Annotated in this window: 48 protein-coding genes and 1 pseudogene (1 of these 49 cut by a window edge); 19 read left to right on the top strand and 30 right to left on the bottom strand. The window is 68.9% G+C overall.

All coding sequences use genetic code 11. The annotated features are described in order from the left end of the window. The 3 genes and pseudogenes from ACYP33_RS33515 to ACYP33_RS33525 all read left to right on the top strand — a co-directional run. A pseudogene (locus ACYP33_RS33515) lies at nucleotides 1-454 on the top strand (hopanoid biosynthesis associated radical SAM protein HpnJ); the annotation flags it as partial. Between the two features lie 79 nt (nucleotides 455-533). Continuing rightward, the gene (gene hpnI / locus ACYP33_RS33520) at nucleotides 534-1,781 is read left to right on the top strand and encodes a bacteriohopanetetrol glucosamine biosynthesis glycosyltransferase HpnI (RefSeq protein WP_459625411.1); all 1,248 of its coding nucleotides are present in this window, start codon (nucleotides 534-536) and stop codon (nucleotides 1,779-1,781) included. Between the two features lie 37 nt (nucleotides 1,782-1,818). After that, a complete protein-coding gene (locus tag ACYP33_RS33525) occupies nucleotides 1,819-2,799 on the top strand; it encodes a lysylphosphatidylglycerol synthase domain-containing protein (protein WP_459625412.1) in 981 nt (326 codons plus the stop codon). 26 nt (nucleotides 2,800-2,825) lie between these two features. Here ACYP33_RS33525 and ACYP33_RS33530 read toward each other — a convergent pair whose 3' ends face one another. Next, a complete protein-coding gene (locus tag ACYP33_RS33530) occupies nucleotides 2,826-3,164 on the bottom strand; it encodes a hypothetical protein (RefSeq protein WP_459625413.1) in 339 nt (112 codons plus the stop codon). On the opposite strand from ACYP33_RS33530, the gene ACYP33_RS33535 reads away from it, so the two are divergent. Beyond that, entirely contained in the window at nucleotides 3,142-3,747 is a 606-nt protein-coding gene (locus ACYP33_RS33535) for an N-acetyltransferase family protein (RefSeq protein WP_459625414.1), read from the top strand. The genes ACYP33_RS33530 and ACYP33_RS33535 overlap by 23 nt on opposite strands. A gap of 206 nt (nucleotides 3,748-3,953) precedes the next feature. After that, nucleotides 3,954-5,207: a GGDEF domain-containing protein gene (locus ACYP33_RS33540; RefSeq protein ID WP_459625415.1), complete on the top strand. Its 1,254-nt coding sequence runs from the start codon at nucleotides 3,954-3,956 to the stop codon at nucleotides 5,205-5,207. Between the two features lie 93 nt (nucleotides 5,208-5,300). On the opposite strand, the gene ACYP33_RS33545 is transcribed toward ACYP33_RS33540, so the two are convergent. The 3 genes from ACYP33_RS33545 to ACYP33_RS33555 all read right to left on the bottom strand — a co-directional run bounded on the left by ACYP33_RS33545 (nucleotide 5,301) and on the right by ACYP33_RS33555 (nucleotide 10,839). Further along, on the bottom strand, nucleotides 5,301-7,730 hold the full coding sequence (locus ACYP33_RS33545; protein WP_459625416.1) for a membrane-bound PQQ-dependent dehydrogenase, glucose/quinate/shikimate family: 2,430 nt from the start codon (nucleotides 7,728-7,730) through the stop codon (nucleotides 5,301-5,303). A 385-nt stretch (nucleotides 7,731-8,115) separates the two neighbouring features. After that, nucleotides 8,116-9,303 (bottom strand): porin, encoded by a 1,188-nt coding sequence (locus tag ACYP33_RS33550; RefSeq protein WP_459625417.1) that lies wholly within the window; start codon nucleotides 9,301-9,303, stop codon nucleotides 8,116-8,118. A 213-nt stretch (nucleotides 9,304-9,516) separates the two neighbouring features. After that, nucleotides 9,517-10,839, bottom strand: coding sequence for an MFS transporter (locus tag ACYP33_RS33555; RefSeq protein WP_459625418.1), 1,323 nt, complete (start codon nucleotides 10,837-10,839; stop codon nucleotides 9,517-9,519). Between the two features lie 457 nt (nucleotides 10,840-11,296). Between ACYP33_RS33555 and ACYP33_RS33560 the strand changes: the two genes are divergently transcribed. The 6 genes from ACYP33_RS33560 (at nucleotide 11,297) to ACYP33_RS33585 (ending at nucleotide 17,051) form a co-directional block, all read left to right on the top strand. Beyond that, nucleotides 11,297-12,043 carry an SDR family NAD(P)-dependent oxidoreductase gene (locus ACYP33_RS33560; protein ID WP_459625419.1) on the top strand — a complete coding sequence of 249 codons (747 nt, stop codon included), beginning with the start codon at nucleotides 11,297-11,299 and terminating at the stop codon, nucleotides 12,041-12,043. Between the two features lie 73 nt (nucleotides 12,044-12,116). After that, nucleotides 12,117-12,890 (top strand): SDR family NAD(P)-dependent oxidoreductase, encoded by a 774-nt coding sequence (locus ACYP33_RS33565; protein WP_459625420.1) that lies wholly within the window; start codon nucleotides 12,117-12,119, stop codon nucleotides 12,888-12,890. An 11-nt stretch (nucleotides 12,891-12,901) separates the two neighbouring features. Further along, a complete protein-coding gene (locus ACYP33_RS33570) occupies nucleotides 12,902-14,689 on the top strand; it encodes an FAD-dependent oxidoreductase (RefSeq protein ID WP_459625421.1) in 1,788 nt (595 codons plus the stop codon). A gap of 5 nt (nucleotides 14,690-14,694) precedes the next feature. Next, entirely contained in the window at nucleotides 14,695-15,516 is an 822-nt protein-coding gene (locus ACYP33_RS33575; protein WP_459625422.1) for an SDR family NAD(P)-dependent oxidoreductase, read from the top strand. Between the two features lie 48 nt (nucleotides 15,517-15,564). Then, nucleotides 15,565-16,185 carry a glutathione S-transferase family protein gene (locus tag ACYP33_RS33580; protein ID WP_459625423.1) on the top strand — a complete coding sequence of 207 codons (621 nt, stop codon included), beginning with the start codon at nucleotides 15,565-15,567 and terminating at the stop codon, nucleotides 16,183-16,185. 74 nt (nucleotides 16,186-16,259) lie between these two features. Further along, the gene (locus ACYP33_RS33585) at nucleotides 16,260-17,051 is read left to right on the top strand and encodes an IclR family transcriptional regulator (RefSeq protein WP_459625424.1); all 792 of its coding nucleotides are present in this window, start codon (nucleotides 16,260-16,262) and stop codon (nucleotides 17,049-17,051) included. A 59-nt stretch (nucleotides 17,052-17,110) separates the two neighbouring features. Here ACYP33_RS33585 and ACYP33_RS33590 read toward each other — a convergent pair whose 3' ends face one another. The 9 genes from ACYP33_RS33590 to ACYP33_RS33630 all read right to left on the bottom strand — a co-directional run bounded on the left by ACYP33_RS33590 (nucleotide 17,111) and on the right by ACYP33_RS33630 (nucleotide 26,399). After that, nucleotides 17,111-18,298: a benzoate/H(+) symporter BenE family transporter gene (locus tag ACYP33_RS33590; RefSeq protein ID WP_459625425.1), complete on the bottom strand. Its 1,188-nt coding sequence runs from the start codon at nucleotides 18,296-18,298 to the stop codon at nucleotides 17,111-17,113. A gap of 91 nt (nucleotides 18,299-18,389) precedes the next feature. Further along, nucleotides 18,390-19,544 (bottom strand): branched-chain amino acid ABC transporter substrate-binding protein, encoded by a 1,155-nt coding sequence (locus ACYP33_RS33595; RefSeq protein WP_459625426.1) that lies wholly within the window; start codon nucleotides 19,542-19,544, stop codon nucleotides 18,390-18,392. Between the two features lie 186 nt (nucleotides 19,545-19,730). After that, on the bottom strand, nucleotides 19,731-20,363 hold the full coding sequence (locus ACYP33_RS33600) for an N-carbamoylsarcosine amidohydrolase (RefSeq protein ID WP_414441727.1): 633 nt from the start codon (nucleotides 20,361-20,363) through the stop codon (nucleotides 19,731-19,733). 36 nt (nucleotides 20,364-20,399) lie between these two features. Continuing rightward, nucleotides 20,400-21,434, bottom strand: coding sequence for a M29 family metallopeptidase (locus tag ACYP33_RS33605; protein WP_459625427.1), 1,035 nt, complete (start codon nucleotides 21,432-21,434; stop codon nucleotides 20,400-20,402). Between the two features lies 1 nt (nucleotide 21,435). Beyond that, the gene (locus tag ACYP33_RS33610; RefSeq protein WP_459625428.1) at nucleotides 21,436-22,302 is read right to left on the bottom strand and encodes an alpha/beta fold hydrolase; all 867 of its coding nucleotides are present in this window, start codon (nucleotides 22,300-22,302) and stop codon (nucleotides 21,436-21,438) included. 25 nt (nucleotides 22,303-22,327) lie between these two features. After that, on the bottom strand, nucleotides 22,328-23,080 hold the full coding sequence (locus ACYP33_RS33615) for a maleate cis-trans isomerase family protein (RefSeq protein ID WP_459625486.1): 753 nt from the start codon (nucleotides 23,078-23,080) through the stop codon (nucleotides 22,328-22,330). 49 nt (nucleotides 23,081-23,129) lie between these two features. After that, nucleotides 23,130-24,335, bottom strand: a complete 1,206-nt coding sequence (locus ACYP33_RS33620; protein WP_414441724.1) for an FAD-dependent monooxygenase — start codon at nucleotides 24,333-24,335, stop codon at nucleotides 23,130-23,132. Nucleotides 24,336-24,385: 50 nt separating this feature from the next. After that, a complete protein-coding gene (locus ACYP33_RS33625; RefSeq protein WP_459625429.1) occupies nucleotides 24,386-25,354 on the bottom strand; it encodes a PDR/VanB family oxidoreductase in 969 nt (322 codons plus the stop codon). Further along, entirely contained in the window at nucleotides 25,341-26,399 is a 1,059-nt protein-coding gene (locus tag ACYP33_RS33630; RefSeq protein ID WP_459625430.1) for a Rieske 2Fe-2S domain-containing protein, read from the bottom strand. The genes ACYP33_RS33625 and ACYP33_RS33630 overlap by 14 nt, the downstream gene beginning before the upstream one ends. Nucleotides 26,400-26,596: 197 nt before the next feature. Here ACYP33_RS33630 and ACYP33_RS33635 point away from each other — a divergent pair, with 197 nt between their 5' ends. Beyond that, nucleotides 26,597-27,430, top strand: a complete 834-nt coding sequence (locus ACYP33_RS33635) for an AraC family transcriptional regulator (protein ID WP_414447815.1) — start codon at nucleotides 26,597-26,599, stop codon at nucleotides 27,428-27,430. Here the strand turns inward: ACYP33_RS33635 and ACYP33_RS33640 are convergent, their stop codons facing one another. Together ACYP33_RS33640 and ACYP33_RS33645 are read right to left on the bottom strand one after the other, a co-directional pair. Continuing rightward, nucleotides 27,431-28,090: a DUF4865 family protein gene (locus ACYP33_RS33640; protein WP_414447816.1), complete on the bottom strand. Its 660-nt coding sequence runs from the start codon at nucleotides 28,088-28,090 to the stop codon at nucleotides 27,431-27,433. A 61-nt stretch (nucleotides 28,091-28,151) separates the two neighbouring features. Beyond that, complete coding sequence (locus ACYP33_RS33645; protein WP_459625431.1) at nucleotides 28,152-29,312, bottom strand: rhodanese-like domain-containing protein; 1,161 nt, start codon at nucleotides 29,310-29,312, stop codon at nucleotides 28,152-28,154. Between the two features lie 267 nt (nucleotides 29,313-29,579). Between ACYP33_RS33645 and ACYP33_RS33650 the strand changes: the two genes are divergently transcribed. The 4 genes from ACYP33_RS33650 to ACYP33_RS33665 are packed head-to-tail and all read left to right on the top strand — an operon-like array spanning nucleotide 29,580 to nucleotide 35,746. Further along, nucleotides 29,580-30,776, top strand: a complete 1,197-nt coding sequence (locus ACYP33_RS33650; protein WP_459625432.1) for an LLM class flavin-dependent oxidoreductase — start codon at nucleotides 29,580-29,582, stop codon at nucleotides 30,774-30,776. A 49-nt stretch (nucleotides 30,777-30,825) separates the two neighbouring features. After that, on the top strand, nucleotides 30,826-32,466 hold the full coding sequence (locus ACYP33_RS33655; RefSeq protein ID WP_459625433.1) for an ABC transporter substrate-binding protein: 1,641 nt from the start codon (nucleotides 30,826-30,828) through the stop codon (nucleotides 32,464-32,466). A gap of 50 nt (nucleotides 32,467-32,516) precedes the next feature. Further along, nucleotides 32,517-34,148 carry an ABC transporter substrate-binding protein gene (locus tag ACYP33_RS33660; RefSeq protein WP_459625434.1) on the top strand — a complete coding sequence of 544 codons (1,632 nt, stop codon included), beginning with the start codon at nucleotides 32,517-32,519 and terminating at the stop codon, nucleotides 34,146-34,148. Nucleotides 34,149-34,180: 32 nt separating this feature from the next. Next, a complete protein-coding gene (locus ACYP33_RS33665; RefSeq protein WP_459625435.1) occupies nucleotides 34,181-35,746 on the top strand; it encodes an amidase in 1,566 nt (521 codons plus the stop codon). 163 nt (nucleotides 35,747-35,909) lie between these two features. Here the strand turns inward: ACYP33_RS33665 and ACYP33_RS33670 are convergent, their stop codons facing one another. Then, entirely contained in the window at nucleotides 35,910-36,098 is a 189-nt protein-coding gene (locus ACYP33_RS33670; protein WP_414447823.1) for a hypothetical protein, read from the bottom strand. Between the two features lie 134 nt (nucleotides 36,099-36,232). On the opposite strand from ACYP33_RS33670, the gene ACYP33_RS33675 reads away from it, so the two are divergent. Further along, on the top strand, nucleotides 36,233-37,102 hold the full coding sequence (locus ACYP33_RS33675; protein ID WP_414447824.1) for a LysR family transcriptional regulator: 870 nt from the start codon (nucleotides 36,233-36,235) through the stop codon (nucleotides 37,100-37,102). A 135-nt stretch (nucleotides 37,103-37,237) separates the two neighbouring features. On the opposite strand, the gene ACYP33_RS33680 is transcribed toward ACYP33_RS33675, so the two are convergent. From ACYP33_RS33680 to ACYP33_RS33720, 9 genes are all read right to left on the bottom strand, one after another. Further along, a complete protein-coding gene (locus ACYP33_RS33680) occupies nucleotides 37,238-38,065 on the bottom strand; it encodes a substrate-binding domain-containing protein (protein WP_459625436.1) in 828 nt (275 codons plus the stop codon). A gap of 5 nt (nucleotides 38,066-38,070) precedes the next feature. Beyond that, nucleotides 38,071-40,209: a TonB-dependent receptor gene (locus ACYP33_RS33685; RefSeq protein WP_459625437.1), complete on the bottom strand. Its 2,139-nt coding sequence runs from the start codon at nucleotides 40,207-40,209 to the stop codon at nucleotides 38,071-38,073. 421 nt (nucleotides 40,210-40,630) lie between these two features. Further along, nucleotides 40,631-41,494, bottom strand: coding sequence for a sterol desaturase family protein (locus tag ACYP33_RS33690; RefSeq protein ID WP_459625438.1), 864 nt, complete (start codon nucleotides 41,492-41,494; stop codon nucleotides 40,631-40,633). After that, nucleotides 41,491-42,147 carry a maleylacetoacetate isomerase gene (gene maiA / locus ACYP33_RS33695; RefSeq protein ID WP_459625439.1) on the bottom strand — a complete coding sequence of 219 codons (657 nt, stop codon included), beginning with the start codon at nucleotides 42,145-42,147 and terminating at the stop codon, nucleotides 41,491-41,493. The genes ACYP33_RS33690 and maiA overlap by 4 nt, the downstream gene beginning before the upstream one ends. Then, complete coding sequence (locus ACYP33_RS33700) at nucleotides 42,144-43,661, bottom strand: MFS transporter (RefSeq protein WP_459625440.1); 1,518 nt, start codon at nucleotides 43,659-43,661, stop codon at nucleotides 42,144-42,146. The genes maiA and ACYP33_RS33700 overlap by 4 nt, the downstream gene beginning before the upstream one ends. A 17-nt stretch (nucleotides 43,662-43,678) precedes the next feature. Next, nucleotides 43,679-44,806, bottom strand: coding sequence for a cupin domain-containing protein (locus ACYP33_RS33705; RefSeq protein ID WP_459625441.1), 1,128 nt, complete (start codon nucleotides 44,804-44,806; stop codon nucleotides 43,679-43,681). Beyond that, nucleotides 44,803-46,731, bottom strand: a complete 1,929-nt coding sequence (locus tag ACYP33_RS33710; RefSeq protein WP_459625442.1) for an FAD/NAD(P)-binding protein — start codon at nucleotides 46,729-46,731, stop codon at nucleotides 44,803-44,805. Before ACYP33_RS33710 ends, ACYP33_RS33705 begins: the two co-directional genes overlap by 4 nt. 16 nt (nucleotides 46,732-46,747) lie before the next feature. After that, a complete protein-coding gene (locus ACYP33_RS33715) occupies nucleotides 46,748-47,851 on the bottom strand; it encodes an N-acyl homoserine lactonase family protein (protein WP_459625443.1) in 1,104 nt (367 codons plus the stop codon). Beyond that, nucleotides 47,848-49,242 carry a KamA family radical SAM protein gene (locus ACYP33_RS33720; RefSeq protein WP_459625444.1) on the bottom strand — a complete coding sequence of 465 codons (1,395 nt, stop codon included), beginning with the start codon at nucleotides 49,240-49,242 and terminating at the stop codon, nucleotides 47,848-47,850. The genes ACYP33_RS33715 and ACYP33_RS33720 overlap by 4 nt, the downstream gene beginning before the upstream one ends. A gap of 399 nt (nucleotides 49,243-49,641) precedes the next feature. Between ACYP33_RS33720 and ACYP33_RS33725 the strand changes: the two genes are divergently transcribed. Next, the gene (locus ACYP33_RS33725) at nucleotides 49,642-50,520 is read left to right on the top strand and encodes a MetQ/NlpA family ABC transporter substrate-binding protein (protein WP_459625445.1); all 879 of its coding nucleotides are present in this window, start codon (nucleotides 49,642-49,644) and stop codon (nucleotides 50,518-50,520) included. A 198-nt stretch (nucleotides 50,521-50,718) separates the two neighbouring features. Here the strand turns inward: ACYP33_RS33725 and ACYP33_RS33730 are convergent, their stop codons facing one another. Then, complete coding sequence (locus ACYP33_RS33730; RefSeq protein WP_459625446.1) at nucleotides 50,719-51,816, bottom strand: hypothetical protein; 1,098 nt, start codon at nucleotides 51,814-51,816, stop codon at nucleotides 50,719-50,721. 167 nt (nucleotides 51,817-51,983) lie between these two features. Continuing rightward, nucleotides 51,984-52,352 carry a hypothetical protein gene (locus ACYP33_RS33735; protein WP_459625447.1) on the bottom strand — a complete coding sequence of 123 codons (369 nt, stop codon included), beginning with the start codon at nucleotides 52,350-52,352 and terminating at the stop codon, nucleotides 51,984-51,986. 143 nt (nucleotides 52,353-52,495) lie between these two features. Here ACYP33_RS33735 and ACYP33_RS33740 point away from each other — a divergent pair, with 143 nt between their 5' ends. Continuing rightward, nucleotides 52,496-53,446, top strand: a complete 951-nt coding sequence (locus tag ACYP33_RS33740) for an ABC transporter substrate-binding protein (RefSeq protein WP_459625448.1) — start codon at nucleotides 52,496-52,498, stop codon at nucleotides 53,444-53,446. 52 nt (nucleotides 53,447-53,498) lie between these two features. Here ACYP33_RS33740 and ACYP33_RS33745 read toward each other — a convergent pair whose 3' ends face one another. The 3 genes in view from ACYP33_RS33745 to ACYP33_RS33755 are tightly spaced (at most 33 nt apart) and all read right to left on the bottom strand, a layout consistent with a single transcriptional unit that may run on beyond the window. After that, complete coding sequence (locus ACYP33_RS33745) at nucleotides 53,499-55,205, bottom strand: ABC transporter ATP-binding protein (RefSeq protein ID WP_459625449.1); 1,707 nt, start codon at nucleotides 55,203-55,205, stop codon at nucleotides 53,499-53,501. Further along, on the bottom strand, nucleotides 55,202-56,191 hold the full coding sequence (locus ACYP33_RS33750; RefSeq protein WP_459625450.1) for an ABC transporter permease: 990 nt from the start codon (nucleotides 56,189-56,191) through the stop codon (nucleotides 55,202-55,204). Before ACYP33_RS33750 ends, ACYP33_RS33745 begins: the two co-directional genes overlap by 4 nt. Before the next feature lie 33 nt (nucleotides 56,192-56,224). Beyond that, nucleotides 56,225-56,605, bottom strand: partial view of an ABC transporter permease gene (locus ACYP33_RS33755; RefSeq protein WP_414447840.1) — the final stretch only. The gene runs 600 nt beyond the window's last position; the window shows 381 of its 981 coding nt (coding positions 601-981); its start codon lies beyond the right edge, outside the window — the gene reads right to left on this strand; its stop codon occupies nucleotides 56,225-56,227.

Below are 56,605 nucleotides of genomic sequence, written 5' to 3' on the forward strand. Positions count from 1 at the left end.
CATCGCGCGCCGCTTCAACGAGGATTGCAAGAAGCTCGGCATCAAGATTCACGGCACGTTCATTCTGGGCCTGCCGGGAGAAACCAAGGACACGATCAAGAAGACGATCGAATACGCCAAGGAAATCAACCCGCACACCATTCAGGTGTCGCTGGCCGCGCCCTATCCGGGCACGAAGCTTTATGAGCAGGCCATCGAAAACGGCTGGATGGAAGAGAACAAGACCATCAACCTGGTCAGCAAGGCCGGCGTGCAGCTGGCCGCGATCGGCTATCCGCACTTGTCGAAGGACGACATCTATCACGAGCTCGAACACTTCTACCGGGCGTTTTATTTCCGGCCGTCGAAGATCTGGGAGATCGTCCTGGAAATGTCAACAAGCTGGACTATGCTGAAGCGCCGCCTGCGCGAAGGCGTCGAGTTCTTCCGGTTTTTGCGCGCGCACGAGGCTTGAGCGGGCACGCGCCGCATGCCCTGCACCGGCGCGCCGAACCCTTTACCTCTTCGTCCAACCCGCAACGTGCCTTGACGCCATGAATGTTCGTGCGATCGTGCTTCGACCGCTGTCGTTTCTCGCCGTGGGCGCGGCCATCGCGCTGGCCGCGATCCTCGCCTCGCACCGCCCCTATGCGCTGGAGGCCGGTTATCTGGTGTACGGCATCGCCGCTGTCTGCGCCATGCTCGGCATCGCTTACACGCTGATCGCCGCGCACCTGATCGGCCGCTTCTTCGCGCGCCCGCTGGCTGACGCCGACCACTATCCCCCAGTGACATTGATGAAGCCGCTGCACGGCGACGAGTGGCAACTCGCCGAGCATCTGGCCAGCTTCTTCGATCAGGACTACCCCGGCCCGATTCAATACGTGTTCGGCGTGCACGACGCCGACGACATCGCGCTGCAGGCCGTGGCCACGGTGCGCGCGCGCTATCCCGACGCCCACGTGAGCACGGTGGCCGACGCGCGGCTGCATGGACCGAACCGCAAGGTGTCCAATCTCATCAACATGCTCGAACAGGCCGAGCACGACCTGCTCTGCTTCGCCGACAGCGACGTGCGCGTCGAGCGCGACTATCTGCGCACCATCGTCGGTGCGCTACAGGCCCCCGATGTCGGCCTCGTGACAAGCGCGTATCGCGGCATGGCCGCGCCGGGCTTCTGGCCGCGCGCCTCGGCGGCGTCCACCAACTACCTGTTCTTCCCCGGCGTGGCGACAGGCCTGGCCTCGCGGCTCGCGCGGCCCTGCTTCGGCCAGACCATCGCGCTGCGGCGCGCGACGCTGTCGACGATCGGCGGCCTGCATCGCTTCGCGCATCATCTGGCCGAGGATCACGCGATCGGCGAGGCGGTGCGCGAAATCGGACTGACGGTGGCGGTGCCGCCCAGGCTGGTCGATCACGCCTGCACCGAAACCACGGCGGGCGTGTACCTCGCCCACGAATCGCGCTGGAGCCAGACGATCCGCGCGGCCGACCCGCTCGGCCATCTCGGTTCGGCGCTGATGCACCCGCTGCCGTTCGCGCTGATCGCCGTGCTCGCTTCCGGCGGTAACGGCAGCGCCTGGGCGCTGGCCGCCGCGGCCCTGCTGTCGCGTCTGCTGCTCAAGCTGCGCATGGATCGTGCACTGCGCCAATCGTTCGCCGACTGGTTCTGCCTGCCGCTGTTCGATCTGCTGCAATTCGGCGTGTTCGTGACGAGCTTCGGCCTGTCCGACGTGGTGTGGCGCGGCCGGCGCTTCCGGGTCGATCCGGGCGGCCGGCTCTCGCCGCGCCTCGACAAATGAGCGCAGCGCCGTTGCCGAACGATCGGGAGTCCGCAACATGAAGTGGCTCGGCGTGCTGACCGCCGCGCTCGGCCTCGCGCTCGCCGTCTGGCTGGTGGGCCGTGAGCATCCCGAAGCGATTCTCGCGCTGCTGCGCGACGCGGGCGCCGGGCTGCTGCTGGCCGCCGCCGTGCACATCCTGCCGATGATGGCCAACGCGGCCGACTGGCGGCTGCTGTTCCGGCGCGGCAGGCGGCCCCGCTTCGCGGCCATGCTCGAACTCGTCTGGTTGCGCGAATCGGTCAACGGCCTGTTGCCGGTGGCGCGGATCGGCGGCGAAATCGTCTCGTTCCGGTTCCTGCGGCGAATCGGCGTGCAGCCGTCGGCCGCCATCGCCAGCCTCGTGGCCGACATGCAACTGACGCTGATCAGCCAGCTCGTGTTCGCATTGCTGGCCTGCGCCTATCTGTTGATGGGCACCGGTTCGAACGCGGGGCGCGGCATCGGCCAGCTCGCGCTCGGGCTGGCCTTCGCGTTGCCGGTGCTGGTGCTGTTCGCAGCGCTCCAGCACGCGCGGCCGTTCCGGCGCATCGCCGGCCTGCTCAACCGCGTCACGGCCGGCGGCTTCGTCGACAAGCTCGGCGCGAGCGCGCGGATCGACCTGTCCGTCATGCTGATCTGGCGCGACACCGGCGTGGTGCTGCGCTATCTGCTGATCTGGCAGACGCTGCAATTCGCGGGCTTCTCGCTCGAAATCTGGATCGCGCTCAAGGCGCTCGGCGCGTCGGCCGGCTTTGCCGATGCGATGGCGATCGAGGCGCTGATCCAGTTCCTCAGCAGCATGGCGTTTCTCGTGCCGGCCGGCATCGGCGTGCAGGAAGGCGGCTTCGTAGTGATCGGCGGGTGGTTCGGGCTGGAGCCTTCGGTGTGTCTCGCGCTGGCCGGCGCGCGCCGCCTGCGCGACCTGCTGTTCTATCTGCCGGGGCTGGCCGCGTGGCAATGGGTGGAGTGGAAGGCACGCGGCCGGCGCGGCGCGTAACAGCAGGCGCAAGCAGCCTGGCTGCGTTACAACGATCTGCAGTCCAGACGATAGCGATGCAGCATCAGGTGCACGAGCACCAGCAGACGGCGCGGGCAATGCGCCGCCACCCGCACGCGCCGCTCGGCCCGTGACGTCGCGCATGCATGCCCCGACGCCAGCGCGGCACGAAACGCCTGCGCCGCAAGACGATGCACGAGCCACATCGCCGCGCCGATATAAACCAGCGCCGCGCAATGAAACCCGTCCGTCGTAAACGCACGATCGGGCAGATGAAACACGCCGATCAGCAGCAGGACGACCAGTTGCGCCGACATCGCCGCCACCGCCGCGAGCATCGCATTGGCACGCCAGGCATCACGCATCGTTCAGGACTCCCTCGGTAACTCCCGCCTTTGCTTTACCATTGGGTCATTGCCTTTCCGCAGACAAGACCCGATTCCCATGCAGATCCGTCACGCTATTCCCGCCGACGCCGAAGCCATCGGCGCCGTGGCCCGGCAAACCTTCGCCCTCGCCTGTCCGCCGGACACGCCACGAGAGGTGATCGTGGCCTACATCGATGACAACTTCACGGCGGCGCGCTTCGAAGCCGTGATGGCAAGCGACCAATACGAGGTGCGCGTGGTGGACGACGCCGGCGCCGTCGTCGGCTTCAGCGTGATCAATCGCAGTCCTGCCCACCTGGGCGTGCCGGCCGCCGACGATATTCCGGAGTTGAGCCGCTGCTACGTGCTGGCTGCCCACCACGGCACCGGCCTCGCGCAGCAATTGATGTCCGCCACGCTGGCCGCCGTGTCCGGCCCGATCCGGCTCACGGTCAGCGAGGAGAACGCCAAGGCGATCCGCTTCTACACGCGCAATGGTTTCGCCGAAGTCGGTGAAACCAAGTTTCAATGCGGCGACGACGTGCAGCGCGATCTGGTGATGGTGCGCAGCGGGGCGTAACGGGCGGCCGGGCACGGCGGCTATTGGGTGCATCGGCTGCATCGCACCCGCCGCGCCATCGCATGGCAAACGATTCACGAACTGGCGCAAGTCCTCAGGTATCCTGTCTCGATATTCAAGAACAGGAGCGCAAAACGCCGACGTGAACGTGCCGCCACCCGCAGCCGTCCTCGGCGCCGCTCCGCTATTCGGCGCCCACGCACACGATGGTGAATGGACTGAAGCAGGCCCGCACGGCGCCCGGGGAAACGGCGCCGCGCCTGGGGGCACTGGCCGAGGGCGAGCTGAAGCGTTCGGGCTTTCGTCTGAGCTTTCCCGACGCCCTCGAAGCGCGCTACTGGCAAGACATTGCCACCGAGCGGCTCAGGGAATTGCGCTTCATCGCGCTGTGGGGCATCGCCGGCTATTTCGTGCTCGGCGTGCTGCTGAACCTGATCGTGATCCGCCATCCCGACTGGCCGGACGTCGCGGTGCAACTGGTCGGCTCCAGCACCCTGGTGCTCGTCATCATCCGATTGGGCTTGAGCGAGTCCGCCCCGGCGATGCTGCGCGAGGTGGCGCTGCTGGCCTGCTGCCTGGTGTGCAGCGTGGCGGCGATCCTGGTGGTGGCCACCAAGCCGGAACCGGCCACGCTGCGCGATTACCTGCTGGCCATTCCGCCGTCGAGCTTCGTGCTGGTGTTCGTGCGGCTGCGCTTTCATCAAGCCGCGGCGTTCTTCGCGACCAATCTCGCGGTGTTCGCGCTGTGCCTGTTTCATAGTCCGGCGCTGACCCCCGACGACGCCACTTTCCTGATCGGCTTCATGTGCACGCTGCTGCTGCCGGCGCTGGTCGGCGGCCACGCGTTCGAGCGCGTCTCGCGCCGCATCTACCTGCATCGGCTGCTCGATCGGCTGCGCAACGAAAGCCTCGCGGCAAGCAACGCCGCGCTGACCGGCCTGTCCTATACCGACTCGCTGACCGGCATCGCCAACCGGCGGCGGCTCGACGAGGCGCTGGCCGAGCTCGTCGCAATGCGCGGCTCGGCCGGCGCCCTGCTGCTGGTCGACATCGACCGCTTCAAGGCCTTCAACGACCGCCACGGCCACCTGGCCGGCGATACCTGCCTGTGCCATGTCGCGCAGTGCCTGACCGCGCAATTGCGGCGCGGCGACCTGCTGGCGCGCTTCGGCGGCGAGGAGTTCGCGATCCTGCTGCCGAATGCGGCCCTCGCCGAAGCCGAGCGCACCGCCGAACGGCTGCGCGAAGCCGTGCAGGGCCTGCACTTCATCGCGCAGGGCCAGCACGCCAACGTCACGATCAGCATCGGCGTCGCCGAGCGCGCGGGGCTGACCACGCCGGATGCCTTGATCGGCGCGGCCGATACGGCGCTGTACGCCGCCAAGCGCGCCGGGCGCAACCGGGTGCAGGTCGCAAGCGGCGCGTTCGCCGATGCACTCGCCTCGAAAGCGAACGTCTGAACCCGCGCACGCATAAAAAACAGGCCGGATATCACTCCCCGGCCTGTTCGTCCGCATGACCGCTACCTCGCGGCCCTCGCTACTTGCTTCGGATTACTTCGCATCCGGCAACGCGTAGGCGATCACGTCGTCGCCGCGATCGGGCGACTGGCGCGCGCCGCCGGCCGAAATCACGATGTACTGCTTGCCGTTCACCACATAGCTGATCGGCGTACCCTGGCTGCCGACCGGCAGGCGGGCCTTCCACACTTCGCGGCCGGTGGAGCTGTCGAACGCGCGCAGGTAGTAGTCCTGCGTGGCGGCGAAGAACACCAGGCCACCGCCGGTAGCCAGCGAGCCGCCGATGGTCGGCATGCCGATCGGGGCTGACATGTGCATCTGGATGCCGGCCAGGCGCGTGTCCTGCACGGTGCCGAGCGGCACCTGCCAGGCGATCTTGCGGGTCTTCAGGTCGATCGCCGTCATCGAGCCGAACGGCGGCTTCTGGCACGGGATGCCGAGCGGCGAGAAGAAGCGATCCTTCACCACCGAGTACGGCGTGCCGCCGAGCGGCACCGCGCCCATGCCCGCATTGACCGATTCGTTGCCGTCGGACGTGCCGCCCCGGTTTTCTGCCTTGACGAAGCGCACCCACAGGCCCAGACGCATGTCGTTCGCGTAGATCATGCCGGCGTTCGGGTCGTACGAGAGGCCGCCCCAGTTCATGCCGCCCAGTGAGCCGGGGAAGCTCAGCGAGGTATCGGTGCTCGGCGACGTGAACAGGCCGTCGTAGCGCATGCCGTGGAAAATCACGCGGCACATCATCTGGTCGATCGGCGTCATGCCCCACATGTCCTTGCCGTTCAGCACCTCGGCGCCGATCTGCGGCATGCCCACCGACAACGGCTGGGTGAGCGAGTAATGCTCGTAGGGCACGCTGGCCGCCTTGACCGGATGCTCGACGACCTTCGTCAACGGCTTGCCGGTCAGGCGGTCGAGCACGAACAACTGGCCCATCTTGGTGCCGATGATCAGCGCGGGCACCGTCTTGCCGTCCGCCACCGGGAAGTCGATCAGCGTCGGCTGCATCGGCACGTCGTAGTCCCACAGGTCGTGGTGGACCGTCTGGAAGTGCCACTTCTCGGCGCCGGTGGTGGCGTCGACGGCGAGGATCGAGGCGCCGTAGCCTTCGTCCAGGCGCGTGCGCTTCACACCCCACAGGTCGATCGCCGCGCCGCCCACCGGCATGTAGACGGTGTTCGAGCTGGCGTCGTACGACATCGGCGCCCACACGTTCGGCGTCGAGCGCACGAACGTCTTGCCGTCGACGGGCGCTTCGTGATCCTGAGGATTGCCGGGATCGAACGCCCACTTCATCTTGCCGGTGATCACGTCGAAGCCGCGAATCACGCCACCCGGCATGTCGAGCGTGACGTTGTCGGCCACCCGGCCGCCCACCACCACGGTGGTGCCGGCCAGCGTCGGGGCCGAGGTCATCTGGTACAGCGGGCTCTTGGCCGAGCCGAGGCCCGTCTTGAGATCCACCTTGCCGCCCTGGCCGAAGTCCGGGCACAGCTTGCCGGTGTCGGCGTCGAGCGCCACCAGCGTCGCGTCGATGGTGTTCATGAAGATACGGCGGCGGCACAGCGCCTGCTCGCCCGGCGCGGCAATCGGCGTGACGGGCGACGAACCCTTCGCCGTGGGCTGCACGAGCGGCTTGCTGCTGTCGAAATACGCCAGGCCGCGGCAGCGCACCCACACCGTCGTCTTGGTCGGGAACGCATGGCGCCAGTTTTCATGGCCGGTGGCCGCGTCGATCGAGATCACCGTGTTGTGCGGCGAGCACAGGAACAACGTCCTGCCCACTTGCAGCGGCGTTTCCTGATCTTCCGAACCGCCGCCGGTCGGGCTCTGCGGCACGTCGCCGGTGTGGTAGGTCCACGCCACCTGCAGGTTCTTGACGGTCTCGCGGTTGATCTGGCCGAAGCCCGAGAAGCGGTCGCCGCCATCGCCGTGGCCATAGGCCGTCCAGTCGCCCTTGCCTGCCGCGCTGTCGGCCAGCGCCGCGCCGGATTCCGCGCCGAACGTGCCGTGCGGAATGAACATGCCGTACACGAAGCCGGCGTTGCAGAGCAGCAGCACCAACGCAAGCGCCCACGCGCCGCCCTTCGCCGCGCCCTTGCCTTCGAGGCGGCGCAGCACCGGGTACAGCGGCACGATCAGCATCGCGATCATCGAGAACATGAAGATCCGGGCGTTCAGTGCCCAGAAATCGAGGCCTGCTTCCCACACGGCCCAAAGGGCGGTGGCGATCAGCGCGATCACGAAGATCGTCACGGCGCCCGCGCGGCGGCGCACGAACTGCACGCCGGAGGCGCACACCGCGAGGCCCATCAGCAGGTAATACCAGGAGCCGCCGCGCGCGATCAGCATCGCGCCGCCGATCACGAAGACCAGGCCGAGCAGCACGCCCACCACGCCGATGATCGGGAATCCGATACGAACGGCCGGGGACGGTGTTTCAGAGGAAGATGGATTCGACATCGCTCATTCTCGTTAGGAGACCAGAATGTACATACCGGGAGCAAGATCCCGAGAGAACGGTCGAGCGGAGGGGGCGGCAAGCCGGCGGGGGTGCGTCGCGCGATGGCGCGGCCTCGGCCGGTGCGGCAGGACGAGCCGCATGGCATTCGCACGCGGCCCGAGACACACGACGAAAGCACGCGCCTACCCGGCGCTCGGTGTCTCGTCATATGTTCTTGATGCGAACAGTTGTTTTACTGTCGCACGGCGGCGATTATAGTCGAGGCCTGCGTTTTCGTGTGCAAAATTCACGAAACAGTTAAAAAATTCCGTGCTTCGGACCCATGAAACAAGGGGTCCGGCACCGCACACGGCGCCGAACCCCGATCGTACGGCCCAGCTCCGATCAGAACTTGTGCCGCAACGCCGCCCGCAACATGATCTGGTGATTGTTCGACGAATCGCCGAGGTTCGCGATGTCGGCCACCGCCGCGCCGCCCGTCGACGCGGTGCCCGAGGCGCGCTGCCATGCACCCTCCACATACACGTCGGTGCGCTTCGACAGCAGGTAATCGGCCATCAGGCTCACCTGGTGAAAGTGCTGGCCTCCCACCGAGCGGCCGTTGGTCAACGCCACGCCGTGCCCGCTCAGATAATCGTACGCAGCACTGAGGAACAGCACCGGATTGACCCTGTACTTGGCCGCGAAATCCACGTTGTCGAAACGCGCGCTGCGATCGGCGAAGCCGCTGCCGAGGCCGCCGTATTGCGTGTTCGAATACGAGGTGGTCAGCACGAGCGGCCCGACCGTGTAGCCGCCGCCGACGATCGCCGTCTGGTAGGCGCTGGCGCTCGCATAGCCCTTGTTCAGCGCGTTCGACAGCACCGTCGCGCCGTTCGCGTTGTCGGTAAACAGGCCCGAGCCGGCCGTGGCGGAGGTCGGGTTCTTGAAGTATTCGAACGCGCCGCCGAGCATCAGCGGGCCGTTGTTGTACGCGAAGCCGAGCGAATAGCCGCTGTTGGCCGTGCCGTTGCCGGCCACGCCGCCCACCGCGTATTCGCCGCCGAACGTGAAGCCGGCGTAGTCCGGGCTCATGTAGCGCACGGCGTTGTTCACGCGGATCGTGTTGCCGGTATTGTCGAGGTCGCCCGGGTGCAGGAACGGCGCGGAGCCGGCCTGCGCGCCGGCCGAGGTCAGCGGCTGGCCGAAGTAGAACATCATGTCGTACTGACGGCCGAACGTGACGCTGCCGAAGCGCTCGTGCTTCAGGCCCACGAAGATCTGCCGGCCGAACGCGGTGCCGCCCTGCGCGAACGCGCCGCTGTTCAGGTTGATGCCCGATTCGAGCGTGAAGATCGCGCGCATCCCGTCGCCCAGATCCTCCGAGCCGGTCAGGCCCCAGCGGCTGCCGTTGATGCCGCTGGTGGAATCGAGGAACGTGCGGCTGCCGCCCGTCGGGCCGCCCACGTTGTTCTGGTACATCACGCCTTCATCGAGAATCCCGTACAGCGTCACCGAGCTTTGCGCGTGCGCGCCCTGGGCGAGCGAACCGAGTGCGACGCAGCCGAGCGCCATTTTCGTGACCGATTTCATGCAAAAGTTCTCCAACATATAGTTGTACTACTTGATTTTTCGCGAGTCGAAACAGCCCGCGCCCCTCGCTGAACGAGGTGCGTCGAAGCTCACATCGGGAAAGTCGGGAGCGCGCCGGGCCAGCCAGTGCGCGCCCTCGGTCGGGCAGCGTCGCGCGGCACGCACGCGACGCGGGCCAGAACAGCGCCCGTCAGGACGCCATCGGCGCCATCGTCAAGACGCCGTACGCGCCTCGGGCGCGGCACGCACCCGCGAGAACGCGGGCACCAGCAACACCAGCGCGATCGCGCCGATCAGCACGAACCCGCCCATCGTGGCGATGGCGATGCGGAAGCTGCCGCTGGTTTGCGTGAGCCAGCCGATGATGGTCGGGCCGAAGAAGCCGCCGAGGTTCGACACGGCATTGACGAAGGCCAGCACGGCCGCCGCCGCGGTGCCGCTGAAAAACATGGTCGGCAGCGTCCAGTAGGCCGGCATGCAGGCATACAGGCCGATCATCGCCACGCAGAACGCCGACATCGCGATCACCGGGTTGTCCAGGTTGTACGCCGCCACCACGAACGCCACGCACGACAGCACGAGCGGCTGGGCCACGTCCGACAGGCGCAGCGCGCGGTTGCGGCAGCGGCGCGACCAGAGCAGCATCGCCCCCGCGCCGAGCAGGTTCGGCAGCGCACTGAGCAGGCCCACCTGCAGCGTGGACACATGGAACGTCTTGATGATCTGCGGCAGCCAGAAGCCCGCGCCGTAGAAGCCGATCACGAAACACACGCCCGTGAACGTCACCACCAGCGTGCGCCAGTCGAGCAGCACCTTGAGCACGTGCGCGGCGCTGTGCGGGTCGCCGTCGGCCAGATCCTCGGCCTGTTCGCGGTCGATCTTCGCCTGCAGCCAGTTGCGTTGCTCGGCCGTCAGCCAGCGCGCCTGCGACGGACGCTCCAGCAGAACCCGGTACGTCACCACGCCCAGCACGATGGCCGGAATGCCCTCGACGATGAACAGCCAACGCCAGCCCGGAATCCCGCCCATTCCGTCGAACGCCTGCAGGATCAGCGACGACACCGGCCCGCCGATGGCCGCCGCCACCGGCAGCGAGATCATGAAGCGCGCGATGATCTGCGTGCGGTATTCGCGCGGAAACCAGAACGTCAGGAAGAACAGCACGCCGGGAAAGAAGCCCGCCTCGCTCACCCCGAGCAGGAAGCGCACCACATAGAACGAATTCGGCCCGGCGATCATCGAGGTGGCCAGCGTGACGAAGCCCCACACCACCATGATCCGCGCCAGCCAGACGCGCGCGCCGAACTTCACCATCAACAAATTGCTAGGCACTTCGAACGGCAGCATGCCGATGAAGAAGATGCCCGCGCCCAGGCCGTACATCGCCGGGGTCAGGCCGAGATCGCGGTTCATCTGCAGCGCGGCGAACCCGACGTTGGTGCGGTCGATGTAACTGACGATGTACAGCAGGAACAGGAAGGGAATCAGCTTGGTGGCCGTCTTCCTGAGGACGGCGCGTTCGTCTACGGCATTCATGAATGTCTCCTTACCGGGCGCCAGATGAAACGTGCGCCCCAATCTTGTCAAGCGTGCTCTGGACGGCCGCCTGGTGTTCGTCCGCCCGCGCCGGCGCGTTGCAGCAGTGGGCGCCGGTGGCGGGCGGATGCGGATGCGAGGGCGATCGGATCGCCGGGAAGCGTGGGTGGGTCTCTGCGTCGAACTCCATTTTGCGTAATTGATTACGCACAGCGTAAATTCGTCCTCCGCGCCTGAACAATGCTCGAAAACCCGAGGAACGCTCGGGTTCGGCAACCGTGCAACACGGCGAAATCGGGCAAAGCGCCTTGTTTTCCTGCCGCTTTCCTTGATTTCAAACGACTTACGCCACCCTCGAACGCGACGCGTCAGCCGCTCTCCGGGTTTCCGAGCATTGTTGCACGCCGCCAAGAAAATTTACGATTATCGTAATCTTTTACGCAAAAACGGGATATCCATGGCGGCAACAGAACATGCAGCGGCAAAGCCGTTTGCCCTCGTCACCGGCGCGGCCGGCGGAATCGGCCGCGCGATCGTGCGGCGTCTGTCGGACGACGGTTTTCACGTGGTCGCGCTCGACCTGAACCAGGCGGCGGTGGAGGAAGTGGCCGCCTCGGTGCGCGCGGCGGGCGGCTCGGCCGAGGCGCATGCGGTGGACCTGCGCGACCCGGCCGCGCTCGGCGCGCTGCTCGATGCGCTGCCGCGCGTCGATGCGCTGGTCAACAACGCGGGCATCTTCGACGAGCGCCCGTTCATGGAATTGAGCGCCGAGGATTTTCGTCGGCATTACGAACTGAACGTGGTGGCGCTGTTCTCGCTGAGCCAGCTCGCGGCCAAGCGGCTGCCGGCCGGAGGCAAGATCGTCAACATCGCCTCGCGCGCCTATCTCGGCGCGCGCAATCACGCGCATTACGTGGCGGCCAAGGCCGCCGTGGTGGGCCTGACGCGCGCGATGGCGATGGAATTGATGGAACGCGGGATCGTCGTCAACGCGGTGGCGCCGGGGCTGGTGGATACGCCGATGCTACAGGCGCTCACGCCCGAGCGGCGCGCCGCCCAACTCGCGCTGCAACCCACCGGCCGCGCCGCGCAGCCGGCCGACATCGCCAACGCGGTGGCCTTCCTGGCCTCGCCGCGCACCGATTTCATCATCGGGCAGACGCTGATGGTGGACGGCGGCAAATCGCTCGGCGGCAGCCTCTGACGCCACCGTCCCCCTCGCTTATCGGCCGGACGCGCCGCGCCCGGCCGGCACCCCACCCGCAAGGATCTTCAGCATGACAAACCATCAGTCCTCCCGACGTATCGCGCTCGTCACGGGCGGCGCCGGCGGCATCGGGGTCGCGATCTGCCGGGCGCTGGCCGCTGCCGGACACCGTGTGGCGGTTACCGACCTGCAGTTCGACGCCGCCCGCCAGGTGGCCGATTCGCTGCCCGGCAGCGGCCACGGCGCGTTCGCGCTCAACGTCGCCAGCGAGGCCGACGTGCAGGCCGCGTTCGACGCCGTCACGGCCCAGCTCGGCCGCCCCGAAATCCTGGTGCACAGCGCCGGCATCCTGCATTTCAAGCCCGACGGCGACCGCCCGCTCGTGATCGAAACCTCGCTGGCCGACTGGCAGCGCAACCTCGACATCAACCAGACCGGCTGCTTCCTGGTGTGCCGCGAATACGCGCGCCGCCTGCCGGCCGGCCCGAGCTTCGGGCGCGTGGTGACGCTGTCGTCGGTGGCCGCGCAACTGGGCGGCTACCGCTCGAACGCGGCCTACATCGCCAGCAAGGCGGCCGTGCTCGGCCTGACCAAGGCGCTCGCGCGCGAACTGGCGCCGCAGGGCGTGACCGTCAACGCGGTCGCGCCGGGCATGATCGACGCGCCGATGCTGCGCCTGTCGCTGCCGCCCGAGAAGGATGCGGCGGCCGCCGCCGCGATCCCGCTGAACCGGCTCGGCCTGCCCGAGGATGTCGCGGCGGCGGTGGTGCATCTGGTCAGCCCCGAGGCCGGCTATCAGACAGGCACCACGGTCGACGTGAACGGCGGCTACCGCATGCAATGACGGAGACCATCATGCGCAACCCCTCTCAAACCGGCGACGACTACGACGTCGTCGTGATCGGCTCGGGCGCGGGCGGCCTCGGCACGGCGCTGGTGTGCCGGCAAGCCGGGCTCTCGGTGCTGGTGCTGGAGAAAACCGAACTGTATGGCGGCTCGACCGCGGTATCGGGCGGCGCCGTGTGGATTCCCGACAACGGCCACATGGCCGGCGTGGGCCACACCGATTCGCTCGACGCCGCGCGCCGCTACCTGCGCCAGACGGTCGGCCCCGCGCTGCGCGAGGACATGATGGATGCGTTCCTGGCCCACGGCCCGGAGATGGTCCGCTTCATGGAGCGGCATACCGAAGTGAAGTTCGTCGCGCGCGCCGTGTCGCCCGACTACCAGCCCGAACTCGACGGCGCGATGCCGGGCGGGCGCACCATCGACCCGGCGCCGTTCGATGGCCGCACGCTCGGCCCGCTGTTCGAAGCGCTGCGCGGGCCGCTCGCGAGCTTCCTCGCGCTCGGCGGCATGATGGTCAACAAGAAGGACATCGACGCGCTGCTGGCCATGCATCGCAGCGGCGCGGCGCTGGCGCACGCCGTGCCGCTGCTCGCGCGCTACGCGATCGACCGGTTGCGCTGGTCGCGCGGCACGCGGCTGGTGCTCGGCAATGCGCTGGCCGCGCGGCTGCTGAAATCGGCGCATGACGCCGGCATCGTGCTGCGCAACCGCGCCAAGGTCACACGCATCGAAACCGAGGCCGGCCGCGCGAGCGGCGTGACGGTGGAACTGGATGGCACCGCGCGCCGCATCCGCGCGCGGCGCGCGGTGGTGCTGGCCACCGGCGGCATCGCGCAGAACAAGGCGTTGCGCGCGCAACTCGTGCCGCATGCGGACCTGCATCGCTCGATGTCGCCCGAGGGCAATGCCGGCGACGGCGCGGCGCTGGCCGCCCCGCTCGGCGGCCATCTGGCCAGCGGCAACGCGGGCGCGGCGTTCTGGGCGCCTGTTTCGGTATTCCGCGACGAACGCGGCCGCGAGGCGCAGTTCCCGCACCTCGTCACCGATCGCCAGAAGCCCGGCATCCTGGCCGTCAACGCGGCCGGCCGGCGCTTCGCCAACGAGGCCAGCTCGTATCACGATTTCGTGGCCTCGATACATCGCGCCCAGGCCAGCACGCCGTGCGTGCCGGCCTGGCTGGTGTGCGACGCGCGCTTTCTGCGCCGCTACGGCCTGGGCCGCGTGCGGCCTCGCTCGCTCGAAGTCGGCCGCTACCTGCGCAGCGGCTATCTGAAACGCGGCGCGACGCTCGACGCGCTGGCCCGCGAAATCGGCGTGCCGGCCGCCGCGCTGGCCGACAGCGCGCGGCGCATGAACGAGGCCGCCGCCTCGGGCGTGGACGCCGAATTCGGCCGCGGCAAGTCCGCCTACGACCGCTACCTCGGCGACCCGGCGCACCAACCGAACCCGTGCCTCGGCCCGATCGACACCGGCCCGTTCTACGCCGTGCAGATCGTGCCCGGCGACATCGGCAGCGCCACCGGCCTCGACACCGACCCGCGCGCACGCGTGCTCGACGGCGCCGGCCGGCCGATCCCGGGCCTGTATGCGGTGGGCAACGACATGAACTCCGTGATGGCCGGCACCTATCCGGCGGCAGGCATCACGCTCGGCCCGGCGCTGACGTTCGGCTATATCGCGGCGCGCGACATCGTCGATGGCGGCCCGGCCTTGCCCCTGACCGACGCCACCCAGGCCGCGCGCGATGCGCAACTGCCGCTCGCCACCCCGAACCCCGCTCTCAAGGACGCCTGACCATCGTGACCGTCAACCCCACCCAACGCCTCGCGTTCGTGACCGGCGCCGCCAGCGGCATCGGCGCGGCCGTGTGCGAACTGCTGGCCGCGCGCGGCGTGGCCATCGCCGCCGCCGATCTCGACCCGGCCGGCCTCGACACGCTGCACGAGCGGCTCGGCCCGGCCGTGCCGTTCTTCCCCGCTGTGGTGGACGTGCGCGACGACGCGCAGATCGCCGCGTTCGTCGCCCGCGTCGAAGCCGAATTCGGCGCGATCACCGACGTCGTGCCGTGCGCCGGCGTGGCGCGCAGCGCGCCGGCCGAACGGATGAGCGCCGAGCAGTGGGACCTGGTGCTCGACATCAACCTGCGCGGCACGTTCCTGACCTGCCGCCACGCCGCCGCCGCGATGTTGCCGCGCGGCCGGGGCAGCATCGTCTGCCTCGCCTCGATCACCGCGCGCGGCGGCCAGCCCGGCCGCGCCAACTACGCGGCGTCGAAGTGGGGCCTGGTCGGCCTCGTCAAGAGCCTCGCCACCGAATGGGGCCATCGCGGCGTGCGCGTCAACGCGGTCGCGCCGAACGGCGTGGACACGCCGATGCTGACCGCCGGCGTGCCGCAGGCGTTTCGCGAGGACGTGATGCTCGATCGCACGCCGCTCGGCCGGTTCGCGCAGGTCGGCGAAGTGGCCGAGGCGATCGCGTTCCTGCTGTCCGATTCGGCGTCCTACATCACCGGCACGGTGCTCGACGTGGACGGCGGCCTGACCGCCGGCTACCTGACCCACGCGCACGGCAACGATTACGCGCTGCACACGTCGTTGCACGCGCAACCGCCCGCCGCCTGACCGCCACCGCGGCATCGCGCCCGCGCCCAACCCATTTCCGGAGATCCCATGTCGTCCCAATCCATCACGCCCGGCGTGTACTACTCCCCGATGTCGCCGTTCGTGCGCAAGGTGCTCGTGTGCGCCGCCGAACTCGGCATCGAGCTGGAGCCTCTGTCGCGCCAGTTGTCCCCCGTCTCGCGCAACGCCGAGGTGGCCGCGCACAATCCGCTCGGCCAGGTGCCGACGCTGGTCGGCACGCCACTCGACGAGGCGCTGTACGACAGCCGGGTGATCTGCGAATACCTCGATGCGCCGCACGGCAAGCTGTTCCCCACCGGCGACGCCCGCTGGCGCGCGCTGCGCGAGCAGGCGCTGGCCGACGGCATGCTGAACGCCGCGCTGCTGCGCCGCTACGAACAGGTGATCCGGCCCGACGGCGGCCGTCACGCGCCGTGGGACGACGGCCAGCACGAGAAGGTGGTGGCCGCGCTCGACCGCTTCGAGCAGTGGGCACCTGAATTCGGCGCGCGCGTGGAGATCGGCACCATCAGCATCGCCTGCGCGCTCGGCTACCTCGACCTGCGCTTTCCCGAGCAGGACTGGCGCACGCGCCCGGCGCTGGCCGCGTGGCACGCGCAATTCGCGCAGCGCGCGTCGATGCTCGCGACGCGCCACCCGGACGCCTGAAACGTGCCCGACCGGCCGCCTCGCTCGGGGTAAACTGGCGGTTTTCCAGATCCCCCGTTCACCCCGACGAGCCCATGGCCACCAGCGACGACACCCGCAAGAACCCTCGACACCGCGTGCAATCGGCCGAAACGGGCGCCGAAATCCTCAAGGCGCTCGCCAGCCTCGGCCCGTCCGCCTCGCTGACCAACATCGCCGAGGCCTCCGCGATGGCGCCCGCCAAGGCGCACCGCTACCTGCAGGCGATGATCGCCAGCGGCCTGGCCACCCAGGAAAAGCAATCCGGCCGCTACGCGCTCGGGCCGGCGGCCGTGGCGATCGGCCTGGCCGCGCTCGCGCAGATCGACGTGGTGGGCAATATCTCCGACATGCTGCCCGACCTGCGCGACGCCACCGGCATCACCTGTTTCGTGGCGGTCTGGGCCAACCACGGGCCGACCGTGGTGCGGGTGCTGGAGATGGTGGGCGAAGTCACGGTGCTCACGCGCGCCGGCGCGACCATGCCGCTGCTGCGCTCGGCCACCGGCCTGACCTACGCGGCGCACCTGCCGATGCCGGTGCTCGCGCCGGTGCTGGCCCACGAGCCGAAAAGCCTGCAGGAACAGTTCGCCGATCCGGCCTCGTCGTTGCAGGCCGAACTGCGCGCGGCGCGCGAGGAAGGCATCGTGGTGATCGAAGGCCTGATGGTGCCCGGCATCGCCGCCACCGCCGTGCCGATCTTCGATGCGCACAGCCAGATCGCGGCCGTGGTCACGGCGATCGGGCCGTACAACCGCTTCGATTCGAAGCGCGACGGCCCGCTGGCCGAGCAGTTGAAGGCGTTCGGCAAGCGCGCGAGCCAGCGGCTCGGCGCGCCGATTTTTTGAAGTGAAGCCCGAAGCGCGAACCCGAAGCGGGGGCGCCATGCCCACGCCTCGCCCTCGCCTCAGCCCCGCCGCCGGTCGATCACATGCCCGGCCACGCACCCCGCCACCACGCCCCAGAACGGCGCGCCGATCCCGAGCAGGCTGAAGTTCGCGCTGGTCACCACGAACACCACCAGCGCGCCGGTCGGATAGGCCGACGAGAACGCCGACACGAACGCCTTCTCCAGCACGCCGAACATCGCCAGGCCGGCCAGCACCACCACGAACGCGGCCGGCAGGTTGGTCAGCAGATACACGTAGCCGGTCGCGAAGCAGCCGATCGCGAGGAACACCACGGCGGCCATCAGCGCGGCGATGTAGTGGCGCCCGGTGCGGCCGTCCGACACCAGGATCGCGTTCGACGGCCCCGCCAGCACCGACGGGCAGCCGCCGAACACACCCGTCAGCGCGGTCAGCACGCCGCTGCACACGGTCACGAGCTTCGACGAGGCGGGATACCCGGCATGGCGGATCACGGCGATGCCCTGCGCGTTCTGCACGAACAGCACCGTCACCAGCAGCGGCACCAGCAGTTGCGAGATCGCGTGCAGGTTGAACACCGGCGCGACCAGCATCGGTGTGGCCAGCCACTCGCCGCTCATGCCGCGCGGCCAGCGAAAACCCGTCAGCGCCAGCATCGCCACGCCGGCCACCACCGCGCCGATCACGGGCGGCACGCTGCGCCGGCCGTGCCGCTCCATCCAGGTCAGCGCGAAGAACGCCGCGATCATCGCCACGCTCACATGGGGCGCGCTGCCGGTTGCGTCGACGATCGCCACCACGTAGCGCAGGAACAGCGCGGCGATCATCGCCATCACGATCGGCATCGGCACCCAGCGGTCGAGCACCTTGACCGCGCCCGTCACGCCGAGCAGCACCAGCACCAGCGAGCACACCAGATAGGTGCCCACCGCGGCCGAAAACCCGTATTGCGCAATCACCGGCCCGGCCAGCACCGCGCCGGGAATGGTCCAGAGGAACAGCAGCGGCTGGCGCGTCTTCCAGCTCACCACCATGCTGGCCAGCGCGTTGATGGCCAGCACCGAGAACAGCCACGACGAGGTTTGATGCAGCGTCAGGCCGCCCTGGCGCGCGGCCGCGATGATGATCGCCACCGGGCCGGTGGCCGAGAAGCTCACGCTGACGAACGCGAGCACGAGGTAAAGCGGCCAGTCGCGCTGCGGGGTCTTGATCGTTGTCGACGTCATGAAAACCTTGAATGCCTTGCTCGGAAACCTGCATTGCCGGGCGAGCCGGCCGGGCCGTGGGCGCTGCCCCGGCCCGCCCCGGCGGCCGGCGTCAGTTGCCGGCCTTGGTCACCACCGTCTTCCACTCGGTGCCCGCCACCTGATAGAGCGTGGAGGCGGCGTTCTTCAGGTCGCCGTCGGGCTGGAACGCGATGGTGCCGGTCGCGCCGTCGAAGGTACTCGATTTGATCGCCGCGTTGAAAACTTTCGGATCGGTCGAGCCGGCCTTCTCCATCGCCGCGATCACGAGGTTCGCCGCATCGTAGGCGAACGACGCGTAGGCCAGCATGTCGTGCCCGTAGGCCTTCTTGAAATCGCCCGCGAAGCGCTTGCCCGAAGCGGTCGATTCGAGCGGATGGCCGTATTCCCACGCCATCGCGCCATCGGCGGCCGGGCCGGCCAGCTTGATGAAATCGGCGTCCATCACGCCGCCGCCGCCCACGAACTGCGTCTTCATGCCGAGCTGCTTCATGCGCTTGACGATCATCGCGGCCTGCGCGTCGAGCACGCCGCAATACAGCAGATCCGCGTTCATGCTCTTGATGTGCGTGAGTTGCGAGCTGAAATCGACGGCCTTGTCGTTGGTGAACTGGTGATCGACGATCGTGCCGCCCGCCGCCTTGACGGCCTTCTCGAACTCCTCGGCCTCGCCCTGGCCGAACGCGGTGCGGTCGTCCAGCACGGCGATGCGCTTGGCCTTGGTGACGGTCATCGCGTAGGTGCCGGCCGCGCCGGCGTTCTGCGCGTCGTTGGCGATCACGCGATACACGGTGGTCAAGCCGGCTTGCGCGATGGCCGGGTTGGTGGCGGCCGGCGTCAGCATCGGAATGCCGGCCTTGGCGTACACCTGCGAGGCCGGCAGCGTGGTGCCGGAGTTGAAGTGCCCCACCACGAACGCCACGCCGCCATCCACCAGCTGCTGCGCGACCTGCACGCCGGTGCGCGGGTCGGCCTGGTCGTCGCCCGACACCACCTGGAACGTCACGGCATTGCCGTTGATGACAGGATGCTTCGCATTGGCCTCGGCCACCGCCATCTTCACACCCGCCTCGATGTCCTTGCCGTAGGCGGCGTTGCCGCCCGTCATCGGCCCGGCCACCCCGACCTTGACGATCACGTCTTGCGCCTGCACCTGCAAGGCGGCCACCGACAACACCACACCGAGCAGACCGGCGAGGGGGCGAAGCTTGAACGCACTGGAACTCATCTCGAATCCTTTCTTCAGAATGATTTTGACGTAGCGTCGACACGCGCCGGCTTCGGATCGAAACCGCATCGTGGTCGGGCGCGCACTACCGGACAGCGTGTCTCCCCTTCCGTCTGTTCTTGTTGTCGAGCATGTGGGGTATTGCAGGATCCATGCCAGTTTTCTGCACGAATTCGAGGCGCGCGATCAGCCTGCCGGCATCGCGTCGAACAGCGCGAGCGCCGCGTCGCGCGACATCACGCTCGCGTATTTCTGGCCCATGTCGAACAGGTTCGCCTCGTGCGGCCCGAGCGCGCGGTCGCCCACGCAATCGGCCAGCACGAACGGGCGAAAGCCGTATTGCATGGCGTCCACCACGCTGGCGCGCACGCAGCCGCTGGTCACCGCGCCGCCCACCACCAGCGTGCGCACGCCGCGATGCGCGAGCCACGCGGCCAGCGAGGTGCCGAAGAACGCCGACGGCACCGTCTTGCGCACCACCAGTTCGCCCTCGCGCGGTGCAAGCGCATCGACGATTGCACTGGCATGGTCGTGTTCCTTCAGCGTGGCCATGCCGGGCACCTTCATCGAAAACACGTTGTGATCCGAATCGTCGTCGGCATACACGATGCGCGAGTGCGCCACCGGCCAGCCGCGCGCACGCGCGTGGGCCAGCAGCGGCACCGCGTTGTCGATCGCGGCCGGGATGTTGCCGCCGCCGAAGCGCGCCGGATCGGCGAAGCCGTTGACGAAATCAACCAGCAGCAGCGCGATCGGCGCGGCCGGTTCGAGCGTCGAGCCGAAGCCCTGGCGGCGATAGGTGTCGAGGTCGTTGGACATGGGATGGATGCGGTTCGTTGAGAGGTTGGCCCGGGGTCAGCGGTCGAGCGTCTTGCCGTCGCGCACCACGGGCTCGCCGTCGAGCGACACCGTGCAATGACGCAGCGGCACATCGATATGGCACGCCGTGGTGCGCGCGCCGCCGGCCTCGTTGTTGGGCCCGAGCGAGAACAGGAAATTGCCTTCGTAGGCGCGCGCGTCCATGCCGATGGTGGCCTCGCGGTCGTACAGGCCCAGCGTGGACCAGCGCGCGCGGGCTTGCAGCCCCCAGCCGATATGCGAAATCGCGTAGGCCTCCGGATCGTCGAACGCGGCCATGTAGTCGCGCAGCAGCGCGGCGTCCACCCCGCCTTCGATGCGCGTGGCGAAGCCGTTTTCCACGGTCAGCTCGATCGGGTCCTGCACATAGCGCTTCTGCGGCAGGAGGATGTCGCCGCGATCGATCACGATCCGGCCGTGCGCGCCGCGCTCGTTCGGAAACGTCAGCGCGAAGCCGCTCGGCCAGTGATCCCAGCGGCCCGGCGCATCCACGAAGCCGTATTCGGCGATCGGCTCGAACTCGCCGAGGGGGCAATGCAGATCGGTGCCGGCAGCCGACGCGGCGTGCATGACCCGTGCGCCGGCGATGCGCGCCTGCGCGGCCAGCACGCGCTCGCGATCCTGCACGGTGGGCAGCAGCCGCACCAGCACCTCGGGCGGCTCCACGGCCAGCAGGATCTTGGTGCCGGACTTCAGGATGTCGAGCTGTTCGGGCGAGAACAGCAGCGTCATCAGGTCGAGCACCAGGTCGCTCGCCTTCAGCGCGGCGATCGCGGCGCGGTTGCCGGTGAGCGGTGTGGTGCCGAGATAGGCCAGCGCGTCGCGGCTCAGGGATTTCTCGCCGTTGACGGGCGGCAGGTCGAGCCGGTTGACGATCGCGCCCATCAACTGCACCGCCACCAGCGCGGCCGACAGCGTTTGCGGATGGGTGCTCGCGCCGGTCAGGATCGTGACGGTCTGGCCCGGCTCGAGCCGCGACAGGCGCAGCACCTTTTTCCACGCGTCGATCAATTGGTAATCGCTGACCGGCATGTCATTCCCCTTGCTTGAGCGGATCGAGTGGATCGAGCGGCGGCAGCGCCGCGCCGAGAAACGCGCCGAATGCAGCGTAGAAGCCCGCTTCGTCGTCCCAGGGAATCATGTGGCCGGCGTTCGCCACGCGGCGATGCACCAGTTGCGGCATCGCGGCGGCGATCTCGTCCACGTCCTCGGCGCGCACCACGTCGCCGCGCCCGGCCGTGATCAGCAGCGTCGGGATCGACACCTGCGGCATGTCGGCGTGCACGTCGTCGGTATGGAAGCCATCGAAGCTGGCCAGCACGGCGCGCTCGTCGCAGGTGTGCAGCCATTCGGCGCGGCATTGCAGTTGCGCGTCGGTCCAGGTCGGGCAGAACTCGCGCATCGCCGCGCCCGTCATGCCGGCGCGCGCGAGCCGCATCGAATCGACGTACCACGGCAGCTTCGCCGGATAGGCGCGGCGGCCCGGGCCGGACACGGGCGGATCGATCATCGCGAGCCGCGCCAGCCCGGCCGGTTTGGCGCGCGCGGCACGCAGGCCGATGCGCGCGCCCATCGAATGCCCGGCCACGCTGTAGCGCGCGAGTCCAATGGCATCGGCGAACGCCACCAGGTCGGCGGCCTGCGCGTCGAGGCTGTAGTCGAGCGCGTCGCCGGACGACGACAGGCCACGCCCGCGCACGTCGAGCACATAGGTGTCGAAGCACTGGCCGAACCACGCGCCAACGAAATCCCAGGTGGCGGCCGGGCTGGTGATGCCCGGCACGATCACCACCGGGTCGTGCGCGGCGCGCAGCGCCTCGCCGCCGTATCGCAAGTAATGCTGACGAATGCCGTTGGCGTGCACATGGCCGCCGCCGATCAGCGTAGTGGGAATCTGCATGGAACGCTCCGTAGTCCGTACGTGTTCAATAAGCGCCGGACAGCAGCGCACCGGCGCCCGGCACCACGGCTTCGAGGCCAAGCTGCTTGAGCATCGCGTAGGTGGTGGCCACGGCCGCCGTGATCACGGGCTTGCCCGTCATCGCCTCGACCTTCGCGACGACCGGCAGCGACGGCATCTGCACGCAGGCCGACAGCACGATTGCATCGGCATCCTGATAACGGAGCGTCTTGACGATCTCGGGCAGGCGTTCCGGGTCGTGGCGCGCCACGTCGAGGTTGTCGGGAATCTCCAGCGCGCGGTAGTCGATCACCTCGTAGCCTTCCTCGCGGATGTAGTCCACCACCAGTTCGGTCAGCGGCTTGAGATACGGCGCGACCACCACGATCTTCTTCGCGCCGATCGTGGCCAGCGCATCCACCAGCGCGCCGGCGCTCGTGATGACCGGGGCCTGCGCGTCGTTCTCGGCCGTGCGCGCCGTCAGGCGCGCCTGCGACACGCGGTGATAGCCGTGCCCCATCGCCATGATCGCGACCAGGCAGGCATAGCCGAGCACGTCCACGCGCGCGTCGCTCAGTTCGAGCGCGCAGCGATCGGATTCCACGTCCATCGCGGCCAGTTCCTCCTTGACCACGCGCTTCATGCGCATGCGGCTGGAATGGAACGTGAAGCGTTCGGGGCGAATTCGCTCGCGCGCCGTCAGCATCGCGGGAATCTCGGTCTCCATCGTGGTGTTCGAACTCGGCACGATCTGGCCGATCCGGTAGGGCTTCGTCATGGGCTGCATGGGCAATTCCGTTGGCTGGCAAGCGATGGTTCGATGCGCGTCACGCGGGCTGATGAAAGCGCTCGATACAGCGCACCGCGTCGTATTCGTAGACCCATTCGGCCTTGATGCCGACCGCGTTCGGGTTCTTCTCCTGCTCCAGCCGCATCGCCTCGTCGCGGCGCGCCTGCTCCTCTGGCGAGGCCAGGTGATAGGTGCGGCCGCGCTCGCGGGCCTCCAGTTGCACGCGCGCGGTGCGCGGCCGGCGCTCGCGCTCGTAGGCGTCGAGCGCATCGTCGAGCCGCTCGAAATGCGTCAGCGCCTGCGCCAGCACGTAGGCATCCTCGATCGCCATCGCCGCGCCTTGCGACAGGAACGGCAGCATCGGGTGCGCGGCGTCGCCGAGCAGCGTCGCGCCGCCCTTCGACCATTGCGGCATCGGATCGCGATCGAACAGCCCCCACTTGAACGTGGTGCTGCTGTCGGTCAGCTTGAACAGCTCGACCAGATCGGGGTGCCAGCCTTCGTAGGCGGCCAGCAGTTCCTCGCGCGAGCTCGGCTCGGTCCACGATTCCGCCACCCAGTCGGCGCTCTCGTTGACGGCCACGATGTTGACGGCCTTGCCGCCCTTCACGTAATAGGTCACCACGTGCGCCTTCGGCCCCATCCAGAACGACGCGTCCGGGCTGACGAACGGCAGCGGGTGCGACTCCACCGGCACCAGCGCGCGCCAGCACATGTGGCCCGTGAAGCTGGCCGGCGCTTCGCCCCACAGCGAGGCGCGCACCGCCGAGTGAATGCCGTCCGCGCCCACGATCAGGTCGGCCGTGAAGCGGCTGCCGTCGGCGAAATGCGCGGTGGCCTGCTCGCCATCGAGCGTGACGCGCTCGCACTGCGCGTTGAACGTGACGTTCTCGGGCTTGATGTCGCGCGACAGGATCGCGTGCAGATCGGCGCGATGCACGTGATAGAAATCCGCGCCGAACAGCCGTTGGCAGATCGCCTTGAGCGGCGTGCGGAACAACTGGCGCGCGCTGTCCCAGTTGCGGCCCATCATCGCCTCGGGCAGGAAACCCACCGCCTCCAGGCTGTCCGCCAGGCCCAGTGCGTGCAGCACCTTGACCGCGTTCGGCGTCATCTGCACGCCCGCGCCGATCTCGCCAAACGCCGGCGCGCGCTCGAACACATGCGCCTCGATGCCCGCCTTCTGGAGCGCCAGCGCAAGCGCCACGCCGCCGATGCCACCGCCTACGATTCCGATTTTCATGAGGATTCCTTTGAGTTTTGATCAGTATTCGAGTGCCGTTCCCGGCGGCGCTACAGATCCAGCACCAGCGACGTTCCTTCGCCGCGCGAGCAGCAGATCATCATGCTGCGGTTCGCACGCCGCTGTTCGGGCGTCAGGACCGAATCGCGATGCACGATCTCGCCGGCCAGCACGCTCACCTCGCACGCGCCGCACACGCCTTCCTCGCACGAATACGATGCGTCCACGCCCGCTTCGAGGCAGGCCTGCAGCAGCGTCTGCCCGGCGTCCACCGTCAGCGTTTTTCCCGAGCGCACGAGCCGCACCTGGAACGTATCGGCCGGCAGCAGCGCCGCCGCATCGGCGCCGAAGCGCTCGCGGTGCGCCATGCCTTCCGGCCGGTTCTCGCAGGCCGCATCGAACGCGGCCAGCATCGTTTCGGGGCCGCAGCAATACAGTTGCGCATCGATCGGCACGTCGCGAATCACGTCGCCGATGCGCGGCGAGCGGCCATCCTGCCGCGTTTCCGCGTGATGCAGATGCACGCCGGGCGCATCGCGCAATTCGTCGAGAAACAGCGTGCGGGCACGGCTCGCGCTCCAGTAATGCAGTTCCACCGCCGCGCCGTCCTGCCTCAGGCGCCGGTACATCGACACGATCGGCGTGATGCCGATGCCGCCCGCGAACAGCACGTAGCGGCGCGCCCCGGCGGCCAGGCCGAAGTGATTGCGCGGCAACGACAGCCGGTAATGCCGCCCGACCACGCTGTCGTAATGCAGCGCGCGCGAGCCGCCACGGCCGTCCTCGGCCACCTGCACCGCGATCGTGTAGCTGCCCGGCGCGGCCGGCGGCCAGAGCAGCGAATACTGGCGGCGGTGCTCGCCGCAGGCCTGCACATCCACGTGCGCGCCCGGCTCGAAGGCCGGCAGCGCGGCGCCGTCGGGCGCGTCGAAGCGATACAGGTTGATGCCCTGCGCGCCGTAGGCGACCGCGCCGAGCCGCAGTTCCAGTTCGCCGCCGGAGGCTTCAGATGACGCCATACGAAATGCCCTTGTTGCGCAGCCACATGCGGTAGCGCTGGCCCATCAGGTCGGTACGGTGATGCAGCTCGTAGCGCAGCTCGGTGGGAATCCGCTCGGGCCGCTGCGTCTCGACGATGTCCTTGTCCTGGTTGAAGATCACGTCGGCGCGCTCGCGCACCGCCTGCGGATCGGGCGACGGCTGCACGTTGAGCGCCGCGCACACGCGCACGATGCAGTGCTTGTCGTCCACCATCTGCACCGTGAAGAACGTGCCGAACAGATCGGAGTGCTCGGTAACCGGCTTGCCGCTCGCGTCCGATTGCTGGGTGCGCTTGCGGAAGTAGGCCACCAGCGGGGCAAACGTGTGATACGTGTAGAACGCGATCAGCGGGCGGCCGGTGGCGTCGCCCACCGGCTGGAACACGCGCACTTCCGACGATTTGAGGATGCCGCCCGTTTCTTCCACCGTGTATGGTTCGAGGCGGTCCGCGTCGTCCTTCACGCCGTTCAGGCCGGCGTGCACGAACGGAAAATGCGAGGCGTCGATGAAGTTCTCGATCGCGCGGTAGCCGTTGGCGTTGTACACATAAGGGCCGCTGTGCACCTTCATGAATGACACATCGTTCCAGTCGGGGAAATCGGGAATATCCGCCTGCGGCTCGCCCAGGCACACCCACACGAAACCGAAGCGCTCCTGCGCCGCGTACGGGAACGCCACGGCCTTCTTCATCGGCTTCTCGTCCGGCGCGGCCGGCATTCTGGTGCACTTGCCGGTGCAGTCGTATTCCCAGCCGTGATACGGGCACACCACGTGATCGTTGGCGATCCAGCCCTTCGAGAGCCGCGCACCGCGATGGATGCACAGGTCTTCCCACACGTGGATCTCGCCCGATTCGCTGCGCCACACGATCAGGTCGCGCTCCAGCAGGCGGGTCGGGTAGATCGTGCCGGGCTGGAAGTCGTCGGCGTAGCCCACCACGTGCCAGTCGTTGAGCAGGACCGGGTCCTGGCATCCGTCGGCGGCGGTGATCGGGATATATTTGATTTCGGCTGGCGCGTTCATGGTGGCCTTCTCGCTCCGAGTGATGTGTTGGAGCCAGTATCGAGGGCCAATTTGCGTCTGTCGTTTTAACAAACCGCCAATCGATCTTCATAACCCGCCATTTCGCGCGACGGGCCGCCGGTATTTTTTTTCGCGTTGACAGCCGGGTTTTCGTGCGGATAAATCGGTGATTGATCCGCTTTTCGACCGGCCGCGCCATGTCCTATACGAAGACCCTGCACGGCTCCTACTCGCAATTCGACCCCGATGTCGAGCCCGGCATGGCGATGGCGCTGCGCATCGACCTGTCCACCGTGGAAGACGAACAACCCGTGCACCAGCACCGCAAGGCGCAACTGGTGATTTCGCTGCGCGGCAGCGTGACGTGCCGCGTGGCCGATGCGTTGCTGATGGTGTTGCCCGAATCGGGCGTGTGGATTCCGGGCAACCTGCCGCACAGCAACAAGGCCAGCCTCGACGCGCAGATCATCTTCCTGTTTGTCGACCAGGATGCGATGTCGCTCCCTTCGCATTCCTGCATATTGTCGATCACGCCGCTGGTGCGCGAGATGGTGATCCACCTGGCCGATCAGGGCGACCGGTTTCCCGACGACGAAGCCTACGCGCAGTTCTGCGCGGTGCTGCTCGGCCAGCTTTCACGTGCGAGCGTCGAGCAGCTTTCGCTGCCGCTGACGGTGCACCCGAAGCTGCGCCCGGTGTGCAACGCGTTGATCGACCAGCCGGGGGATCGCCGCTCGCGCGCCGATTGGGCGCGCGAGGTGGCCATGAGCGAGCGCACGTTCGACCGGCTCGTCATGAAGGAAACCGGCCTGAGCTTCGGCCGGTGGCGGCAGCAATTGCAATTGATCGTCGCGTTGCGCGACCTGTCGGCGGGCATCAGCGTGCAGCGCGTGGCGCTGACGCTCGGCTACGAATCCACCACCGCCTTCATCATCATGTTCAAGAAGGCGTTCGGCGTGCCGCCGGGCCGCTATATCGTCGATCACCGGCCGCAGTTCAAGCCGGCCCTGGCGGCGCCGGCCACGGCCTAGCTAGGCTGTGCGAAGCGCCTTGTCGGCGGCCGGTTTGGAAGCCGATTCGGAAGCCGGGTTGGAAGCCGATTCGGAAGCCGATTCGGCGGCCCCCGCCACGCCACGCCACCCCGGCGCGGCCAGATACGCGATCTCGTAGCCGATGCCCGCCTCCGGCGTGCGCAGCGGCGCGGCGCTGATCTCCAGACGCAACAGCTTCCACGCGCTCACGTCGAGGCCGACGATCGCCGCGATGGTGTCCTTGCGCGTGACGGCCGCCTCGGCGCGGGCCGTTTCGGCGCGCCGCAGGCCGATCAGGTCGGTCTCCTCGTCGAGTTCGAACTCGTGTTTGTAGATCGACAGCGCCGCGCGCGACGCGTCGTTCACCTGTACGGCGATCGGCAGCCAAGTGCGGATCTCGGGCCGCCCGAACGATTCGAGCACGGGCCGGAAACGCGGCCCGGTCACGAAATCGGCCGCCGCATTTTCACTGAGCCACAGGTAGATCGACGTGTATGCATGATGCGGCGCGCCGTGCACGCCGCGCTCGCGCAGCGCGAACGCCTTGAACGCCAGCCCCTGCGCATCGTCCCAGGCCGCGCCGCGCACGCGGCCGCGCGCGCGGATCTGGTCGATGTCATAGTCGAACGGCAGGCGGTGCTCGTATTGCTTGATCAGCATGATCCGGTTCCTTTCTTCGGCGGAGGTCGAACGGTCACGGTAGCAAGCGAGCGCAGGCGGCTCAATTCACGCTTGCATATTTCTGCGATGACGATTCGCGATCGTGCGCGGCCAGCACCGCCACCTCCCAACCGCGCTGCCGCAACCAATATGCAGTGGTGCGGGCGCGCGTGCCGTCGTCGTCGGTCAGCACCACGCGCGCACCGCGCGTGGCCAGCGTGCGATACGTAATGCCGAGCAATTGGCCGCCCGGCGCGGAGATCGCATCGGGTGCATGGCCCGCGTCGTATTCGTCGCGCGAGCGCACGTCGAGCAGGTAGGTGGTGCGCCCGGCTTCGGCGCGCCACGCCGCCAGCCCGGCCGCATCGATCTCGGCCACCGGTATGCGCTCGCCCAGTTGCGCGACACGATCCGTTGCGTACGCAACCGCTTCCTCGCTGGCGCGACCGCGGCTCGCATCCGCGCCCTGCTCCAGGGTGAACGATGCGCGCGTCCAGCCGACCGTGCCGTCCTCCAGCAGCGCGACGCGGTTCGGCACGCCCGCGTCGATCAAGGTTTGCGCGCCGATGATCGCGCGCGGCAAGCCGGCGCACGACACCACCACGAACGCATCCGGGTCGGGCACCGCATCGCGGAAGCGCTGCAGGATTTCCTCGCCCGGTGCGTTGAGCGCACCCGGCACGTGGGCATCGGCGAATTCGGCCGGCGTGCGCGTGTCGATCACCACCACGTTGCCGCCCGCCTCGCGCAGCGCGTGCAGTTGCGCGGCGTCGATCGACGGCGTGGCGCGCAGGTCGCGAATGCTGCCCGCGAAGATGTTGCCGGGGATGTCGAACGTCGGCTGGCCGAGCGCATCGCCCGCAGCCCAGGCCCGCGTGCCGCCCGCCAGCACGTACAGGTCGGTGTAGCCGAGCGCGGCGAGCCGCTCGGCCGCCTGCGCGGCCTCGCCGTGGCCGCCGTTCGTGCCGTTCGTGCCGTTCGTGCCGCTCGCGCTGTCACCGCCGTCCACCAGCACCACGCGCACCGAGCGGCGCGGCACGTAGTTGGCCACCTCGTCGGCCAGCCGTGCGAGCGGCAGGTTGGTCGCGTAAAGCGGTGCGCCGTTGCCGAACGCGGCGGCATCGCGCACGTCGAGCACGGCGAGTTCGTGATCGGCCGGGCCGAGGCCCGACTGGGTCAGCCAGGTGTGCAGCGTGGCGCGCTGGATGGGGCGAATGCTCAAGATCGTCTCCGCTTCGATATCGGTAAAGGGGCGCACAGATATACGGTCGAACCGGCCGCGCGACAACCAACAAAAGCCGATTAGGAATCGCGAAAAATCGAGCATGCGCGAATCGAATCGCAATGATGGGTTTCGCATATCACCGCGCGATCCGCCCGCCCATCAACGCCGAAAAATCGCCAACCCTTAGCAGTTTTCGTTCTTTGCGAAGCGAGACGGGGGCGTGATTTACTTTGCATCTCGAAATAATCAAGAACGCCGACTGCAATGATCGCCGCCCCGCCCACCGCCACCACCACCCGCCCCTACGCCGCCACGCCGTTCGTGCCGGTGCGCTCGCCGGTGGACGATCCGGCCAGCCCGGTGGCGCGCGTGCTGACGCAGCCGCTGGCGCTGGGGCTGTTCGTGCCGATCCAGGCCGGCGGCTGGAGCGCGTCCACGCTGCCGCGCAGCACCGATTGGAGCTTCGACTACAACGCCGCGCTGGTGCAGCGCGCCGAGGCGTTCGGCTTCGATCTGGCGTTCGCGCTGTCGCAATGGCTGCCGAAAGGCGGCTATGGCGGCGTGTTCACCGGCGACGCGCTCGATTCGTTCATGTCGCTGGCCGCGATGACGGCGATCACCGAGCGCATCGTCCTGGTGGCCACCAGCCATGTGCTGTACGGCCCGTGGCATCCGCTGCACTTCGCCAAGTTCAACGCCACGCTCGACCATATCTCGGGCGGACGCTGGGGCATCAACGTGGTCACCGGCCACCGCGCGGTGGAGCACGAGATGTTCGGCTGGCCGCGCATCGAGCACGACCATCGCTACGCGATGGCCGCCGAGTTCCTCGACGCCGTGCAGCAACTGTGGGCGCAGGACGAGAACTTCTCGTACACGCCGGAGCTGTCGACCTGGCGGCTCGGCGAGGCGTTCGTCACACCCAAGCCGCGCCACGGCCGCCCGCTGCTGGTGAACGCCACCGGCTCGGATGCGGGCATCGCGTTCGCCGCGCGCTATTCCGACTACATCTTCATCACCAGCCCGGCCGGTTCCGAGATCGAGACGGCGATCGCCACGCTGCCCGCGCACACCGCGCGCGTCAAGCAGGCGGGCCGCCAGCACGGCCGCACGGTGCGCACGCTGCTCAATCCGATGGTGATCTGCCGCGACACGGCCGCCGAGGCGCGCGAGTACCGCGACGCGATCGTTGCGCACGCAACCCAGGGCAGCTTCGACGGCTACCACAGCGACGCCCACGCCTGGCGCAACCAGGCCGGGCGCGGCGACCTCGCGCGCCGCGCGGTGGGCGGCAACGTGACGATCGTCGGCTCGACCGACGAGGTGACCGACGCGATCGTGCGGCTGCATCGCGCCGGCGTGGACGGCGTGCAACTGAGCTTCTACGACTTCGCGCCCGATCTCGAACAATTCGGCACGCAAGTCGTGCCGCGCCTGCGCGCGGCCGGCCTGCGCCACTGAACACCCACGCGCGGCCCGACGCCCCCCTTCTCATCGCTACGGATTCCTCATGATCGTCCCGCATCTGTCCCTGCGGATCGCCCGCGCCGCGCGTCGCCTCGTGCCGCGGTTCGACGCGCGCTATCTCGGCGTGCTGGCGCTGGCCGCCGCCTGCGCCGCGCTCGAACCGGTGGCGGCCGGCGCGTTCGACAGCCACCGAGGCGGCACGCTGACGATGGTGGTGACGCCCGAGCCGACCACGCTCGTCAACCTCGCCACCACCTCCACCAACGTCATGCAGGTCAGCCCGAAGGTGACCGAGGGGCTGCTCGACTACGATCTCGATCTCACGCCGCGCGCCGCGCTCGCCACGCATTGGGAAGTCGCCCGCGACGGCCTGACCTACACGTTCAGCCTGCGCCACGGCGTGCGCTGGCACGACGGCCAGCCGTTCACCTCGGCCGACGTGGGCTGGTCGCTCGCCACGCTGCGCGCGCTGCATCCGCGCGCGCGTTCCACCTTCGCCAACGTCGCCGCGATCGACACGCCCGATCCGTACACGGTGGTGCTGCATCTGTCGAAACCCGCGCCGTATTTGATCCACGCGTTCTCGGCGTCCGAGACGCCGATCGTGCCGAAGCACGTGTACGACGGCGCCGACCCGCTGCACGCGGCCGCCAACAATGCGCCGATCGGCACCGGCCCGTTCCGCTTCGTCAAATGGGTGCGCGGCAACTACATCGAGTTCGCCCGCAACGACGATTACTGGGACAAGGGCAAGCCGTATCTCGACCGCCTGATCGTGCGCGTGATTCCCGACGCGCAATCGCGCGCGATCGCGCTGGAGGACGGCTCGGTCGATATCGGCGGCGAAACGCCGGTGCCGCTGGCCGAGCTGAACCGCCTGGCCGGCAACCCGAAGCTCGCGCTCGAAACCCGTGGCTATGGCTTCGAAAGCGGCGTGGTGCGGGTGGAGTTCAATCTCGACAATCCCTACCTCAAGCATCCCGAAGTGAGACAGGCGATCGCCTCGGCGGTCGATCGCGAGGTGATCCGGCGCGTGATCTACGACGGCTATGCGCGCGCGCTGGCCTCGCCGATCATCGGCGGGCCGTATGCGGACCCGTCGCCCAGCCCCTACCCGTACGACCTGGCGCGCGCCAACGCGCTGCTCGACGCGGCCGGCTTCCCGCGCGGAGCGGACGGCACGCGCTTCGCGCTCGCCATCGACCCGTTCCCCGGCAACGACGCCTACGCACGCATCGGCGCCTACCTGCGATCGCAACTGGCGCGCCTCGGCATCGCGCTGACGGTGCGCAACCAGGATCTGTCGGCCTACCTGAAGCGGATCTACACCGATCGCACGTTCGACCTGAGCGTGCACGGCATGAGCAACCTGTTCGATCCGTCGGTGGGCGTGGCGCGCCTTTATACCAGCGATAACTTCCGCCCCGGCGTGCCGTTCACCAACGGCTCGCACTATCACAACCCCGAGGTGGACCGGCTGTTCGCGCAGGCCGCCGTCGAAACCGACGAGGCGCGCCGCAAGCAGGCGTTCATCGAGATCCAGCGCATCGTCGAACGCGACCTGCCCGACCTGACGCTGCTCTCGCCGCAATACGTGACCGTCTACAACCCCGCCGTGCACGACCACACCGTGTCGCCGGACGGCACCGCCGGCAATTTCGCCGCCGCGTGGCTGCAACGCTGACCGGCGCGCCCCGAACCCACCTCATCACGACCCACGCTGCGAACCGACCGATGACTTTCGACCGACGACATTTCCTGACCTCCTCGCTCGCCCTGCTCTCCGGGGCCGGCACGCTGGCCGCCGGCCTCGCGCCCGAGCACGCGCACGCCGCGCCTGCCCCCGGCGCGGCCGACGCCGGCGCTCCGGTGCGCGGCGGCACGCTGACCTACATCGTGCCGGAGGACATCACGCAGGCCGTGTCGTTCCTCGACACCAACACGCGCAACCGCAACCTCAGCGCGAAGGTGACCGAAGGCCTGCTGCGCTACGACACGCATTTCGAGCCGCAACCGCTGCTGGCCACCGCCTGGTCGATCAGCACCGACGGCCTGCGCTACACGTTCAAGCTGCGCCCCAACGTCAAATGGCACGACGGCAAGCCGTTCACGTCGGCCGACGTCAAGTTCTCGTTGCTCGCGCAACAAAAGTCGGGGCCGCGCGGGCGCATCAGCCTGGCCAACGTCGAGCGCATCGACACGCCCGACGCGCTGACCGCCGTGATCGTCCTGAGCCGCCCCGCGCCGTATCTGATCAAGGCATTCTCGTCGGCCGAGCTGCCGATCGTGCCGAGCCACCGCTACGGCGACGGCGATCCGCTCACCAGCCCGAATGCCTCCGCGCCGGTCGGCACCGGCCCGTTCATCTTCGAGAAATGGGTGCGCGGCAGCTATGTCAGCCTGCGCCGCAACCCCGACTACTGGCGGCCCGGCGCGCCGCTGCTCGACCGCGTGGTGTTCAAGGTGGCCGGCAGCCCGGCCGCGCTGTCGGCCGCGCTCGAAGCGGGCGACGCTGAGGTGGCCAACAACGTGCCGCTGGCCGATATCGAACGGCTCGCGAAGAACCCCGTGCTGCATGTCGACAACACCTACGACGCCTACCTCAACAACGGCCAGTTCTTCGAGTTCAACACCGAGCATCCGGCGCTGGCCAAGCCCGAGGTGCGCCACGCGATCGCGCAGGCGCTGGACCGCAACTTCATCCGCGACAACGTCTATTACCGCCACGCCGCGCTGATCGATTCGCCGGTGCCGCGCGTGCTGCAGGCCTATTACGACGACAGCACGTTCCGCTACCCGTTCGATCCGGCCGCCGCCAACGCCGCGCTCGACGCGGCCGGCTACCCGCGCGGCGCGGACGGCACGCGCTTCGCGCTGCGCCTGACCTACCTGACCGGCAACGACATGCGCACCACCGCGCTCTACACGCGCGGCGCGCTGGCCAAGATCGGCATCAAGGTGACGGTGCTCGACGGCGACCTGCCGACGTTCCTGAAGCGCGTGTACACCGCGCGCGAATTCGACATCAACCTGAACGGCCTGGGCCGCCTGTACGACCCGAGCGTGGGCGTGCAGCGCTTCTATTGGGGCGACGGCGTGCGGCATCCGCTGGTGTGGATCAACGCCGCGCATTACCAGAACCCGGACGTGGACCGCCTGTTCACCTCGGCCGCCACCGAAACCGACGAGGGCCGCCGCGCCGGCCTCTTCAAGGAAGCGCAACGGATCGTCGGGCGCGACCTGCCGGTGTATCCGATCGTCAGCATTCCTTCGATCCAGATCCATCACAAGCGCGTGCGCAACCTCAACAACAGCATCGACCTGACCGCCGGCGATTTTTCCGACACCTGGCTCGCGCCGGCCTGAGCGGCCACGCTTCGCATTCCCGAGGAACCGAGATGAGCACCGAGATCACCGACCTTCCCGCTGTCGCCGCCTCCGAAACGGCGGCAAGCGGAACCGACATCACCGCCGACACCACCGCTGCCGCGCTGATCTTCGCCAGCGCGGCCGAGCAGGCGCGCGCGCTGGCCGAGGGGCGCGTCAGCGCCGTGGCGCTGCTCGAACAGGCGCTGGCGCGCATCGACCGCCACGACGGCGCGCTCAACGCGATCGCGATCCGCGACGACGTGCGCGCCCGCCGCGAGGCCCGCGCCGCCGACGCGGCGCTCGCGCGCGGCGAACGCCGCCCGCTGCTCGGCGTGCCGATCACCGTCAAGGAATCGTTCGACGTGGCCGGGCTGGTCACCAGCATGGGCGCGCCGGCCTACGCGGCGAACCGCGTCGAGCGCGATTCGCACGCCGTGGCCGCGCTGCGCGAGGCCGGCGCGATCGTGATCGGCAAGTCGAACGTGCCGCTCAACAATTCCGATCTGCAGAGCTACAACGCCGTGTACGGCCTGACCGGCAACCCGTGGGATCTGGCGCGCACGCCGGGCGGCTCCTCGGGCGGCTCGGCCGCGGCCGTGGCGGCCGGTTACGTGGCGCTGGAGATCGGCTCCGATATCGGCGGATCGATCCGGATTCCTGCGCATTTCACCGGCATCTTCGGCCACAAGCCGAGCTACGGCATCGTCTCGATGCACGGCACCGGCGTGCCGACCGGGCGCATCGTCGACCGCGACCTGTCGGTGGCCGGGCCGCTGGCGCGCAGCGCCGGCGATCTCGAACTGGCGCTCGACGTGCTCGTCAACCGCGAGCCGCTGGCCGCCAAGGGCTGGCGCCTGACGCTGCCGCCCGCGCGCGCCGCCCGGCTCGACGCGTTCCGCGTGCTGGTGCTCGATGCGTGGCCCGGCGTCGAGCCGAGCCTGTCGGAGCGCGAGGTGATCGCACGCGTGCTGGCGCGCTTGCGCGAGCGCGGCACGGCGGTGACGTTCGCCACCGATCTGCCCGAAGGCGCGCTGCCCGATCTGGCCGCCTCGCATCCGCTGTTCCGTACCTTGTCGGGGGCCTCGCTGGCCGAGCCGCCGCCGTTGAGCGCGGGCCAGCAGGCGCGGCTCGCCCGGCTCGCGCCCGACGACACCAGCGCCGACGCCGCGCGGCTGCGCGCGCCCACGCTCGCGCATCGCGACTGGATTCGCGCCGACGAGCGCCGCCACGCGCTGCGCCATCACTGGGAGCGGCTGTTCCGCGATTACGACGTGGTGCTGACGCCCGTCGCGCCCACGCCCGCGTTCCATCACAACCGCAACGAGCCGAAGGACGAGCGCACCTATCCGGTCGCCTATGCCGACGGCGTGCGCGAGGTGCCGTTCTTCGAGCTGTTCTACTGGGCGGGGCTGCCGGTGTTGCCGGGGCTGCCCGCCACCAGCTTCCCGGTGGGGCTCGACGCCGACGGGCTGCCGATCGGCGCGCAGGTGGTGGGCGCGTATCTGGAGGACCGCACCACCATCGCGTTCGCACGCGCCTACGAGGCGCGCTACGGCGGCTTCGTCGCGCCGCCCGATTTCGTGCCGTCGGCCTGAGGCAAGGCCGCGACACGACCAACGCGCGCGGAACTGGAGAAACCGCCGCGATAGCAGCATCCGCGCGTCGGGCGATCGATCTCTTCCGGCGCGGCGGCACGCCGGCTCCGTTACCGTTCGGGCCGGCGCGGCACGCCACCGCGTGCCTGGAACACGTTCAACTTCACAAGAGGCGCAACAGCCCGCACACCCCCACCGTAGCGGCGGCCAGGATCGCCACGCCGAGCAGCAGGCCGGTCAGATGCGCGCCGAGCGTCTGCCAGGCGAGCGCGCGCGCGTCGGCCGTCTCGGGCAGCGCGCGGGCCGAGGCGGTCGGGGCGGCCGGATCGGCCGAGTCGGTCGGATAAGGCATCGCCGCTCCTGATTCGTGAGATGGGGGGGCGGCCGCTTGCGAGGCCGGCCGGATGACGATAGCGTGTCACACCGACCGGTGGCGGGAAACGGGCCGCGCCATATTTCAACGATGACAAAAACGAATGGTTCCCGATGAAAACACTCGATCTCGAAGCGGTTCAGGCCTTCGTGCTGGTGGCCGACCTGCGCAGCTTCACGCGCGCGGCCGACGCGCTCGACAGCACCCAATCGGCGGTCAGTCTCAAGCTCAAGCGCCTGGAGGAACGGCTCGGCCATCGCCTCGTGGAGCGCACGCCGCGCATGGTGCGGCTCTCGCCGAAGGGCGAGGTGTTCCTGCGCTCGGCGCGCGCGCTGCTGGCCGCGCATGACGAGGCGCTCGGCGTGCTCGCGCGCGAACGCACCACGCTGAAGGTGGGCATCAGCCATCACATCGTCGGGCCGGACTTGCCGCTGGTGCTGCGGCATGTGCATCGCGCCGATCCGGGGCTGCTGGTGGAAATGCGGGTGGCCAGCTCGCGCGACGTGGAAGCCGATTTCGACGGCGGCGCGCTCGACGCCGCGCTGGTGCTGCGCCACGACGACAGCCGCCGCGACGGCGACACGCTGCAGGCCGAGCCGTTCGGCTGGATGGCCGCGCCCGACTGGGTGCGGCACGACGGCGAGCCGCTGCGGCTGGCGACCCAGGCCGCGCCGTGCCGGGTGCGCGCGATGGCGATCGGCGCGCTGCAGGCGGCGGGCGTGCCGTGGGTGGAGGTGTTCGTCGGCGGTGGCATTCCCGCGCTGGCCGCCGCCGCGCAGGCGGGCCTGGCCGTGGCCCCGCTCGCGCGCCGGGTCGCGCCGCTCGGCACCGAGGACGTCGGGCCGCGCCTCGGCCTGCCCGCGCTGCCGGCGCGCGACGTGGTGCTCTACTCGGCCACCACCGACAGCCAGGTGCGCGCCGCGCTGCGCACGCTGGTCAGCGCGTTCCGCACCGGGCCGGCGGCGGTGGCCACGGCAGCCTGATGGAGCGAGGCGGCGAGGCGGTGGCGCGCCGCCCACGCCAACGCCGCGCGATCCGCACCTCGAAGTCGCGCGTTCGTTTTATTCAAGATAAAACGTAATCCCCGATGAATCGATTCGGATGCCGCCAGACGAGGTTCACGGCTGCGGCGAGGCCAACCCCACCGCGCCGAAACCATAACGCGGCAGCACGGCCTGCGCGGCCGGACTCAGCAGATACATCGCGAAGCGGTAAGCCGCATCGTCGTGGCGGCCGGCCAGCACCGTCATGCCGTAATCGGCCTGGATCGCCAGTTCGGGCGGCAGTTCCACCTGGTCGAGCGCCGGGTCCGGCTTGGTGTCGTGCGAGCTGCAATAGCCGACGAACACGTCCACGCGATGCGTCTGCATGAAGTATTTGACCGGATTGCGCCCGGCCGGCACGTCGGGCGCGGTGCGCCCGCCCACCAGTTGCCGCGCCTTCGCCTCCAGCACCGCCGTGGCGCCCGGGCGCACCGTGCCGGCCTTCTCGAACAATTGCCAGGCATAGTCGCCGCCCGGGTCCGCATGCGGCGTGGAGGTGCCGATCTTCACGGCCGGGTTCAACAGCGTGTCGAGCAGGTTCGCCGTGCTCAGGCCCACGTCGGGCCGCGCCGTCACGCACACGCGGTTGCGCGCGAACACCACCGTCGCGCCGGCCTTGCCCTCGTCGGTCAGCCGTTGCGGGTGGGCCAGATTCGCCGAGATGAACAGGTCCGCATGCTCGCCGCGTTCGATGCGCTCCAGCAGCAGGCCGGCCGGCCCGAGCACCAGCTTGACGGGCTGGCCGGTGGCCGCGCCGTAATCGTGCGCGAGCGTCGCCAGCGCGCCGCCGGTGCTGCCGGCCGCGTACACGACGAGCGGCTCCGCGCCGTGCGCGGCGCCCATCGTGAAGGCCAGCGGAGCCGCGAACGCCGCGATGAGGGAGCGCGAGCGGAAGGAACGCATGAAGGTCATAAGTCGATCTGGATGGAAGCGCGCACGGTGCGCGGCGCGCCGAGCGTGCCGGTGCCGTTGTCGGTGCTGTTGAAGCCGTTCTGGCCGGTCGGGGCGATGTTCGCCCAGTATTGCCGGTTGGTCAGGTTGTCGACCGCCACGCGAAACACCACGTTCTTGCCCGCGATGCGCGTGCGGTAGCGCGCGCCGAGATCGAGCAAGGTGTAGCCGTCGACGAAATCGGTATTCGTGTAGTTGCCCGGCCGCCGGCTCGCGTGATTGACGTTCAGCGTGAACGCCAGGCCCGGCACCACCGGCACGCTGTAGTCGAGCAGCGCGTTGAACACCACGCGCGACAGCCCGAGGATCTGCTGATCGCTGGTGGCCGCCGAGCCGGTGTCGAACAGGCGCGGATCGAGCAGCGACAGCCCCGCGTACACGTACAGGTCGCGGCTGACCGCGCCGTTCGCGGTCAGTTCGAGGCCACGGTTGACCTGCCGGCCGCCGTTGGCGAACACGTTGTCCGCGCCGACGAACGCATACGGCCGCTGAATCCGGTACAGCGCCGCGCCGAGGTTCATCGCCGCCACTTCGAGCTTGTAGCCCAGCTCCCATTCGCGGCTGCGGTACGGCGCGAGGCTCTGGCCGGCGTTGGCCGCGCCGCTGGGCGCGCTGTCGCCTTGCTGGAGGCTGTCCGCGTACGTCACGTAGGCCGTCATGTTCGGCTGCGGCTTGAACATCAGGCTCGCGGTGGGGCTGATGCCGTTCGCGTCGTAGCGGCTCGTGACGCCGCCCTGACGGTTGAAGTTGCGCACGCTGATCCAGCTCTGGCTCGCGGCCAGCAGCGCCGACCATTGCCGGTTGAAGCCGATCGTGTCGCCGAGCGTCAACGATTGCTGGATCGTGCGCACCGCGCGGAAGCGATCGGAGAAATCGGGCAGCGCCGGCTCGGCGAAGCTCGACGGGTTGCCGAGGTTGCCGGTGCCGAGCGTGATCGCGCCGGTCTGGAACGGCGTGTAGCGATTCCAGAAGAACCCCGTGTTCGACAGCACCAGGTCGTGCGACATGCCCGCCAGCCAGGTGCGGCCGTTCAGCGCGAGGTTGTTGCTGACGATCGTGTCGAGGCTGAACGTGGTGGTGGCCGCGGTGGTGGTGTACGCGCCCGACCGGTTGGTCAGCGTGTTGGTGGGCACCGTGGAGGCGCGGTCGCTGGTCTCGCGCAGCAGGCCGGCCGTCAGGTGCCAGTCGTCGCTGAAGTCGTGCTTGAGCGTGGCGCTCAGGATGTTGGTGGTGTTGTCGTCGCCGGCCCAGGTCTGGCCGTAGCCCGCGCGCGTGGGATCGAGCGATGCCGGGAACGGCACGTTGCGCGCCAGCGCGAAGGTGCCTGGAAAACCGGTGTCGAGATAGCGATAGGTGCTGGCGTTGGTTTCGAGGCGCGTGTCGCGGCTGAAACGCACGTCGAACGCGAGGCTGGCCAGCTCGCGCCGCAGCCGGCTGCCGGGCGTGTAGCTCTCGCCGTTCTGGTTCAGCAGGTTGAGGCGGTAGCCGAATGCATCGTCGTTGCCGAAATGGCCGCCGAGATCGAGGTGTTCGAGCAGCGATTGACGCGAGACATAACCCACCGTGAATTCGCGCAACGGCGTGGCGGTCGGGCGCTTGAACACGAAGTTGAACGTGCCGGCCGGGTTGGCCGGGCCGTACAGCGCGCCCGACAGGCCGCCGAGCACCTCCACGCGCTCGAATTCCTCGATCGGGTAATCGGTGGTGGCGGCCACGTTCAGGCCGTCCACGCGCGTGTTCTGCACCACGCCGGCCTGCAGGCCGCGCGTTTGCGGGCGAATGTTCTCGCCCTGCACCGACGGCACGAAGCGGAACGCCTCGCGCACGCTTTCGAGCTGCTGATTGGCGGCCAGCGCGGCGGGCACCACGCTGATCGAATACGGCGTGTCGAGCAGCGCCTTCTCGCCGAGCGGGCCGACCCGGATTCGCTCGACCTGGTACGACGGCAGCGAATACGGCATCAGGCCGCCGACGGCGACCGGCGCGAGCGCAACGTCGCGATCCGGAGCGGGATCTTGCGCGTGCGCGACACATGACGCGCCCACGCCGGCGGCAGCCAGCGCGAGCGCCCTGAAACGGGGGCGGCGGAGAAGCATGGGGCGAAACGCGAGGGGTCGAAATCGTTATGCACCGAAATATATAACGAAATGATTCGCCGCAAAGAACACAGTTGCTTAGAGCACAGTCGGCTTTCCCGAGCGCGGTCGAACTGCATTGATCACACAAGGCGCCGCCATGCCGCCCCTGTCTCCCCTCGCGCTTTTGCCTGCTTGCAACGCTTGCCTGGCCGTGGCCGCCGCTGCCGGCCGGCTCCATCCGCCCTTCAGCCGGCCTGCAACGCTTGCCTGGCCGTGGCCGCCGCTGCCGACCGGCTCCATCCGCCCTTCAGCCGGCCTGCAACGCTTGCATGGCCGTGGCCGCCGCTGCCGACCGGCTCCCCTCGTCCCTCAACCTGCCTGCAACGCTTGCCTGGCCGTGGCCGCTAGGCTGCAAACCGGTTCCCCCGTCCCCTTTGCTTCAGCCTGCCTCGCGCGTCACGCTCTCCGGCGCCAGCGCCGCGTTGACCGGCACGGCCACCGCCGCCACTGCCGCCGGCTTGCGCTCGAACATCGACAGCAGCATCCCGCCGAGCGTCTGGCTCGCCGCGTCGTCGTAGCCGCGCACGCCGAGCGGCGTGGTCTTGCGCTCGGGCGCGATCTCCAGCGTGCCGAACAGCTTGTCCCACAGGATCAGCAGCACGCCGAACTGGCTGTCCGAATACTTGCGGATCTTCGCGTGGTGCGCGAAGTGATGGCTCGGCGTGACGATCACCTTGCCGAGCACGCTTTCGAGCCACGCCGGCAGCCGCAGGTTGCTGTGGTGATAGAGCTGGCCGGCCAGCGCGAGCGGCGCGTGGATCAGCAACGCGAGCGGCGGCAGGCCCAGCAGCGGGATCAGGATCGCGCGCGGCGCGAGGATCGGGAACGCCGCGCCCGGATGGTTGCGGATGGTCGTCGACGCCTCCATCAGCGGATCGCTGTGGTGCAGCCGGTGAAAGCGCCACAGCAGCCGGAACGTGTGATCGGCGCGATGCCGCCAGTAGTCGCCGAAGTCGAGCGCGATCACGCCGAGCACCACCTGCAGCCACAGCGGCAGGCCCAGTTGCGGGAACAGCCCCCACTGATGGCGCTCGGTCGCGTGCAGCAGCCACACGATGCCGAGCCCGAGCACGGCCGTGGTGGCCACGTAGATCACGCCGATCGCGAGGTTCTTCGCCGTGTGCCGCCAGCGCCCCTCGCCTTCGAGCAGGGGCACGGCCGCCTCGGCCGCGATCAGCAGCGGCAGGCCGGTGAACATCACCGCGTAACGTGGGTTGTCGAGGGCAAGCTGTATCAGACTCATGTCGATCTCCGTTCCTGTTGGCTGTCCGGCTGATTGTCGGGATGCGCATGCCGGAACGCCGGCAATTCCAGGCATGCTGCGACGATTGCGGCGATCGTCGGATACGCGTCCACCTCCACGCCCACGCGCCGCGCCGTGAACGCCTGCGGCACGAGGAACAGGTCCGCCACGCCCGGCGTGTCGCCGTGGCTGTAGCGGCCGCTCGCGCCGTCCTGCAGCCGCGCCTCCAGGGCGGCGAAACCGGTTTCGATCCAGTGGCGCTGCCAGGCGCCGGCCTGCGCGGCGTCGAGCCCGGCCGTCTCGCGCAGGTAGCGCACCGCGCGCGCCGCGCCGAGCGGATGGATGTCGGAGCCGACCGCCGCCGCCAGGCTCGCCACCCGCGCGCGCCCGGCCGGATCGGCCGGATACAGCGGCGGCGCGGGCCGCGTCGTCTCCAGGTAATCGACGATCGCGAGCGATTGCGTGAGCCGCAGCCCGTCGATCGCGAGCGTCGGCAACAGCCCTTGCGGGTTCAGCGCCAGATAGGCGGGATCGCGGTGCGCAAGTTGCGCGATGTCGTAGGACACCGTGTCGTACACGATGCCCTTCAGGTTCAGCGCGATGCGCACGCGGAACGACGCGGACGAGCGGTAGAAACCATGCAGCGTGGTCATGCGGCCTCCTGCTGCGGGTCGGGGTGCTGGGCATCGCGCCGCGAATTGGGTTGTGAGCCTGGGTGTGGGTCGGGCTGCGAATCGGGCTGCGAATCGGCCTGTGAGCCGGGACGCGAGTCGTGCTGCGAGTCGTGATGCAAATCGGGCTGCAAATCGGGCTGTGAGCCGGGCCGCGAGTTGGGACGCGAGTTGGGACGCGAGTCGTGCTGCGAGTCGTGCCGCAAGTCAGGCTTCGAGTCGTGCCGCGCATCGGGCTGGAAATCGGGCTGCGACCGGCGGCGCACGGTGCGCGCGAGCCACGCGAGAAAGCCCGGCAATTGCAGCGCGACGACCACGGCGAACGCCGTCTGATAGGCCGCGGCCGGATAGTGATGGGCGGCGTCGGGCGTCCACGCGGAGACGATGAAGCCGAAGCCGCTCTGCACCAGGAACGCGCCGAAGAAGATCAACAGATTCAGGCAGGTGGCCGCGCGGCCCGTCAGCGCGGGCGAGACGTTCTGCGCGACGATCGTGTATTCCAGCCCGGCGATCGTGCCGATCAGCGTGAAGGCCACGCTCAGGGCCGGAATCCACGGCACCACGTTCAGCAGCGCGAGCACCTGCACCAGCAGGAACAGCCCCACGCCCACGCCGGCCACGTCGATCGGCTTCGCGCCGAAGCGGCGGCCCGCCCATTCGGTGATGTTCCCGATCGACAGCGAGCCCGCCACGATCGCGCCCATCCCGACGAACAGCAGCGCGGCCGCCTCGCGCGTGTCGAGCCCGCCGACGTCCTGCAGCCACTGCCCCATCCACAGCCCTTGCAGGCCGAACGCCACGGCGTGCGCGGGCAGCAGCAGCGAGATGGTGCGGCGAAACGCCGGGTCGCGATACACCTCCAGCAGCGAGCCGAGCGTGGGCCAGCGCGCGACGCGATGCGCGGGCGGATCGGGCGGCGTCAGGAAGCGGATCGCCAGCGCCGGGGCCAGCGTCACCACCGCCAGCGCGACGAAAACCGCGCGCCAGCCGAACTGCTGCAACGCCAGCTCCACCGGCAGCGTGGCCGACATCGCGCCGAGCCCGCCCACCGCCAGCAGATAGCCGTGGATCGACGGCAGCCGGCGCGGCTCGACCCAATACGACAGCGCCTTGATCGAGCCCATGAAGCAGGCCGACAGGCCGATGCCGGTCAGCACGCGCGCCGCGAACAGCGGCCCGAAGCTGGTGCCGAACGCGAACAGCAGCGAGCCTGCCGAGGCCGCGCCGAGCAGCGTCAGTTGCACGCGGCGCGGGCCGTAGCGGTCGAGCGCCATGCCCACCGGCAGTTGCGCCAGCCCGAACGACACGAAATAGGCGCTCGACAGCAGCCCGAGCTGCGCGGCGCTCAGTTGCAGCGCCTCGACCAGATACGGCGCGAGCACCGCATTGATCGAGCGAAACACGAACGAAACGTAATGGCCGAAAGCGAACGGCAGGAACACGGTCGCGTAGAGCGCCGCGGTGCCGAGCCGGCCCTGGGTGTCCGACGAATTCACGGAGGCTCCTTCGAGGATCAGTACGAACGGGATGGAGGGAACGTGCCGGCCGGCGCGCGATAAACGTGTTCGATGCCGCCGTGCGCCGACTCGCGCACCAGCGTGCCGAGCGCGGCCAGTTGCGGGAGGTTCTGCACGGCGTAGAGCACGAGGGGGGCGGCTTGGTCGGCTTGGTCGGCTTGGTCGGCTTGGTCGGCTTGGTCGGCTTGGTCGGCGCGGTCGGCGCGGTCGGCGCGGTCGGCGCGGTCGGCGCGGTCGGCTTGGTCGGCTCGATCGGCTCGATCGGCGTGGTCGGCGTGGTCGGCGTGGTCGGCGTGGTCGGCGTGGTCGGCGTGATCGGCGTGATCGGCGTGATCGGCACGATCGGCACGATCGGCACGATCGGCCTGCGTGGCCGCGAAGCGGTGCGCGGCCCACGGCGGCACGTAGAGCGCGTCGCCGGCCGCGAGCGGATAGGCGCGTTCGCGGCTTGCCGCCGGGTTGCGTGCGCCGTGTGCATCGACGTCGCCCCCTTCGCCTTCGCCTTCGCCATCGACGCGCTCGCCGGCCTCGCCGAGCCACGCCGTGCCCGTCCCGGCCACCACCACGTACAGATGCCAGAACGCATGGCGATGCGCACGCGTCGGCTCGCCCGGCTCGACGACCTGGATCGCCAGCGAGATGCCCGGCGCGACCTCCGCGCCGGATTCGCCGGCCACCAGCGCCGCCGTGCCGCGCTCACCGTGCACGAAGCGGCTGCGCGCCTCATCGAGCGCCCCCGACGGCCAGTGCGCAGCCCCGGGCCGAGGCTGTGCCGCCGCCTTGAGATAGGCGCCGAACGGCACAAGCCGGCCGCCGGGCGTGACCACCTCGTCCGACGGATTCAGGGCTTCGGGCTGCGTTTGGGGGTGCGCTTGGGGGTGCGCTTGGGGGTGCGCTTGGGGCTGCGCTTCCGACTGCGCTCGAAGTTGCGTTTTCGGCTGCGCTTGAATCCGCGCCTCCGACTGCGCTCGAAGTTGCGTTTGCGGCTGCGCTTGAATCTGCGCTTCCGACTGCGCTCGAAGTTGCGTTTGCGGCTGCGCTTCCGGCCGTGCTTCGGGCTGCACTTCCGGCTGCGCTTCCAACTGCAAATCGCCCCGCGTATCCAACCAGGCCAGCGTGCTCATGCCGTGGCCTCCACGCTGTCGACGCTATCCGCGCGCGCCGCAGCGCCCGCCGCGTCCGGCAACGCCCGCGCCGCCCCATGCCGCTCGATCGCCTCGAACAGTTGCAACACGGCGCGCTCGGCATCCGCCGTCTGGCGCGATGCAATACGCGGCCTCGGCAGCGCATGCGTGTAGAAATGCGCGCCCTCGACCGGATAGCCGATCGCCCAGATGCGCGGCTGCGCCGTGCCGTCGCGCCCGATCGGCCGCAGTTGACGGTCGATGTCGAGCCCGCCCGGGTGGTAGTCGCCATTGCGGAACGGCCGGATCAGGCCACGCGCGAGCAGCGCGGCGGTCAGCGGCGAGGCATCGGTCAGCGGCGACCACGCGTCGAGCCGCGCGGCCACCAGCACGTCGGCGAAGCGGTGCGTGTCGCCCTCGGGATAGGCCGTGTCGATGCGGAACCGCGCCGCGTCCGGGTCGCCCGTCACGCGCGCGCCCGGCCCGCCGCCCAGCGTCAGCACGCCGGCCCGGCGCAGCGCCTGGAACTCGACGTTGCGCTGCTTCGGCGGCCCGAACGCGATGCGATTCGTGATCGCGTTGAACTCCTCGACGAAATAGCGATGCGAATCGGGCGTCGCCGCGCCGTATTCGATCGCCTCGCGCAACGCCTCGCGCGTATCGCGCAGCGCATCGGTGGCGGCCTTCAGCGGGCTCGACAGATTGCCGAGGAAGGCCTGCGCGAGATCGTCGTCGAACTGCGCGTCGAAGAACGCGCGGAATTCGGCTTCCGAAGCAAACCGGCGGCCCTTCAGCGGCCAGAGAATCGCCTCGATCGCCTGTTGCTCGCTTGCGCTCGGCACGAAACGCTCAGGATCGAGAGCGCCGCCAGAATCCCCCTGCGCGCTGGCCGCCGCCGTCGCGGCGAGCCGGTACGCCCAGGCCATCTCCTTGACGATCAGCGGCAGCACCTCGGCGCGGAAATCGACGCGCCGGTCGCCGCGCGACAGCGCCGCCGCATCGGCCAGCGCACGCACCGCGGCCGGCGTGAAGAAGCGCGCCGCGTGCCGCCCGGTCAAGCCCTTCTGGTTCACGCCGCGCGCCGCGAACGGCAGGCACTGGCGCGAGAACACCAGCAGCTTCGGCTCGCGCCCGGACGGCACGTAGCGCAGGCCCTGCGCATCGTCGACGAAGCGCCCGCCGCGCCCCACCGTCAGCTCGGAGATCACGTCGTGCGCGGTCAGCCCGAAGCCCTGGATCGCCACCGTCGCCTGCGAGGCGATTCGCGACAGGCCGGTGACCGGATACGGCGTCGCGAAATAGGCCAGCGCCGGGTTGTGGCGCACCTGGCTCGCCACGAACGCATCGGCCGCGTGGTCGGCCTCGTTCGGCAGCCGCCGGCCATGGCCGGTGGTCAGGAACGTGTAATCGGCGCGCACCGTGTAGCCGTTGTCGAGCCGCACGCGAAAGCCCTCGCCATGCGGCTCGACGTCGTGCGCGCGGGTGCGGTGATGCGCGAATGTGATCGCAGCCGGCAACTGCCGCGCGATGTGATCCACGCCCCACGACAGGTATTCGCCGAGCAGGCTGCGCGGCAGATAGTCGAATTCGGTGATCGCCTCGCCCGAGGCATCGCCGACGCGGAAGAAGCGCGGCCCGAAGCGGCGGTAGCCGCTCGCGATCGCCCATTCCACCAGCGTCGGGCCGTTCGCGCCGCCCGCCACGCTGTCGGGCGCGAAAATCGTCACCTGCGAGGCAACCGTGTTGATCAGCAGATGATCGGGCTGGCGCGCCGGGTGCGAGCCTTCCCCGCATTCGCCGGGGTCGATCGCGTCGATATGCAGGCGCTCGCCGGCCGGCAGCCGGCGCGCGTGTTCCAGGATGCGTTCGAGTACGCTGATGCCGCGCGGGCCGAGCCCGATCAAGGCGACGTGGGTGGTCGTCATCGTTCAGTTCTCCTCGTCAGTGTGTGGCCAGCGCTACGGTGTCGGCGGCTTCGGCGGTGTCGGCGGTGTCGGCGGTGTCGGCGGTGTCGGCGGTGTCGGCGGTGTCGGCGGCTTCGGCGGCTTCGGCGGCTTCGGCGGCTTCGGCGGCTTCGGCGGCTTCGGAGGCTTCGGCGGCTTCGGAGGCTTCGGAGGCTTCGGAGGCTTCGGCGGTGTCAGTGGCTTCGGTGACTTCGGCAGCCTCAGCGGCGGCGGCTCCAATGGCTTCGCCAGTCGCTTGCCCATGCACCTCCAGCGGCGGCTCATGCAGCACCACCACATCCGGCTCGCCCGGCAGCGTGCGGAACGTGGTGCGCACCAGCGGGTCGTGACCCGGCACGATATGGTTCGGCCCGTCGGCGAGCCGCTCGATCGCGGCATGCGCGTCGAGCATGCGGCCCACGTCGATCACGATCGGGAACGGCCGGCGCTCGCGCAGGTTGTCCCAGTAGTGGGCGGCGTCGCTGGCCAGCACCACATAGCCGCGCGCGGTCGCCACGCGCACCACCTGCAGCCCCGGCGTGTGGCCGCCGAGCTGATGCAGCGTGATGCCGGGATGCAGTTGCGCGTCGCCGTCGACGAACGCGATGCGCCCCTCGAACAGCCGGAACACGGCCTGCGCCACGTCGGCCGGCTCGAACGGTCCGCGCAGCGCGCCGTGCGCCATGCAGCGCCCCGTGCAGAACGCCAGTTCGCTCTCCTGAACATGGAAGCGCGCACGCGGGTAGGCATCGAGATTGCCCGCGTGGTCGTAATGCATGTGCGTGATCACCACGTCCTCGATCGTGGCCGCATCGATATCGAGCTTGCGCAGCAACTCGGCCGGCTCGCCGAAATACGTGCGGCGGCGGCGCCCGGCCAGCTCGCGCTTGAAGCCGGTATCGACCAGCACAGTGCGCTGGCTGTTGCGGATCACCCAGACATAGAAATCGAGCGGCATGCCGCGATTGCCATGCGGATCGTGGCCCAGATAGTTCTCGGCGCTGCGGCGGCCCTCGTGCGTCGCGTAGCGCAGCGCGTAGACCTCGTACGGTTCGACGGCCTCGTCGGCGGCGGCGGGCGGAGAATAAACGGCTTGCGTCATTGCGCGGCCTCCAGTGCGTCGGCCAGATCGGCGCTGCGATCGTCGTGCGCATGAAGCGGAATCACGCGATGCGACGGCTTGGCGTGAGCGGCCGTCTCCTCGAAGAAGAAGCGCTGCTCGCCGAACGCCGGCACCAGATCGTCGAGCCAGGTCGCCTCGGGGTCGAACTTCGCGTAGAACGGCCGGCGCACCCACTCGGGGTTGCGCGCCTGCAGGAATTGCAGCGCGAACACCTTCTCGCCACCGATCTCGACGATGCCGTCCACCGCCACCTTGCCCGGGAACGCGCTCATCGACGGCCCGCGCACCGTGCGCGCCAGCCCCGACACCTGCCGGTAGGCGCGCTGGAAGATGTCGTAGGCCTCGGCCAGCGGCAGCTTGAAATAGTCGCTCGGCCCGGTGTCGCGCTCGACGAACATGTAGTACGGCACCGCGCCGAGCTTGACGCCGAGCGTCCAGAGCCGCGCCCAGGCGTCCGGGTCGGTGTTGATGTGGCGGATCAGCGGCGCTTGCAGACGCACCGTCGCGCCGGTGCCGATGATGCGCCGCACGGCCTGCTGCGCGATCGCCGGCTCCAGTTCGTTCGGGTGGTTGTAGTGCCCCATGATCGCCAGGTTGCGGCCCGAGGCCACCACCGATTCGAACACCCGCAGCAGGTCGTCGGCATCCTTGTCGGTCACGAAGCGCTGCGGCCAGTACGCCACCGATTTCGTGCCGATCCGGATGTTCTGGATATGCGAGAGTTCGGGCGACAGCAGCGGCGTCAGGTATTCGGCCAGCGAGCGCGCGTTCATAACGAGCGGATCGCCGCCCGTGATCAGCACGTCGGTCACGTCGCGATGGCGCTTCAGGTATTCGACGAGCTGGGTGGTTTCGCGCGCATCGAATTTGAATTCGTCCATGCCGACGAACTGCGGCCAGCGGAAGCAGAACGTGCAATACGCATGGCAGGTCTGGCCCGCGCTCGGAAAGAACAGCACCGTCTCGCGGTATTTGTGCTGCATGCCGGGCAGCGGCACGCCGTCGAGGTGCGGCACGTTGTGGGTCAACTGCCCGGCCGGATGCGGGTTCATGCGCAGCCGGATCGAATGGATCAGGCGCTCGGTTTCGTCGGGCTTGCCGCCGTGCGCGATCAGGTCGCGCAGTTGCGCGTATTCGCGCTCGTGGAGCATTTCGCGGTGCGGGAACGTGAGGCGGTAGATCGGATCGTCGGGCACGCGGTCCCAGTCGATCAGTTCGCTCAATACATAGGGATTCACGCGAAACGGCAGCACCCGGCCCACCACGTCGATCGCCTCGCGCTGATCGGGCTTGAGCTTCTCCCATTCCGGCGCCTGGCGGATCGACTGTCGCGTATACGGCTTGAACTTGATTCCGGCGTCATTCGGCATTTCCCAACCCTCCTGGATGATTTCCGTTCTCTCGTGACGGAAATGAATGTGAAGCGAACTCGGAACATCCCTATTCGGCAATCGATTCGCCATGCGAAGGAATTGTTTTGGGTTTGATTTCCATCGGCGATTCAATCGAGTCGCCAATGTAAAGATGGGAAACGCGCTTGACCATCGGCCCGGACGGATTTCTGTGATTGCGCAAGACCTATGTTTGCAGGGCGCAAAGCATTGGCGCGATCGCGTGATTTGCAACGATGCGGATCGCCGGTTCGGCGCCGATAAGCTTATGCGTAACCGTTGTTTCCCGGCCGCTTGCACGATCTCTAGAATCGCCCGGTCGCGTGAGCGCCGCAGCGCGCGCACGCATTCATTTCGTCATACCGAGGATTTGCCGTCATGCCCGCTTCGCCGCCCATTCGTTCCTCGCGCCGGCTGCTGCCGTCGCCCAAGCGCCGTGCGATCCGCCGCTTCGCGGCCGTGCTCGCGCTCTGCTCGATCGGCGTGCTCGGCACGCTGGCCGTGCGGCCCGCGCATGCGGACGAACGCGTGTTGCGGGTGGGCGTGACGAGCGGCCCGCACGAGGAGATTTTCGAAGCCGCGAAGCGCGTGGCCGAACGCGACTACGGCCTGCATATCAAGACAGTGGCGTTCAGCGATTACATCGCGCCCGACGCCGCGCTCGATTCGGGCGACCTCGATGCCAACAGCTACCAGCACCGCCCCTTCCTGAACGCGCAGATCCGCGCGCGCGGCTATCACCTGGTCGGACTCGGCCGCACCTGGATCGGGCCGATCGGCGTGTATTCGAAGAAGTACCGCACGTTCGCCGCGCTGCCCGAACATGCGACGATCGGTATTCCGAACGATCCGGCCAACGAAAGCCGCACGCTGTTGCTGTTGCAGAAGGCCGGTGCGATCCGGCTGCGCTCGGGCATCGATCCGGTAGCGGGCATCAACGCCACGCCGCGCGACATCGTCGAGAATCCGAAGCAATTCCGCTTCACCGAGATCGATGCGGCACAACTGCCGCGCACGCTCGACGATTTCGACGCCGCCACCGTGAACGCCGATTACGCGATCAAGGCCGGCCTGCAGCCGGGCCGCGACACGATCCTGGTGGAGGACGGCTCGACCGTCTATGCATGCCTGATCGCGGTGCGCGAGAAAGACGCGAACCAGCCGTGGGTCAAGCAACTGGTGGCGGCGTATCAGTCGCCGGAAGTGAAGCAGTTCATCCTGACGCACTATCACGGTGCGATCATTCCGGCGTTTTGAGGGGAGTCAGACGGGGAAGTTGATCACGACCCAGTGAGCGCCGATGCGCCCGCTGTAGCCAGTGTGGCCGTTGTAGCCGCAACAAAAAGAGGCCGAAGGCAACCTCGCCCTCGGCCTGAACCCCGCACCACCCATCCGGGCTCGCTCTGAAAAATCGGTTTGCTGCCGGAGCCGATGCCGCGGCCTCCGGCGTCGGCCTTAAAACCTCACGAATTCGAAATCGGCCCCGGTGCCGGCCGCCTGATCGGCGAGATCGGACAGCGCGATCTTGCGCACGACCGACTCGTTCCACGGGTTCGTGTAATAGACGGTGTTGGCGGCCACGTCCACGCGGATCACGGCGAACGCATGCCCGTCGCCCTTCGACCAGTCGCCGTGGCGGTCCGGCTTGCCGCCGAACACCATGGCCACGCGCGAGCCGAGATCGCTCGAATGCTTGCCGAGGAACTCGACGATCTGCTGGCTGGAGCTGTCGCGGTCGGCCAGACGCGCGTGCGCGCCGTAACTGCCGGCGAGCACGGCCATGACCTTGTTGGTGGGCAGCGATCCCTTGGCGGGATCGAGGTGGAAATACTGGAACATCGCGCCGACGATGGCCGCGGCGGCCGGGTCGCCGGTGCCGTACTGATCGAGGTTGTCGGCGGCGAGCGTGTAGGTGCGGGCGGGGTCGCCGGGCAGGCTCACGCGGTAATGGCCGCTGTCGAGCCGATGCACGGCGCGGCGCAGGATATCGGCGCCGGTGGGCGTGGTCGAGAACGCCTTGACGACGGAAATGCCCACGCAATCGCCCTCGTGCTTCTGCACGAGGTTGATCCCGATCGGCTGGGGAACCGGCGTACCGGGCAGCGCGCTGACATCCCAGGGCCCGGAGTCGAGCGCGTTGCCGGCCGCGGCATCGCGAACCAGCGCGCGGATGCTGCCGTCGGCACTGAACGAGCCGTCGCCGAGCGAGGCCACGATGTTCTTCGTGTCGGTGACGAGCACGTCGCGTGCGCCGCCATCGCGCTTGAGCGCGGCGAGGAACAGTGCGGAGGCGCGGGTCACGTCGGTGCGCTGCGCGGGGCTGGTCGCGGCGGACGGGCTGCGGCGCAGCACGTCGATCAGTTGCCGGTAATGGCGTTCGACATCGCTGTAACGCGCCGTGGATTCGGCGCTGGCCGATTGGCTGCCGATGGCGCCGATCAGGCATGCGCCCAGAAGCCCGGCGGTGATGAGACGACGCGCGCCGCGCCGCGGGTTGCCCGTCGGCGCGCCTGGTGCGCCCGACGCGGCCGCAATGAAGTGCGAATCAGCCATCGTGTCCTCTTCCGATCTGGGGGAGCCGTCGGGATCGACGCTCCGTTCAGAAGCAGAACACTTGCAGGCCGGCAATTATTCCCGCTGTTTTCGCGGTGTCCGGCGATGATGGCGAACCGGATGCGCGACAGCCATTTCTCGTCGTCCTTGATTTTTCTACGACAAGCTCAGCGCGACCCGCTCGCCATGCCGAATCGCACCGCCGCCGCGTTGGCGTTGCCTTCATCCGGCCGGCGTGCCGCCGCCGGCTCCGCCGGCGAATGCGTGAAACGAACCCACTCGATCTCGGCCGGCGTCAGCGGCGGAAAACCCACCGAAGCGGACGCCAGCGCGTCGAGAATGCGCAGCGCCCGGCCGGACGAATGCGGCGATGAAAAACGACGCGTCAAATGCGTGGTCAGTCGAATCAGAATCGAGGGCAGCGTCATGGTCGTAAGCCTGCGGAAAACGTGGCGGCGGGCGTGGCCGCCCTGCATCGGGCAAGCGGCACGCAACATGGGCTCACGATACGGCCCGCCGCGCGCGGCCGGAACCAATCTTTTCGCCTATATATATGCGCGCCGCGCCATTGCAGTGCCATTGCCGCGCTGCTGCTAACCAAAGCAGAAAACGGCATCACGGCCGCCCCCGAATCCGGATAGTCTCGCAGCGCCCCACCCCCTCATTTCCGGAGTCATCGATGTCACATTGGAAGCCCCTCGCCGGCCTGCTGCTGGCCCTCGCCGCTCATCAGGCGTTCGCGCAGGAACCCGTCACGCTCGCGATCGGCGAGCAGAACTACTACAACATCGAGGCGTCGATGGAAGCGTCGGGCGCCTTGAAGGATGCGCCCTATCGCGTGCAATGGAAGCACTTCCAGGCCGCCGCGCCGATCGCCGAAAGCCTCAACGGCCAGGCGCTCGACCTCGGCTTCCTCGGCGATTCGGGCCTGCTGACGCTGGCCGCGCGCGGCGCGCCGGTGCGGATCGTGGCGGTGTCGCGGCAGAACCTCGAAGGCGTGGCGCTGCTGGTGCCGGCCAATTCGCCGGTCAAGCGCGTGGCCGATCTCAAGGGCAGGAAGGTGGCGGTGTGGCGCGGCGCGTGGAGCCAGCAACTGGTGCTGCGCGCGCTGCAGCAGGCCGGCGTGCCGGCCGACGCCGTGCAGTATTCCTATCTGATGCCGGTCGACGCGACCGATGCACTCGCGAGCGGCGCGGTGGATGCCGTCTCGCTGTGGGAGCCGTTCGTCAGCACGCTGGAATTGAAGCAGCACGCGCGCCCGATCGCCACCGCCGAAGGCCTGATGCCGGCCCTCAGCTACGTGGCCGCCACCGACAGCGCGGCCACCGGCAAGCACGCCGCGATCGCCGATTTCCTGCGCCGCGCCGTGATCGCGCGCCGCTGGGTCGATGCGCATCCGAAGGAATACGCGGCGCTGTGGGCCAAGCGCGCGAATCTCGATGTGGACGTGGCCACGCGCTGGCTCTCGACCGCGCACCAGACGATCGGCCCGGTCGACGAGCGCGCCGCGCGCGACACGCAGGAAACGGCCGATTTCCTGACGCGGCAGGGCGTGATTCCGGCGCACTTCGATACGAGCAAGGTGCTCGATCGTTCGTACGCCGATGCGTTTTCGGCAGCGGCAAAGTAAGACAGATTGCAACAGGCGGCCGCGCGGCAAGCGCCGCCGCCCTCACCCACGCTCAGGCCGCCTGCGCCACCGCCTCGCGCCCCGGCACCGCCTCGAGCAGCGTGCGCGTATACGGATGCTTCGGCGCACGCCAGATGCTGCGATGGTCGCCGTGCTCGACGATCTTGCCGCGCTGCATGACATGCACGCTGTCTGCCAGGTAACGCACCACCGACAGATCGTGCGAGATGAACAGCAGCGACAGCCCGAGTGAACTCTTCAGCTCCACCAGCAGATTCAGGATCTGCGCCTGGATCGACACGTCGAGCGCCGACACCGGCTCGTCGCAGATCAACAGCGCCGGCTCCAGCACCAGCGCCCGCGCGATGCCGATGCGCTGGCGCTGCCCGCCCGAGAATTCATGAGGAAAGCGATGCAATGCGGCGGCCGGCAGCCCGACCTTGTCGAGCGCCGCCGCGCTGCGCGCCTGCCGTTCACGCCCGCCGCGCACGCCGTTGGCGGCCAGCACGCGCCCGAGAATCTGGCCGACCGTGCGGCGCGGGTTCAGCGATGCGTAGGGGTCCTGAAACACCATCTGCACACGCGGGCGCAGCGGCCGCAACGCACGCTCGCCGAGCGGCACGAGATCCACGCCGTCGAGCCGGATCTCGCCTGACGCCACCGGCGTGAGCCGCATCACGGCGCGCGACAGTGTCGATTTCCCGCACCCTGATTCACCGACCAGCCCGACCGTCTCGCCGCGCCCGATGGTCAGCGACACGCCGTCCACGGCGCGCAGCGTATCGCGCGCGCCGCGCTGCGTGTATTCCACCTGCAGATCGCGGATCTCCAGCAGCGGCACGGCCGGCACCGGCAGCACCGGCACCGCGTTCGATGCAGGCTGCGCCACCCGCTCCACGCCCGGCACGACGATGAACGACGTCGTGCCGTCCGGGTTAACGCCGTGGCGGATCTCGGGCAGCGAGGTCTCGCGGTAATGCCGCTCGCCGGCCAGGTTCAGCGACGCGTTGAGCAGGCCCTGCGTATACGTATGACGCGGCGCGGCGAACAGCGCGTCGGTGGCCTGCGTCTCGACCTTGCGGCCGGCCAGCATGACCGCGACGCGATCGGCGTGATCGGCCACCACGCCCAGATCGTGCGTGATCAGCAGCAACGCCATCCGCAGCTCGCGCCGCAGCGAATCGAGCAGCGCGAGGATGCGCGCCTGAATCGTCACGTCGAGCGCGGTGGTGGGCTCGTCGGCGATCAGCAGGCGCGGCCGGCAGGCCACCGCCATCGCGATCATGACGCGCTGGCGCTGGCCGCCCGACAGTTCGTGCGGATAATCGCCGAAGCGGCGCGCCGGCTCGGGAATCTGCACCAGATCGAGCAGCTCGATCGCGCGCACCCGCGCCGCCGCGCGCGACAGCGGCTCGTGCCGGCGCAGTGTCTCGACGATCTGCTCGCCGATCGACAGCACCGGGTTCAGCGACGTCATCGGTTCCTGGAAGATCATCGAGATGTCGCGCCCGCGCAGGTCGCGGGTTTCGCGCGGCGTCAGCGTCAGCAATTCGCGGCCGTCGAACCGCACGCTGCCGCTCACGCGTGCCGTGTCGGGCAGCAGCCGCATCAGCGAAAGCGCCGTGGCCGATTTCCCGCATCCCGATTCGCCCACCAGCGCGAGCGTCTCGCCCTCTCGGATCTCGAAATCGATGCCGCGCACCGCTTCGTGCGCGCCGAAATTCACGCGCAGGTCGCGCACTTCGAGCAGGTTCGTCATGCGCCGCGCTCCGAGCGTTGCGCGAGGCGCGGGTTCAGCGCGTCGTTCAGGCCGTCGCCGAGCAGGTTCAATGCGAGCACGGCCACCACGATCGCGCCGCCGGGGATCGCCGTCAGATACCAGGCGGTGCGCAGCGAATCGCGGCCGAAGCCGATCATCGCGCCCCAACTGATCACGTTCGGATCGCCCATGCCGAGGAACGACAGCGACGATTCGATCAGGATCGCGCTGGCCACCATCACCGAGGCCGTCACGATCACGGGCGGCAGCGCGTTCGGCAGGATCTCGCCGAAGATGATGCGGCCGTTGCCGAAGCCCTGGCTGCGCGCGGCCAGCACGAAATCGGCGTGGCGCAGGCGGCGGAACTCGGCGCGCACGATGCGCGCCACCGTGGGCCACGACGCGATGCCGATCGCCAGCGCGATCACCGTCACGTCGGGCCGGCCGATCGCCACGATCACGATCACCAGCAGGAACGACGGCACCGTCTGGAACAACTCGGTCACACGCACCAGCAGGTTGTCGATCAGTCCTCCGAAATAACCGCCGATGGCGCCCACCAGCGTGCCGATCACCAGCCCGATGCCGGCCGACGACGCGCCGATCAGCAGCGACACGCGTGCGCCGTGCACCAGCCCGGCCGCCACGTCGCGGCCCAGCGAATCGGTGCCGAGCCAGTATTGCGGATCGGTGCCCGGCCATTCGAACGGCGCGGCCACCATGTCGAGCGGGTCGCCCGGAAACAGCTTCGAGGCGAACAGCGCCAGCAGCACGATGGTGGCCAGCAGCACCAGGCCGGCCACCGCCGACGGGTTGCGCAGCAGCGCGCGCCAGGTGCGCAGGCCGGGGCCTCGGCTCGCGGCCGCCTGCCCGGCGGAACCAGCCGCCAGCCGGCCGAACAGCGCGCCGGCCAACTGGTTGCGCCACGGCGAGGCGGTGGCGGCCGATTGCGCGGCTCGCACCGCGTTCGACGATTCAGTGCTCATGGAAACGCTCCATCGAAAGGGGAAAACGGCGCATCAGGCGATCCGGGGATCGAGCCACGCCTGCAACACATCGACCAGCACGTTGGCCGCGATCACCACCAGCGACGACAGCAGCAGCACGCCGAGCAGCACGTCGAAATCGCGCGCCAGCACGGCGTCGAGCGCGAGCCGGCCGAGGCCGGGCCAGCTGAACACCGTCTCGGTCACGGCCGCGCCGCCGAGCAGCGTGCCCACGTGCATGCCGACCATCGTGGTCAGCGGCATCAGCGCGTTGCGCAGCACATGGCGGATCGTCACGCGGGCCGGATGCAGGCCCTTCGCATACGCGGTGCGCACGAAATCCTGGCGCTGCACCTCGAGCATCGCCGCGCGCACCAGCCGCGCGTAGATCGCCACGAAGAACGCCGCCAGCGT

It is taken from the genome of Burkholderia sp. 3C, assembly GCF_054589155.1.

What these genes read in the sequence shown, in the direction of transcription:
- ACYP33_RS33720 (WP_459625444.1), bottom strand. Translation starts at nt 49,242, where the DNA reads ATGCCGAATGACGCCGGAATCAAGTTCAAGCCGTATACGCGACAGTCG.
- ACYP33_RS33665 (WP_459625435.1), top strand. Translation starts at nt 34,181, where the DNA reads ATGAGCACCGAGATCACCGACCTTCCCGCTGTCGCCGCCTCCGAAACG.
- ACYP33_RS33680 (WP_459625436.1), bottom strand. Translation starts at nt 38,065, where the DNA reads ATGCGTTCCTTCCGCTCGCGCTCCCTCATCGCGGCGTTCGCGGCTCCG.
- ACYP33_RS33545 (WP_459625416.1), bottom strand. Translation starts at nt 7,730, where the DNA reads ATGTCGAATCCATCTTCCTCTGAAACACCGTCCCCGGCCGTTCGTATC.
- ACYP33_RS33530 (WP_459625413.1), bottom strand. Translation starts at nt 3,164, where the DNA reads ATGCGTGATGCCTGGCGTGCCAATGCGATGCTCGCGGCGGTGGCGGCG.
- ACYP33_RS33710 (WP_459625442.1), bottom strand. Translation starts at nt 46,731, where the DNA reads ATGACGACCACCCACGTCGCCTTGATCGGGCTCGGCCCGCGCGGCATC.
- ACYP33_RS33650 (WP_459625432.1), top strand. Translation starts at nt 29,580, where the DNA reads ATGATCGCCGCCCCGCCCACCGCCACCACCACCCGCCCCTACGCCGCC.
- ACYP33_RS33560 (WP_459625419.1), top strand. Translation starts at nt 11,297, where the DNA reads ATGGCGGCAACAGAACATGCAGCGGCAAAGCCGTTTGCCCTCGTCACC.
- hpnI (WP_459625411.1), top strand. Translation starts at nt 534, where the DNA reads ATGAATGTTCGTGCGATCGTGCTTCGACCGCTGTCGTTTCTCGCCGTG.
- ACYP33_RS33600 (WP_414441727.1), bottom strand. Translation starts at nt 20,363, where the DNA reads ATGTCCAACGACCTCGACACCTATCGCCGCCAGGGCTTCGGCTCGACG.
- ACYP33_RS33740 (WP_459625448.1), top strand. Translation starts at nt 52,496, where the DNA reads ATGTCACATTGGAAGCCCCTCGCCGGCCTGCTGCTGGCCCTCGCCGCT.
- ACYP33_RS33635 (WP_414447815.1), top strand. Translation starts at nt 26,597, where the DNA reads ATGTCCTATACGAAGACCCTGCACGGCTCCTACTCGCAATTCGACCCC.
- ACYP33_RS33590 (WP_459625425.1), bottom strand. Translation starts at nt 18,298, where the DNA reads ATGACGTCGACAACGATCAAGACCCCGCAGCGCGACTGGCCGCTTTAC.
- ACYP33_RS33555 (WP_459625418.1), bottom strand. Translation starts at nt 10,839, where the DNA reads ATGAATGCCGTAGACGAACGCGCCGTCCTCAGGAAGACGGCCACCAAG.
- ACYP33_RS33550 (WP_459625417.1), bottom strand. Translation starts at nt 9,303, where the DNA reads ATGAAATCGGTCACGAAAATGGCGCTCGGCTGCGTCGCACTCGGTTCG.
- ACYP33_RS33690 (WP_459625438.1), bottom strand. Translation starts at nt 41,494, where the DNA reads ATGAGTCTGATACAGCTTGCCCTCGACAACCCACGTTACGCGGTGATG.
- ACYP33_RS33745 (WP_459625449.1), bottom strand. Translation starts at nt 55,205, where the DNA reads ATGACGAACCTGCTCGAAGTGCGCGACCTGCGCGTGAATTTCGGCGCG.
- ACYP33_RS33615 (WP_459625486.1), bottom strand. Translation starts at nt 23,080, where the DNA reads ATGACGAAGCCCTACCGGATCGGCCAGATCGTGCCGAGTTCGAACACC.
- ACYP33_RS33660 (WP_459625434.1), top strand. Translation starts at nt 32,517, where the DNA reads ATGACTTTCGACCGACGACATTTCCTGACCTCCTCGCTCGCCCTGCTC.
- ACYP33_RS33585 (WP_459625424.1), top strand. Translation starts at nt 16,260, where the DNA reads ATGGCCACCAGCGACGACACCCGCAAGAACCCTCGACACCGCGTGCAA.
- ACYP33_RS33620 (WP_414441724.1), bottom strand. Translation starts at nt 24,335, where the DNA reads ATGAAAATCGGAATCGTAGGCGGTGGCATCGGCGGCGTGGCGCTTGCG.
- ACYP33_RS33595 (WP_459625426.1), bottom strand. Translation starts at nt 19,544, where the DNA reads ATGAGTTCCAGTGCGTTCAAGCTTCGCCCCCTCGCCGGTCTGCTCGGT.
- ACYP33_RS33655 (WP_459625433.1), top strand. Translation starts at nt 30,826, where the DNA reads ATGATCGTCCCGCATCTGTCCCTGCGGATCGCCCGCGCCGCGCGTCGC.
- ACYP33_RS33670 (WP_414447823.1), bottom strand. Translation starts at nt 36,098, where the DNA reads ATGCCTTATCCGACCGACTCGGCCGATCCGGCCGCCCCGACCGCCTCG.
- ACYP33_RS33605 (WP_459625427.1), bottom strand. Translation starts at nt 21,434, where the DNA reads ATGCCGGTCAGCGATTACCAATTGATCGACGCGTGGAAAAAGGTGCTG.
- ACYP33_RS33525 (WP_459625412.1), top strand. Translation starts at nt 1,819, where the DNA reads ATGAAGTGGCTCGGCGTGCTGACCGCCGCGCTCGGCCTCGCGCTCGCC.
- ACYP33_RS33730 (WP_459625446.1), bottom strand. Translation starts at nt 51,816, where the DNA reads ATGGCTGATTCGCACTTCATTGCGGCCGCGTCGGGCGCACCAGGCGCG.
- ACYP33_RS33570 (WP_459625421.1), top strand. Translation starts at nt 12,902, where the DNA reads ATGCGCAACCCCTCTCAAACCGGCGACGACTACGACGTCGTCGTGATC.
- ACYP33_RS33725 (WP_459625445.1), top strand. Translation starts at nt 49,642, where the DNA reads ATGCCCGCTTCGCCGCCCATTCGTTCCTCGCGCCGGCTGCTGCCGTCG.
- ACYP33_RS33750 (WP_459625450.1), bottom strand. Translation starts at nt 56,191, where the DNA reads ATGAGCACTGAATCGTCGAACGCGGTGCGAGCCGCGCAATCGGCCGCC.
- ACYP33_RS33610 (WP_459625428.1), bottom strand. Translation starts at nt 22,302, where the DNA reads ATGCAGATTCCCACTACGCTGATCGGCGGCGGCCATGTGCACGCCAAC.
- ACYP33_RS33705 (WP_459625441.1), bottom strand. Translation starts at nt 44,806, where the DNA reads ATGAGCACGCTGGCCTGGTTGGATACGCGGGGCGATTTGCAGTTGGAA.
- ACYP33_RS33565 (WP_459625420.1), top strand. Translation starts at nt 12,117, where the DNA reads ATGACAAACCATCAGTCCTCCCGACGTATCGCGCTCGTCACGGGCGGC.
- ACYP33_RS33685 (WP_459625437.1), bottom strand. Translation starts at nt 40,209, where the DNA reads ATGCTTCTCCGCCGCCCCCGTTTCAGGGCGCTCGCGCTGGCTGCCGCC.
- ACYP33_RS33640 (WP_414447816.1), bottom strand. Translation starts at nt 28,090, where the DNA reads ATGCTGATCAAGCAATACGAGCACCGCCTGCCGTTCGACTATGACATC.
- ACYP33_RS33715 (WP_459625443.1), bottom strand. Translation starts at nt 47,851, where the DNA reads ATGACGCAAGCCGTTTATTCTCCGCCCGCCGCCGCCGACGAGGCCGTC.
- ACYP33_RS33540 (WP_459625415.1), top strand. Translation starts at nt 3,954, where the DNA reads ATGGTGAATGGACTGAAGCAGGCCCGCACGGCGCCCGGGGAAACGGCG.
- ACYP33_RS33625 (WP_459625429.1), bottom strand. Translation starts at nt 25,354, where the DNA reads ATGGCGTCATCTGAAGCCTCCGGCGGCGAACTGGAACTGCGGCTCGGC.
- ACYP33_RS33675 (WP_414447824.1), top strand. Translation starts at nt 36,233, where the DNA reads ATGAAAACACTCGATCTCGAAGCGGTTCAGGCCTTCGTGCTGGTGGCC.
- maiA (WP_459625439.1), bottom strand. Translation starts at nt 42,147, where the DNA reads ATGACCACGCTGCATGGTTTCTACCGCTCGTCCGCGTCGTTCCGCGTG.
- ACYP33_RS33630 (WP_459625430.1), bottom strand. Translation starts at nt 26,399, where the DNA reads ATGAACGCGCCAGCCGAAATCAAATATATCCCGATCACCGCCGCCGAC.
- ACYP33_RS33580 (WP_459625423.1), top strand. Translation starts at nt 15,565, where the DNA reads ATGTCGTCCCAATCCATCACGCCCGGCGTGTACTACTCCCCGATGTCG.